Raw genomic sequence first — 41,132 nt, forward strand, 5'->3', positions numbered from 1 at the left:
CCGGTGGACCGCCGAGGAGGGTCGGCACGCGTTCTGCATCCGCGACTACCTGCTCGTCACCCGCGGCGTCGACCCCGTCGAGCTCGAGCGCGCGCGGATGGAGACGATGGAGACGGGCTACGAGGCGATGGACAAGTCGCTGCTCAACGTCTGCGCGTACGTGTCGTTCCAGGAGCTCGCCACCCGTGTCTCGCACCGCAACACCGGCCGCTACACCGAGGAGCCGATCGCCGACAAGCTGCTCGCCCGCGTCGCCAAGGACGAGAACCTCCACATGATCTTCTACCGCAACATCGTCACCGCGGCCCTCGAGCTCTCCCCCAGCCAGACGATGCGCGCGATCACCGAGGAGGTCGTCGGCTTCGAGATGCCCGGCAGCGTGATCCCCGGCTTCTCGCGCAAGGCCGTGCAGATGGCCAAGGCTGGCATCTACGACCTGCGCATCCACCACGACGACATCGTCGCGCCGCTGTTGCGGCAGTGGGGCGTGTGGGAGCTGGAGGGGCTGGACGCCGACGGCGAGGCGGCCCGCGACGAGCTGGCCACCGCCGTCGCTGCGCTCGACGGCGAGGCGACGCGGTTCGTCGAGAGGCGGGACGAGGCGGCAGCGAAGAAGGCGGCGCGCCAGGCGAGCGGCTAGGGGGCGCGCTTGACCCCCTCGCCTTGGTGATGACGTGCCGTCGGCGGCGGACCTAGAGTCGACTGTCGGCAGGAGGTGCGCCATGGCGAGGGCGGGTGACGTGCTGGAGCACCCGCGGACGGGCGAGCTGATCGTGTGGCTCAAGGTCGCGGGCGACACCGACGGTCGGCTCCTCGAGGGCGACATCTTCGCCAGGCCCGGTGGGCACCCCGCCGCCACGCACGTGCACCCGCACCAGGAGGAGCGCTTCCGGGTCGTCCACGGCACCGTGAGGTTGGAGGTCGACGGCACGGAGCGGATCCTCGGGGCCGGGGCGACCGCGTCCGTCCCTCCAGGCCGGGCCCACACGTGGGCCAACGTCGGCGACGACGAGGCGTGCGTGCGGGTCGAGATCGAGCCGGCACTGCGCACGGAGATGTTCTTCGAGACCTTCTTCGGCCTCGCCAAGGACGGCCGGACCAACAGCAAGGGTCTGCCCAACCTGTTGAGCATGGCGGTGATCCTGCGGGAGTACGACGCCGAGGTGCGGCTGGCCCACCCGCCCGCCGTCGTCCAGCGAGCCGTCTTCACTCCCCTCGCGCTGCTCGGCCGGACGCTCGGCTACCGCGGGTGGTACCCGCGCTACACCTCCGAGCCGATGCCGCGGCCTCGCTGAGCTGCACTCCACCATGGGGCGATCCACCCAGCCCRTCGGTCACGGAGATGGGTGCTCCGCCCGACGCGAGGAGTGGCGCCGTCGAAATAGCGTCGAGCCATGGACACCACAGACATCGACACCGTGATCATCGGCGCTGGTCAAGCGGGACTGTCGACCGGCTACCACCTGCAGCGCCGCAACGTCCCGTTCGTCATCCTCGACGCCGCCAGCCGCGTCGGCGACAACTGGCGACGGCAGTGGGACAGTCTCAGGCTGTACTCCCCCGCCCAGTTCGACGGGCTCCCCGGACTGCCGTTCCCCGCTTCCCGGTGGACCTTTCCGGGCAAGGACGCGGTGGGCGACTACCTCGAGAGCTACGCCCGCACGTTCGCCCTCCCGGTGTGCCTCGACACGCGCGTGCAGGCCCTGGACCGCGACGGTGACGGCTACGTCGTGACGACGGACCGCGGACGGTTCACCTGCCGCAACGTCGTCGTCGGGACCGGGACCTTCGGGCGGTGCCCGCTGATCCCCGACGTCGCCGGGGCTCTCGACCCGAGCATCCTGCAGCTGCACTCGAGCGAGTACCGCCGGCCCGGCCAGGTCAACGACGGAGCCGTGCTCGTCGTCGGCGCGAGCCACTCCGGCACCGACATCGCCTACGAGCTGGCCGAGACGCATCCGGTGATCCTGGCCGGCCGCGACTGTGGCGAGATCCCGCCGCGGCTCGGCTCACCGGCCTTCCGGATGGTCTTCCCGGTCCTGCTCTTCGCCTGGAAGCACGTCCTCACCCGGCGCAGCCCGATGCGCACCAAGCTCACGGAGGAGCTGCGTCGCCACGGTGGCCCGATGCTGCGCGTCAAGCGACGCGACCTGGTCGAGCGGGGCGTCGAGCGCGTCACCAGCCGGATCGAGGAGTCGCGCGACGGCCAGCCCGTCGTCGACGGCACGCCCCGCGACGTCTCCACCGTCGTGTGGGCGACCGGCTTCCGCCAGGTCTTCGACTGGATCCACCTCCCGATCCTCGGCGAGGACGGCTGGCCGAAGGAGGAGCGGGGCGTGGTCGCCGAGGCCCCGGGCCTGTTCTTCTGCGGACTGGCCTTCCAGTACTCGTTCAGCTCGATGCTCATGACCGGCGTCGGGCGGGACGCGGCCTTCGTCGCCGACCGGGTGGCCGTCCGTTCCCGCAGCCTGGGGACGGCGACCTCGAGCCACCCCGCGGCGGCGTGAGCGGCCGTACGCTCGAAGGCGGAGGTGAGCGRGATGGCCGTTGCCGGCGACGTCGACCGGGCGCGACAGGCGTACGCGCGCGGCGACTGGCCGGACGCGTACGAGCTGTGGTCCGAGGCCGACCTCGCCGGCCTCCCGCCAACCGACCTCGACGACTTCGCAACTGCGGCCGAGCTGCTCGGGCACCACGACACGACGGTGGTCGCGCTGCAGCTCGAGTTCCGCCTGCACGAGCAGGCGGGCGACCCGCAAGGGGCCGTACGGGCGGCCGTCCGCCTGGCGATGAGCTGCGCCACCCACGGAGAGCCTGCCCTCTTCTCCGGATGGTCCGCCCGGGCGCAGTCGCTGCTCGCCGACGTCGGGGAGGACTCGGCCGAGGCGGGTTGGGTGGCCTTCACCCGGATGTTCGCCCACCTCGGCCGCGGCGAGATCCCGCAGGCATCGCTGCAGGCCGACCTCGCCACCGAGGCGGGGCGCCGCAACCGCGACCCCGACCTCGTGGCCATGGGGCTGACCGGTCAGGGACGGCTTCGCCTCTACACCGACCGGATCCCCGACGGCCTCGCCTGCCTCGACGAGGCGATGGTCCGGGTGATCGCCGGTGAGTGCACGCCGGTCATCGCCGGGCACGTCTACTGCACGGCGATCGAGGGCTGCCAGGAGATCAGCGACTTCGGTCGGGTCGCGGAGTGGACCGCCGCCCTCGAGCGGTGGTGCTCCGCGCAGCCCGGGCTGCTGCTCTTCACCGGCCAGTGCGCCCTGCACCGCGGCCAGCTGTTCCGGATGCACGGCGACTGGGCGGAAGCACTCGACGAGCTCGAGCTCGCCGCGCAGCGCTACGTCGAGGCCGGGTCGCCGGACGCCATCGGGCTCACGTCCCGCGAGTCCGGCGACGTCCTGCGCCTGCGCGGGGACCTCGACGAGGCCGACGTTGCCTACCAGCGGGCGGCCGACCACGGTTGCGACCCCCAGCCCGGGCTCGCCCTGCTGTGGCTCGCGCGCGGGCAGGACGCGGCGGCGCTGGCGGCCGTCGAGCGCATGCTGGTCGAGGACGTCGGCGCCGTGGCGCGGTGTCGCGTCCTGCCCGCCGCGGTCGAGGTGTTCCTCGCGTCCGGGCACGTGGACCGCGCACGGTCTGCCGCCGGCGAGCTGTCGTCCCTGGCCTGCTCGGAGGTCCTCGCGGCGATGGCCGCCGAGTGCTCCGGCGCGGTCGAGCTCGCTGACGACGACCCGGCGGGAGCCCTGCCCTTCCTCCGCAAGGCGGGCCAGATGTGGGCGCGCGCGTCCGCTCCGTACGACGCCGCCCGCGCCGGCGTCCTCCGGGGCCGGGCGCTGGCCCGGCTCGGCGACCTCGACGCCTCGCGCCGCGAGCTCGAGGCGGCACGCGACTGCTTCCGCCGCCTGGGTGCTCGCCCGGCGGCGGACCGGGTCTCCTCGCTGCTCGCGCCGGCAGCGCCGCCCGCGGGACTCACCCCCCGCGAGGTCGAGGTGCTCCGCCTCGTCGCCACCGGTCGTACCAATCCCCAGATCGCCGCGGGCCTGGTCCTCTCGGAGAAGACGGTGGCCCGCCACCTCTCCAACATCTTCACCAAGCTCGACGTGCGCTCTCGGACCGCCGCCGCGGCGTACGCGTACGAGCACGGGTTGATGTGACGGGGTCACGCCGCTGACGGACGCTCCGAGCGCAGCCAGTGCCAGGCGACGGCCCCGACCCACAGCTCGTACCCGAGGGTGCTCAGCGCGAGCAGCGGGAAGAGCGCGTCGGTGAGCAGCGTCGCGCTGCCGAGCAGGCTCAGGGGCAGCAGCAGGAGGCCGGTCCGCTGCAGCCAGGGCGCCGTCCCGGCCGCCCGCAGGCCCAGCACGATCGCACCGACGAAGAAGAGCCGCGGGAGCACGGAGAACGCGAGCGAGTACGGCGCGATCGCGTCCCACCCCGCCAGCAGGCGTACGTCGGYGCCGGCGGCGGCGGCGCCCATCGCGACGTCGTGCAGCACCCCCGCGAGCGGCCAGACCAGCGCCAGCATCGTGCCGGCAGCGACGGCGACGGTCGACAGGACGCCGCTGGGGTCGACCCGGCGGAGGCGCACGTGCACGGCGCCGAGGAACCCCAGCAACATCGTCCCGGCAACCATGAAGGCGTAGTTGCTCACGCGGTAGGCGGTCTCCACGTCGAGGATGGCCTGCCCGCGCTCGGCCGCCGGGTCGCCGGGCGCACCGACGCCCGGCAGCACGAAGACCGCCATCGCGATCATCACCAGCAGCTGGCACGCGGTGAACGCGATGCCGAAGCGGGCGCTCAGCCGGGTCAGGGCGTGCTCGGACGCGACAGGGGCGGCGGGGACGGCCCCTCGATCGACGGTGGTGGTCATGTCGGTGTCCTCTCAGGCGAACCGGAAGGCGAGGCGTTCGACGCGCTCGTAGCGGCGCCGGAAGATGCGGAGGAGCAGGCCGTAACCGGGCGGGGTGGACTCGAGCAGGCGCTCACGGGCGTCGGTCGGCACCCCGTCCATCGCCCACGGGAGGAGGAACGGGATCGAGCGCAACGGGTAGCGCTTCTCGACCGCCTTCTCGAAGGCGGCGTTCTCCTCCTCGCTGAGGCTGCGCTGCAGCATCGGGAGGGCGTGCTGCTCCTCGTGGGCCAGGTGCGACAGCAGGAGCTCGTGGGCGGCTCCGAGCCGGATCTCCAGTGCATTGCGGTGATCGGTGCACGGGTGCGCGCTCATCGAGTCGAAGGCGTCACGCACGTTCTCGAGAGCGGGGTCGATGTCGTCGTGCTCGTCCTCCATGTCGGCGAGCACCCGGAGGCCGGCCGCGTCGCCGGCGGCCTCCGCGTGCTGCTGCAGCAGCGGCCACAGCTCGTCGTCCTCGGCGGAGTGGTGGTGGTGCAGCACGTCGGCCATCGCGACCCAGCGCCCCTCGAGCGCGGCCCACACCTCGTGCTCGGCGATCGGCGTGCCCTCCACAGCGGCCGCGAACCTGTCGAAGTCGCGCCGCAGGGCGTGGTGCATGACGTACATCCCCGTCTGGTCGTGCGGACCCTCGGCGGTGTGCGCCTGCCCGGGCAGGGTCAGCTGCGGGCGGTACGACGGGGTGGTCCCGGTGTGCTTCATCGGCTCTCCTCGGCTGGCGGTGCGAGCACGATCTCCTCCGACTCTTGAGCCGCACTCCAGAGCGACTTGAGCCGCTTTCCCGCTACGTTGCTGCGCGTGTGGGTCCGCGTGCTGGGAACGAGCCAGGTGGCGCTCGCCGACGATCCGGYAGCCACCGTGGACGTCGGCGCCCGCAAGCCGCGCTCGGTCCTGGCCGCGCTGGCCCTCCGGCTCGGCAGCGACGTCCCGCCCGACGCGCTGGTGCGGCTGGTCTGGGGCGAGGACGCGCCGCGGGGCGCCCACGGCACCCTGCACTCCTACCTGTCCGGCGTACGACGCGTCCTCGAGCCGGGCCTCGGCCCCCGGGAGAAGCCCCGGGTCCTGCTGACCAGCGACCACGGTTACCGGCTGGCGCTCGGTCGCGAGGACGTCGACGCGCACCGCTTCGCCGACGAGGTCCGCACCCTCCACCGGTCGCTCGCGCCGCTCGCCGCGCAGCTCACCACCGGGCCGGGCGCCGACTGGCCGACCCGCGCGGAGATCTCGCGGGGCGTGGACCGGATCGAGGAGCTGCTCGCCCTGTGGACCGGTGACGCGTACGCCGACCTCCCCGACGAGCCGGAGGTCGTCCTCGAGCGGACGTCGCTCGACCAGCTCCGGCTCGACGCCGAGGAGGCGCGCGTCCTGGGCCTGCTCGCCCTGGGTGACCACGCGGTGGTCGTGGCCGCGACCGAGGAGGCGACGGCGAGGTACCCGCTCCGCGAACGCGTCTGGGCGCTGCACGCGCTCGCCCTGACCCGCTCCGGACGGCAGGCCGAGGCGCTGGCCGCGCTGCGCCAGATCCGGTCCGTCCTGGCCGACGAGCTCGGCCTCGACCCGGGCCACGAGCTGCGCGAGCTCGAGCAGGCGGTGCTCGTCCAGGACCCCGCCCTGCACCGGTGGTTGCGTGCCGGCTCGAACGGGTCCGCGCCCGCCGCGCCCGCCGCCACCCCTCCCGCCACAGCCCCGAGCGGTACGACGACCGGGTGGCCGACGGTCGGCCGCGAGGCCGAGGAGGCCGCGCTGCTGGACGTGCTGGCGCGCGCCGAGGCGGGCACGCCGGCGACCGCCCTGCTCGTCGGCGAGCCCGGCATCGGCAAGTCGCGGCTGGTCACCAAGGTCATGGCCGCGGCGCGCGAGCGCGGCTTCCGGGTGGCGACGGGCAGGTGCTCGCAGGACGACGGGGCGCCCAGCCTGTGGCCCTGGAGCCAGGCCCTGCGCGAGCTCGCCGGCGACGAGCTCGACAGCCACGTCGAGGAACTGCTGGCCGGCGCGCCGTCGGGCACCGGCGAAAGTCGCGAGCGTGAGGCGTTCCGCGCCCGCGAGACCCTGGCGCACGAGGTCACCTCCCGGTCGTCGTCCGGGCCGGTCCTGCTCGTGCTCGACGACCTGCACTGGGCCGACACCGCGTCCCTCAAGGTGCTGCGGCACCTCGTCACGAGCGCCGCACCCGGGCACCGCCTCGCGGTCGTCGTCACGCGGCGGAGGCTGCCCGAGCCGACCGGCGACCTGGCCGAGGTCGGGGAGGAGCTCGCGCGCCACCACGTGACCCGGCTGGACCTGTCCGGCCTGACGCCGGAGGAGGCCCGGAGCCTGGTGGACGCCGTGACCGGCACCGTCGTACCCGACGAGGTGGGGGACGACTGGCACCGGCGATCCGACGGCAACCCCTACTTCCTCGTCGAGCTCGCCCGGCTCGACGCCCGCGACAGCACGACGTTGCCCGCGACCGTCCGGGACGTCATCGTCCGCCGCCTGCAGGGCCTGCCCGAGCGGACCCGCGAGCTGCTCCTCCTCGCCGCCGTCCTCGGCCGGCGCTTCTCGCTGGACCTGTTGGCGGCGGTGGCCGGAGAGCCGGTGGAGGACGTCGACGACGCGCTGACGCCGGCGCGTGAGGCGGGGCTCGTCGAGGACCCCGAGGCCGGGACCGCGGCCTTCACCCACGCCCTCACCCGCGACGCCGTCGTGACGACCGCGAGCCCCTCACGGCTCGCGCGGCTCCACGCCCAGGTGGCCCACACCCTCGCCGACGACGCCGCGGTCGGAGGGATGGTCGGCCGCGACGAGCGGGTCGCCGAGCTCGCCCGGCACTGGCTCGCCGCCGGACCCACCCACGTCGGCCGGGCCTGGCGCGCAGCGGCCGACGCGGCCGCGCAGGCTCGTCGTACCTTCTCGTGGGTCGAGGCCGAGCGGCTCGTCGCCGCCGCGATCGACGCCCACCGGCGCGACCCCCTCGGCACGACCGTCGAGCGGATCGACCTGCTGCTGACCCGCGCGCGCGACTGCCGCCCCAACGCGGAGTGGGACCAGGTGCTGCCCTGCGCGGAGGAGGCGATCGCGCTCGCCCGGCGCGAGGACGACCTGCCCCGGCTCGCCGCGGCGGCCGCGGCGTCCACGGACGGGTCGGTCTGGATGCCCCAGCAGTGGAACCAGGTGCCGGAGGACGCCGTCGAGGACCTGCGGTGGGCCATGGCCGAGCTGCCCCACGGCGACTCGACGGAGCGCTGCCGGGTCATGCTCGCGCTCGCGGTGCTGCTCTACTACGACCCGTCGGCCCAGGCCGAGGTCCGGGCGCTCGCCGAGGAGGGCGTCGCCATGGCTCGCCGGATCGGCGATCCCGCCCTGCTGGCCTGGGCGGCGCCGACCGCCTGGAAGGCCCTCTGGACCCCGGCACGTGCAGACCTCCGGCTCGAGCTGGCGCGGGAGGGTCTCCGCGCCACGCGGGAGGCAGCCGACCCGGACGCCGAGGTGGTCGCGTCGGTGCTGCTGACCGGCAGCCTGATCGAGCTGGGCGACCGGACGGCGTACGTCGACACCGCGGCGGCCACCGCACGGCTCGCGTCGCGCCGCCGCAACTCCTACGCCCAGGTGGCGCTGGGGTGGATCGACCTCAGCCTCGCCTCGCTGCGGCGCGACGCGGCCGCCGTGGACCGGCTCGCGGCCGAGCTGCACGCACTGCGGCCGCGGCTCAACCCCGGCAACGAGGCGCTCCACCTGATGGGCATCCACCTCATCTCGCACCTGTGGGACGAGCGCATCGGCGAGCTGATCGAGCCGATCGCGGCGGCCATCGCGGTCGCCGACAACGACATGGCCGCGGACGTCCTGCTCCTCGCGATCGCCCGCGCGGGCGAGCCCGACCGGTTGCGCGCGCAACTGCTCACCCCCGTCATGCACCGGGTGGACAACTGGAGCAGCACGAGCACCTGGTGCGGGGTCGCCGAGGCCGCCGCCGTCGCGGGCGACGTACCGCTGGCCGAGCAGATGGCTGCGCGGCTGGCGCCGCTGCACGGGCGGCTGGCGATCAGCGGCATCTCGACCGTGATGGGTCCGGTCGACGGCTACCTCGCGCTCGCCCTCGCCGCCAGCGGCAGGCACCAGGAGGCGGGCGACGCGGCGGGACGCGCGATGAGCCAGTGCGAGGCGTGGGGCTTCACGGCGTACGCCGACTGGCTGGGCGAGCACCGCGCGCGGCTCGACTTCTGAGAGGTCTTGGGGCACCTCTTGGGTCGAGCACCCAAGCCGCGTCCAAGTGCGCCCGAAGGTGCCGGCCGCAGGGTCATCGGGTCAGCCCGACCCGCACCCAGGAGACCACCATGTCGTCGTACCTCTTCCGTCTCGGCCGCTCGTCCGCCGCCCATCCGTGGCGGGTGATCAGCGCCTGGGTCCTGCTCGTGGCCACCGCCGCGGCGCTCGCCTCGTCGTTCGGCGCGCCGCTGCGCGACGACTGGGACGTGCCGGGCGCCCGTGCCCAGCAGGGCATCGACCTGCTGCGCGAGCACGGGGTCGGCGGCTTCGCCAGCGCCCGCGTCGTGGTCCACGACCGCGAGGGCGACCCCCTCCCCTCCGGCGGGATCGGCACCCTGACCGAGCGCCTCCGCGACCTCGAGCACGTCGCCGACGTCGGGCCGGCCCGACTCAGCGACGACGGCGACACCGCCGTCCTGACGGTGCAGTACGCCGAGCCCATCACGCACCCCGACCTGATGGGCAACATCGAGCCGCTGGAGGGCGCGATCGCCGAGACGACCGCCTCCGGCCTGCAGGTGGAGCTCGGCGGCGAGGTCCCCGACACCGCGGGCGAGGCCTTCGGGGGCACCGGCGAGCTCGTCGGCGTGGGCATCGCCCTGCTGATCCTCGTCATCGCCCTCGGCTCCGCCGTCGGCGCCGGGCTGCCGATCGGCGTGGCCGTCGTCGGGCTGGCGGCGGGCAGCTCGGGCATTGCCCTGCTCGCCGCGACCATGTCGGTGAGCACGTCCGCTCCGATGGTCGCCTCGATGGTGGGGCTCGGCGTCGGGATCGACTACGCGCTGCTCCTGGTCACGCGCCACGTGGAGAACCTCCGCCTCGGGCACGACGCGATCGAGGCCGCCGGCCGCGCCGTCGCGACGTCCGGTCGATCGGTGGTGTTCGCCGCGGTGACCGTGCTGGTCTCGCTGATGGGCCTGCGCCTCGCCGGCCTGTCGACGTACGACTCGTTCGGCCTGGCCACCGCCATCGCCGTCGTGTTCGTCGCCGCGGCCGCCCTCACCCTCGTGCCGGCGCTGTGCCGGCTGGGTGGTCGCAAGCTCCTCCCCAGTGCCGTACGCCGCAACCGTCCGCTGCGCACCCGCGAGCCGCTCACCGCCCGCTGGGCCGCCCGTGTCGGCCGCAAGCCGCTCGTGTGGGCGCTGGTCAGCCTCGGCGTCCTGCTGGTGCTCGCCGCGCCCGTGCTCGACATGCGCACCTGGCCCGGCGACGCGAGCAGCCAGCCCGCCGACAACACCACGCGCCAGGCGTACGACCTCGTCGCCGCCGAATTCGGTGCCGGCGCGAACGGGCCGCTGACCGTGGTGGTGCCGACCTCCGCCGCGGGCGCCGCGGACGAGGCGGCGGCGACGCTGCGCGCGGACGACCGCATCGCCGGCCTCGAACCGGTGGTCACCACGCCGGACGGCGAGCTCTCGATCGTCACCGCCGAGCCCGCCTTCGGGCCCACCGACGAGCGCACCCCGGACCTGATCGAGGACCTGCGTGCCGCGCTTCCGTCGAGTGCGGAGGTGACCGGCTGGACGCCGTTCTTCTCCGACATCTCCGACCTGCTGCAGGAGCGTCTGTGGCTGGTGATCGCGTTCGTCGTCGGCGTCTCCGTCCTGCTGCTCGCGCTGATGTTCAGGTCGGTGCTGGTGCCCCTCAAGGCCGCTGCGATGAACCTGCTCTCCATCACCGCCGCCTACGGCGTGCTGGTCGCGGTCTTCCAGTGGGGCTGGGCCGCGGAGCTGATCGGCGTCGACCAGCCGATGCCCATCTCGAGCTGGATGCCGATCCTGCAGTTCGCGATCCTGTTCGGCCTGTCGATGGACTACGAGGTGTTCCTGCTGTCGCGGATCCGGGAGGACTACCTGCGCACCGGCGACCCGCGCGGCAGCGTGGTCCGCGGCCTCTCGGCCACCGGCCGGGTGATCACCTCGGCCGCTGCGATCATGGTGGTCGTGTTCCTCGGCTTCGCCACCGAGGGCGACGTGGTCGTCAAGCAGCTCGGGCTCGGGATGGCCGTCGCGATCGTCCTCGACGCCACCCTCGTCCGGATGGTGCTCGTCCCGGCCACGATGTCGCTGCTGGGCCACTGGAACTGGTGGCTCCCGGGCTGGCTCGACCGGCTGCTGCCCACCGTGCGCGTCGAGGTCGACGACGAGCCGGCTCCCGAGCGCGAGCTGGTCGGGGTCTGAACGTCCGCGCGATGATCTCCCCATGACGGAGCGCAACGTCCTCGGCGGCGAGCTTGACCCCTGCGGCACCGACCCGCTGACCGGCTTCCACCGCGACGGCACCTGCACGGTCGGCCCGCAGGACGTCGGCCTGCACGCCGTCTGCGCGGTGATGACCGAGGAGTTCCTGGCCCACCAGGCCTCGGTGGGCAACGACCTGTCCACCCCGCGCCCGGAGTGGCACTTCCCCGGCCTGGTCCCCGGCGACCGCTGGTGCGTGGTCGCCGTCCGCTGGCTCCAGGCGTACGACGCCGGGGTGGCGGCGCCCGTCGTGCTGGCAGCCACGTCGGAGCGCGCGCTCGACGTCGTACCCCTCGAGGTGCTGCGGACGCAGGCGGTCGACGTGCCGCCGGACCTCAGCGCCCTGGACTGAGCTCGCGGCCCGGACCGTCAGAGCCCGAGGGGCACCACGTGGGCGTCGTCGCCCGGGTAGACGAGTCCTTCGTGGCCGTCGCCCCACCGGACGACGTACGGCGGACCGCCGTCCGTCCCCCGGACCTCGACGATCTCGCCCTCGCGTCTGGGCGAGTCGACCCTGTTGCTCTCGGCCACCAGCCGGTCACCGACCTGCGCGTGCATCGCTGCTCACCACCCCTGTCCTGGTTCCTGTTCCCACGATGCGCCCGGAAGGCCGGCGTCGGCAAGGGACACCAGCACGACGGACAGCAACGCGGCGCCGATGTCACGCAGCCCCGCAAGCACGCCGTACAGCTCGGACTGGTCAGCCAGGGGGCCGCTCAGGGTGGTGGTGCCGTCGGCGTTGCGGGTGAGCCCGAGGCCGCCGAGCCGGTCGGACCAGTGGTCGTCGAGGTGGCCCTGGACGCGGATCTCGTACGTCGCCGGGCCGGTCATCGCGACCCGACCTCCATCGGCACCGGCCGGGGAGCACGACGGCGAGCGGGCCGCCGGATCACCCACTCGGCGACGGCCAGGTTGATCACCCAGCCGGCGGCCTTGAGCAGGTCGCCGCGCAGCTCACCGTGGCCGACGACGGCTTCACCGAAGCCCTGCGTGAAGACCTGCGTCCCGGCGGCGACGGCGAGCGCGTAGGCGCGGATCATCCACGCGCGGTGTGTGGCGAAGTCGCGACGGCGGGCGGCCACGACGCCCGTGACGAGGCAACCGGCCATCGCCGACGCGACGACGAGGCGCAGGACGAAGAGCAGCGGACCGGTGCCGGGCTGCGGTTCGTAGAAGAGCGTGAGCCACAGCGCCGAGCCGGCGACCATCAGACCGGCCACGGCGAGCACCCGGCCCGCGCGCCGGTGCCAACGCGGGTGCCGGCGGCGGATGCCCGGGACGAGCTGGAACGCGCCGACCAGGGCGAACACCGCTGCGCCCACGATGTGCACGACGAGCGCCACCGGCCACCCGAGGAACCGGTCGTCGGCCGGCATGATCTCGGGGCCTCCGGCCAGCTGCACCAGCCGGAGGCTGCCCGACGCCACGGGCACGAAGCAGAGGGCGAACAGGGCGACGGGGAGCGCCCAGCCGGTGCGGCGGCTCATCGGACCGAGGGCGAGAGGACCGCTGCGGCGGGCTGGGCGGTGCGGGCGCGGACGTCACCGGGGTTGCGCCAGAGGGCGACGCCCAGGCCGATCAGCGCGATGCCCTCGGGGACGGCGAACGGCCGGTTGAAGGCCTCGGGCAGGAAGGCGAGCGCCGCGGTGCTGACCGTGCTGACGGCGAGCAGCGCCGCGGCCCAGCGGGGCAGGATGCCCGTGCGGAAGAGGGCGATGCCGAAGAGCAGACCGCCGAGGACGTAACCGGCGCCGGCGACGTTGAGGACGACCTGCATGCCGCCGATGTCACCGTCCGGGGTGCCGCCGGCGGCGGCGCTCACGACGTCCATGACGTAGCCCCGGTTGCTGTCGAGCAGCGACGGGAGGACGGCGGCGGCGATGACCTCGGCGCTGAGCAGCGTCAGGTAGCCGAGCGCGAAGACGAGGTAGCCGACGAGGCCGAGCGGGCCGGCCTGCCGGTGCTGGCGGAGGTACATGCCGGTGATGCCCGCGAGGGCGAGGACGCACATCACTGCCTTGGCGGCGCACCGCACGACCCACTCGGTCGTCTGGGTGTCGAAGGCTGCCTCGGCGGGGTGGTTGACCTGGACGGCGATGAAGATGCTCCCGGCGACCGCGGCGGCGGCGCCGGCGGCCTTGACGAGGCCGCTGCTGGTGACGTTCATGGTGGGCTCCTGGACGGGTGGTGGCCGGCGGTTCCGGCGATGTCCAGGACGCTAGGGAGCGACGGGGTGACCCCACATCGCATCGTCATGTGACCTGCGTGGTGATTCGATCCCGGCGGCGGCTCAGAGCAGCTCGCGCTCGGCTGCGCGTCGTACGGCGGCCCGGCGGGTGTTGACGTCGAGCTTGGCGAAGATGTGCCTGGTGTGGGTGCGCAGGGTGTTGAGCGAGACGTAGAGCCGTTGCGCGATCTCGGGTCCAGTCAGCTCCGTGGCGAGCAGCCGGAGCACCTCCACCTCGCGCTCGCTGAGCCCGTCGGCCTGCGGGGGCCGGGGCGCCGGCTCGTCCCGCGTGGCCGCAGCGAGCACGGCGGCCGCCGACTCGCCCCCGTGCGCCTCCAGCAGCTCGACCATCGCAGCGCCCTCGTCGAGGTAGAGAAGGCGGTACCCGGGCGGCACCCCGCGGTCGAGCGCCTCCCGCAATGCCGCGAGCGCCGCGTCACGGTCGCCCATGGCGTGGTGCGCGAGGGCTCGTACGACGTGCGCGTCGACCACGCTCCCCCCACGCCCGGCGACCCCGGCCTCCGTCGCGATCCGCTCCGTCACGGCGACGACGTCGTCGAGACGATCGGCCTCCGCCACCAGCAGCCGGGCGAGGGTCAGCCGGTCGACCTCCCCGAGGTAGGTCCCGTGGTCGAGGTCGACGCGGTGCTCCTGCGCCCACGCGCGGGCGTCGTCGAGCCGGCCCTGGGCGATGCGGACCCGCGCTCGCAGCGCCGGGATCGGCCGGACGTCGGGGAAGTAGCCGGGCAGGAAGAGGGCCTGCGCCCGGTCCAGCGCGGCGACCGCCCCGTCGAGGTCGCCGCGCGCCCGGAGCAGAGCCGCTCTCGCGACGTGGATGCGGTGCCGGTTCTCGATCAGTGACGCCCGCTCGCCCAGCTCCGCGGCAGCACGCAGGTGCTCCTCGGCCTCGGCGAGCGAGCCCTGCTGGACCAGCACCTCGGCGAGCCCCACGTGCAGGTCGCCGGTCGTCGACAGCGGCGGGCCCGGGGTCGACTCCGCGTCCGCGAGCGCGTGCTCGAGGAGGCGCCGTGCCTCGTCGGTTCGGCCCCGCCCGAGCGCGATGCTGGAGAGCACGACGGTCATCCCGAGCCCGTCCGCGACGTTGCCCGCAGCGCGGATGTGGCGCGCCGCCTCGCCGAACGTGTCGTCCGCAGCCGCCAGGTCCCCGGCTGCCCAGGCCGCCAGCCCGAGGAAGCCCGACGACGCCCCGAGCACGAAGTGGTCGTCCGGGCCGACGAGGTCGCGGGCCCGGCTCGCGTGGGCGGTCGTCCCGGCGACGTCGCCGCGGGCCTGCGCGACGGTGGCGCGGTAGACCTCGACCATGGCCGGCAGCGTCGCCAGGTCCTGGTCGCGAGCCTCCCTCGCGTGGACCGGACCGGCCGACGGCGGGGGCGACCCCGACCCGAGCGCCGTCTCGGCGACGTCGAGCCACCGGTCGAGCCCGTCGAGGTCCCCTTCCGAGAGCCGCGCCCACGCGAGGTGCAACGCCAGCAGCGGCCGGTGTCGTACGACGTCCTCCGGCAGGGCGCGCAGCCACTCGCGCATCGTCCGGTCCTCACGGCGCTGGCGCATCCCGGGCACGGCGAGCTCCACCAGGTCGGCGGCCTGGTCGACGTCACCGCCGGCGAGGGCGTGCCGGACGGCGTCGGGCAGGCGGTCGTGCTCGGCGTACCAGTCCGCGGCGTCGTGGTGCAGGCGCCCGACGTGCTCGGTGCCCCCGGCCGCGAGTCGCGCGCGCAGTGCCTCGGCGAAGAGGTGGTGGTAGCGCCACCACTGCCGCTCGTCGTCGAGCGGGACCACGAAGAGGTTCGCCCGCTCCAGCGTCTCGAGCAGCTCCTGGCCGTCGGAGCGGCCGGTGACCGCGTCGCACAGCGGCCCGCACAGGTCGTCGAGGACGGAGGTGTCGAGCAGGAACGACCGGACGTCCGCGGGCTGGCCGGCGAGCACCTCGTCGACGAGGTAGTCGAGGACGAACCGGTGGCTCCCGGCGAACGCCTCGACGAAGCCGTCCGGGTCGGCCGTGCCGGCGGCGGAGAGAGCGGCGAGCTGAAGGCCCGTGGCCCATCCCTCGGTACGCCGCTCGAGCGCGGCGACGTGCTCCGCCTCGAGGCCGAGCCCCATGACGTCGTTGAGGAACGCCGTCGCCTCGGCCGTGGTGAACCGGAGGTCTGCGGCGCGGACCTCGAGCAGGTCACCGCGGGCCCGGAGCCGCGACAGGGACAGTGGTGGATCGGCCCGCGTCGTCATCGCCACGGTGACCTGCGGTGGCAGGTTGTCGAGCAGGAAGGCGACCGCCTCGTGCACCTCGGCGCCGTCGATGACGTGGTAGTCGTCGAGCGCGATCACCGTCGGCCCGGGCAGCGAGTCGAGCTCCTCGACCAGGCCGGCCAGCACGTCCTCCGCCCGCACGGTGCGCTCGTCCTCGAGCAGCGCCGCCGCGTCGGCGCCGACCTCCGGGCTGGCGACGCTGACGGACGCCACGAGGTGCGCGAGGAACCGCCGCACGTCGGCGTCCGCGGCGTCGAGCGACAGCCAGGCGGTCCGGACGTCACCGGCCGCCAACCACTGGGTCAGCAGCGTCGTCTTCCCGGACCCCGCCGGAGCCGCCACCAGCACGAGCCGCGGCATCGGGCCCCGACCGGTCGGCAGCCGGTCCGTGAGGCGGCTGCGGTCCACGAGCTGGCGTCGCGACAGCGGGACACGCAGCTTCGTGCCGGGTACCGCCATGGCCTCAGGCTAGTGGCGGGATCGGGCCGAAGGACCCTGCCGAGGAGGGCGCCCGCTCCCTAGCGTGACGGGTGAAGGGAGCACCACCATGAGCGATCGCACCAGCACGGCCTCAGGCCAGGCGGGCAACGCCATCTACGGACTCGGCATCTTCGGCGCCTGGGTCTACTTCTGGATGCAGGCGGACGGCCTCTGGCAGCACCTCCTCGCCATCCTGGAGGGCATCGTCTGGCCGGCCTTCGCCGTCTACCACGGCCTCGACGCGCTGAACGCCTGACGACTCGGGGCGCCACCCACGAGGATGTCGCCGTGACCGCTCGTCGCCGACTCGTCCCCGCGCTCGCACTCGCGGGCTTACTTGCCGGGTGCGCCGGGGGCGAGGCGAGCGACGACGGCACGGCGCTGCTCACCAACACGTCGGACCGGGGCGACCTGCGTGTCGTCGTGCTCGACGGGGACGGCCAGCCGTTCAGGGAGGCCGCTCTGGACCCGGCGTTCCGGTTCGACACGCAGTTCACCGACCGCGAGCGGCAGTGCCTCGTGGCCGGGGACGGCTCTTTCGAGGTGCGCGATGCCGCCGGCACGGTGATCGCCCGGCACGACTTCGCGGACCGCGCGGTCTGCGAGCACGAGGAGCTGCAGATCACCGACGACCTCGAGCTGGAGTGGGTCGACTGACCCCAACGCCGGCCGGGTCGTACGTCCGCCGACCCGCCGCAGCCGGGCGCGCGCCGCCGCGTGGCACCATTCACCGACACACCTGCAGCGCACGGCGGCTCGCCAGGTGACTCCCCCGAGCCCACCAGGAGGCGTCGACGGTGCCCGACCCGGACACGCCCGCCGTGCCGCCGCTGCGCATCCACCAGCGTGAAGCGCTCGAGGCACTCGCTCGTGCCTGGGACGACGCGGAGCACCCGCGGGCGTGGGTCGTCCTGCCGCCCGGCGCTGGCAAGACCCGCGTCGGCCTCGAGGCCGTCGCGGGTGAGCTCCGGGCACACTCCGACACACGCGCCGTCGTGCTCGCCCCCAACACCGCCATCCAGTCCCAGTGGATCGCCGAGGCACGGACGTTGGGGCTCGACGCGAGCGACGACAAGTCCCTCAGCAGCCCGCTGACCTGCCTGACCTACCAGTCCCTGGCCGTCTTCGACTCCGAAGCCGCGGACGACGACGACTCCACGACCCCGGTCGTCGACCGACTCCACCCCAACGGCGTCGCCCTCTTCGATCGGATCCGCGCGCAGACCCGCCTGGTGCTCGTCCTCGACGAGTGCCACCACCTGCTCGAGGTGTGGGGGCGGCTCCTCGCCGAGCTGCTCGACGCCGTCGGCCGTGCCCACGTCCTTGCGCTCACCGCGACACCGCCCGAGAGCCTCGCCGGCGACCAGCGCGCCCTCGTCGACCAGCTCTTCGGGAGCATCCGCTACCGCGTCTCGGTGCCTGCGGTGGTGAAGGAGGGCCACCTCGCGCCGTTCGACGAGCTCGTCTGGCTGACCACCCCCACCCCGACCGAGGAGGACTGGCTCACCAGTGAGGCCCTGCGCTTCACCGAGCTCACCACCCTGCTCACCACCCCGGGCTTCGGGTCGGTCGGGTTCTACGAGTGGCTCACCACCCGGTTCGTCGAGCCCGTTCCCGCCACGACTACCTGGGCGGCGCTCGTCGACCGCGAGCGCGACCTGTGCGACGCCGCGCTCCGCATGCACCACGCGGGCCTGCTCGCCCTGCCCGTCGGAGCGCGCCTGCGCGAGGAGCACCGGCACGCGCCGTCGGCCGAGGACTGGGTCCGGCTCCTCGGCGACTGGCTGCTCCACCACGTCGCCGAGTCCGCTGACCCGGCCGACGCCGAGGTGCTCGCGGTGGTGAGGGCCGCGCTGCCGTCGGTGGGCTACCAGTGGACGCGTCGCGGCGTACGTCGCGGGCGCTCCACCGTCGACCGCGTGCTGGCCCGGTCGTACGCCAAGCCCGGCGCGGCCGCGCAGATCATCGCCGCCGAGCACGCCGCGATCGGCGAGCGGGCCCGGGTGCTGGTGTTGTGCGACCACGAGCGCGCGGCCGCGACCGTGCCGGTCACCCTGGACGGCGTCCTCGACGCCGAGGCCGGTTCGGCCATCGCGGCACTCGAGGCGCTGCTGGCGGACCCGAACACCACCCCCCTCCACCCGATGCTGGTGACCGGGTCCGTCGTCGCCGCCTCCGAGTCGACGCTGCACGACCTCGTCGCCTTCGTCGCCGGCCGCGACCCCGACCTGGGGTCACGGCTCCGCGTGGAGACCGGCTCCGGCCCCGTCGCGACGTGCACGTCCGGATGGACGTCGCGCACCTGGGTCACCCACGTCACCGCGTTCTTCGAGTCCGGCCGTGCCCAGGTCCTCGTCGGCACCCGCGGCCTCCTCGGCGAGGGGTGGAACGCCCGCGGCGTCTCCACCCTCATCGACCTGACCACCGCGACCACCCTGACGGCCGTCGTCCAGACGAGGGGCCGGGCGCTGCGCACCGACCCGACGTGGCCTGACAAGGTCGCCACCAACTGGACCGTCGTGTGCGTCTCGGAGGCGCACCCCAAGGGCGACAACGACTGGTCCCGGCTGGTGCGCAAGCACCAGGGGTTCCACGGCATCGACGCCGACGGCTACATCGTCGACGGAGTCGCCCACATCGACGCGTCCTTCTCCCCGTACGCGCCTCCGCCGGTCGACTCGTTCGACGGCCTCAACGCCCGGATGCTCGTCGCTGCCGCCGACCGCGACGCCATCCGCGAGGCGTGGCAGGTGGGCGAGCCCTACCAGGACGTCACGCTCGCGTCGCTGCGAGTACGCCGCCCAGCCTCGGACGTCGCGCCGGTCGACGAGGTCGTCACGCTCACGCCTGTCCCACCGACGTGGCGGCTGACCTCGGACGGCCTGACGACCGACGCCGCGCTGCCGGACACCAGCTGGCGTACGTCGTGGGCGCTGGCGGCGGCGTCTGCCGGTGTCGGCGCAGCCTCCCTCGCTGTCGGAGAGTGGGCGCTCGTGGCGGGCGCCGTGGGCGGGCTCGCGACCCTCGGCCAGAGTGCGGTGACCGGTCGCTCGCACGCCGACGACCTCACCACGTGGGTGCGAGAGCAGCTCGCCCTGACGGCGGCCGTCCCGCCGCTGGAGGCGGTCGCGGCGGCAGTCGCGGACGGCCTTGCCGCGGCCGGGCTGACAAGCGTCGGGGCGTCGGCGCTCGCGGTCGACGTCCACCCGGGCGGGGAGTACCGCTTCCGACTCGTCGGCACCGAGGGCGACGCCGAGGTGTTCGCGACCGCCTTCGACGAGGCGATCGGCCCGGTCGGCGTTCCGCGCTACCTCGTGTCCCGCTACACCGACGCGCAGCTGCCGGACCGTCCGATCCGTACGCGCCGGGGCGCTCGCAAGGCCCTGCAGGCCGCGCGCGCGACCGGCGAGGCGTGGCACCCCGTTCCGACCGTTCTCGGCCGCAACGCCACGAACGCCGGCCACTACCTCGACGCCTGGCGTACGTGGGTCGGTGAGGGCCGCCTGCTCGCCGCTGCGAAGCCGGAGGGCGCCGGCATCGTGGCCGCGGTCTCGGGCGAGGACCCGTTCGCAGCGACCACGGTGATGCGTCGCCACTGGTCCTGACATCGCGTCGCGGTGTCATGAGGGCTCACCCGGCGTGGTCGAGGCTTTTGTCGACCCCGAGCTGCGCATGGTCGGCCGCCGCGAGACCGGCCGTCCAGCCCTCGCTGTTGCTCACGCTCGTGCTCCTGCCGACGCTGTGCGGCACCAGCCGGAGGAACTCCTCGGCGACCTTCGCCTCCTGCGACCGGAGCACGGGGAGCAGGTCGGCACCGGCAGCGCGTGCGGCCTCGACACTGGCCCGCTCCAGTCGGTCCGCGATGCGGAGGGCGTAGGCGGTGAGGAAGGACTGGCGGAAGGACTTCGTCCGCGTCGTCCCGCTCGCGCTGGTGCGGCGACCGTGGCGCAACATCGCAGCATCCGCCTGCACCAGCAGGGAGGTCACCAGCAGCTCGACCGCGTCGAGGTCGGCCGAGGACCCGACCACCACGCTGAACCCGAGCTGGTCCGCACCCGCCGCACGGCACCGGTTGGCCGAGGCCACGGCCGAGACCAGCAGCATCTTGGCCCGCACGTACGGCCTGTCGAGCCAGAGGCGCCGCACCTGCAGGTCCCCGTGCCCGCTTGCCGGCCCGTCCTCGAGCAGCCGGTCCAGCGCATAGCGGGAGATGAGCTCCTGCGCCTTGGCCGACAACACCTCGGCCTCCTCGTCGAACTCGGTGGACTCGGCCTTGGCGAGCAAGGCCCGCACCCGGGCGAGCTTCGGGTGCTCCGGTCCCGCCTCCGCGGCAGTGTCGGCGATCGCATCGGTCAGCCGGGGCGCGACGTTCAGCAGTGCGACCAGTCCGAGCAACGTAGCGACGGGCTCGCCGGGACCCAGTGCGAACACCGGCTCATCGAGTGCGTCGACCGCGTCCCGCCATGCCTGAGCACGTGCACTGCTGCGCTCGTGCTCGCGCAGGGCCGCCGCCAGCAGCGTGAGGTGCGCCGGCCCGAGGTTGCGCGCAACCAGTTCGCCCAGGTCCGACGGCGACCAGCCGCCGTCCACCACGTGGCCGACCACCACCTGCGTCAGGTCGTGCAGCACGATCTCGACCACGTGCCTCGGGTGGGGCGCAGCCCTGGCGACGAGCTGCCCCGCGACACGTGCGACCTCGTCGTCGCTGAGCTTCTTGCGGGCGAGCAGCCGCAGCGCGTGGTGCACGTGTGCCTCGACGACCGAGTAGGCCCTCGCAGCGTCCCAGCTCTCACCGGCCCGCGTCGGGCCCTCACCGGGCTGCTCGTTCCGCTCCTGCGTGCGCTGCCGCGCTGCCTTGCGCTTCCTGCTGTTGGCGCCCATCGCTCCCCCTTCGTGGTCCGCAGGACGCTACGACGCTCCACCGACAGCTGGCGCTCTCTCTCCACAGGCCGATCAGGCGTCCCCAGCCCACCGCCGGAGCGCGGCCGTCCGCGCCGACGTGCAGCGGACGGCGTACCCGAGTGGCGCCAAGACGGCAGGACCGGTCGACCCGCATGAGCACGGTCGGGGCGGACTCCAAGGTCGGCCCACCGAGCCCGCTGGCTCCGGTCCTGCCGTCTCGATGACCACCCAATCAGCGCAGGCCCGCTCAGCCATGTGGCGCGGTACGCCGCTGGATGGCGGCAGGCTGAAGAGGCTGAACCGCCCGCGGCAGAGGCCGCTCACAGCCGAGCCGGCGCGCGACGTCGTCGCCCGCCACCCGACGCCCGGGCGGGCTCGTGGGCCTAGACCGCGACGATGGTCAAGGTCGGGTCCAGCCGCGCGATGTCGTCCGGGTCCGACGTCAGGACGGCTAGGTCGCGACGTCGCGCGTGCAGGGCGACGTGCCCGTCCACCACGTCGGCGACGCCGACCGATCCGCACAGGACTCCGACGGCACGCGCCATCTCAGCGTCGAGGCCCACCAGGACGACGTCGCTCGCGCCGAGCAGGCGCGCGAGCCGCGCCTGCCGCGATCCGTCGCGCCACACCTGGGCGATGACCGGGGCGGGGATCTCCACCGCCCCGCCGACGGCAATCACCCGGTCGAGCAGGTGCACCACCCGCGACTGCCCTCGATCAAGGGCGATGAGGGCGCCTGCGTCCAGGCAGAAGCCGCGGGTCACGGCTCCAGCTGCGCGCTGACGAGCGCCTCCTGCACCCAGGTCTCGTCCGCCGCCGTCAGCGGCCCGACCTCCGCGCGCCAGTCAGCCAGCACCTCAGCCACGGACTCGCGTTCTGCCTTCTCCCGCAGGGCACTCGCGACGTACGCCGACACCGAGGTCGCGCGACCGGCAGCCACCGCGGCCACAGCCGACGCGACGAGGTCGTCCGGCAGGCTGACCGTGATGCGAGTGCTCATACTTTGATCATACTGAGCGACGCGCAAGGGGGACCACCTTCGACGACTCCTCCGGCAGCTGTCGACGGCGGCGACGGCGCCTGTCGTCGTCCGTGCGGTCGATCTCGTCCTCGTAGGGCAACGGCGGGTAGTCGACGTACCTCGGATCGGCATGCACCATGACCTCCCGGCTGACCTCCAGGACGTCTACACGGGCGAGCTCATCCTGGTCACCGAGCACGGCTGGACGAACTTCATGACCGACGCCTGCGGCCACGAGCCCCGGATGGCGGCCTGACGGCTGTGCAGGTGCTGACCCGCGGCCCCACCAACCTAGGGGGCCACGGGTCGCACGGGCTTCAGGCCAGCACGCCGCCGATCGCGAGCACGCCGGCCGGGTCGTACGTCCGCCGCGCCCGCCGCAGCCGGGCGAGGGTCACCTCGTCGTACGCGTCGACGTACTCCTCCGGGGTGAACGTGAAGTTCGGCAGCCGGTGCCCGCCCACCCACGGCGCCATCGCGTCGAGGATCGCGGCGGCGTGGTCCTCCACGCCCGGGATCGCCGCGATGCCGACGACGAGCAGCGAGTACGCCGCGTCGCGCGAGGCGAAGGCGCTCGGGTGCTCCCCCGGCCGGGAGTAGGCGCCGCCGAGCTGGCGTACCTCCACCAGGATCTGCGGCGACAGGACGCCGGGGCCGGTGAGCGCGAGCAGCGCGTCGACCGCCTCCGCGGGGAAGTCGGCAAGCACGTCGCCCGCCTCGTGGGCCGGGACCGGGTCGAGCGGGTCGGTGTGGACCGAGTCGATCGCGGCGTACGGCTTCTCGGCCACGTCGTCGAGGATGACCGGCGCCGCGGCCCGCATCGCGGCGAACCAGCGCTCCCCCTCCTCGGCGGAGCCCGTCCAGACGAAGCGCACCGACAGCGTGAGGCGGCCGGCCAGCATCGGTGGCACGCCCTCCATGTCGGGCAGCTGGAAGAGCGCGAACGACGTGGTGCCCTCCTCGGGCAGCTCCGCCGACCACGCGCGCCAGGCGTCGATGACCGCCGGCGCGTCGGCGCCGTCGAACCACGTCGAGCCGCCGTAGAACCGCGGCTGCTCGACCAGGTCGAACTCGATCGCCGTGACGATGCCGAGCATCCCCTTCGCGCCGCGCAGGGCGAAGAAGAGCTCCGGGTGCTCGGTCGGCGTGACCCGCCGGAGCACGCCGTCGCCGGTGACGACCTCGATGGCGCGGACCTTGTCGATGGCGAGGCCGTGGGTGCGGGCCATCGGCCCGAGCCCGCCGCCGGTGGTGTAGCCGACGATCCCGACGTCGGTGATCGAGCCCGAGAGCGGCGCCAGGCCGTACGGCGCGGCGGCCTCCACGACCGCCAGCCACTTCACGCCGGCTCCGGTGCGGGCCCAGCCCTCCTCGGGGTGGATGACCACCTCGTCGAGCTCCTTGGTGGTGACGAGCAGCTCGGTGGTCAGCTCCGCCATCGGACCGTGGCCGGTGGCCTGCGGGGTGACGCGCATGCCGTGGCGGGCCGCGAACTGCACGGCCTCGACGACGTCCTGGGCGTCGAAGGCGGCGAGGACGGCGGCCGGCTGGACCGGGACGGCGAGGTTCCACGGCGAGACGAGGGCGTCGTACGCCGTGTCGCCGGGCACCGCGACGGTGCCGATCGTGAGTGCGTCCAGCTCCGCGAACGGTACGGCTGCGGGGCTGGTCTGGGCGATGGTCATTGCTTCCTCCGTTGGGTCGTTGTTGACCCTCCGAAGGTGCACCCGGATGGTTGAGACCGACTTGAAGCCGACTTGAGTCGAGCCGCGGAATCAGTCGCTGGAAGACGCGCGCGGTGCCACAAACACGCGATTCGGGTCCACAGACTCACGAATCCGCACCAGCCGCTCGTACGCCTCCGGCGCGAACCCTCGTCGCGCCGCGGCCTCGTAGGCCATCGAGAGGTACGACGCGCGCGACGACCAGGGGGCGAGCGAGTCGAGGATCCGCAGGGCGTCCGCGCGGACGGCGTCCCACCCGGTGCCGACGTCGAGCCCGACGCCGAGCACGAGGAACGCGGCGGGCAGGTGGTCAAGGGCACCGCCGCGGGGCGAGGGCCGGGCGAGGGCGCCACCGAGCTGGCGCAGCTCCACGAAGAGCAGGTTGCTGCCCGACTCGGGGCCGGCGGCCTCGACGAGCGCGTCGACCGCGCCGGCAGGGAAGCCCTCGACGAGCACGCTGTTGGCGTAGACCGCGGTGGGCTCCTGCGGATCCATCTGCAGGTGGGCGATGTCGGGGGCGGGCATCTCGGCGAACGTGTCGATCTCGGGCTGCAGCGCGCGCAGCGGGGCGATCGAGCGGGCGCCCGTCTCGGGGTCGCCGAGCGCCACGGCGTCGATCATCACCATCTTGCGGCCGCGCAGCTGGTCGGGCAGCCACTCGATGTCGGGCACCTGGAAGATCCGCGCGACGCTGGTGACCGACTCCGGCGCGTCCGCCGTCCACTCGCCCCACGCGGTGAGCACGCGCTGGGCGTGCCGCCAGTCCCACGCGAGCATGCCGGCGTACGCCGTCCGCACCGGCAGCAGGTCGAACTCGAGCGCGGTGACCACCCCGAAGCCGCCGCTGCCGCCGCGGGCCGCCCAGAGCAGGTCGGCGTCCTGGTCGTCGGTGGCGCGCACGAAGGTGCCGTCGGCGAGCACCAGCTCGACGGCGGTGATCGCGCTGCACTGCAGGCCGTGCTGGCGGGAGTACCAGCTCACGCCGCCGCCGAGCGACGAGCCGACGACGCCGACACCCGGGCTGGACATGTGCTGCCCGGCGAGTCCGACGCGTCCGGCCCGGGTGATGACGTCGCCCCACAGCACGCCGGCCTCGGCGCGGGCCGAACGGCTGGCGGCGTCCACGCGCAACCCGGTCATGGCAGAGGTGCGCAGCAGGACGGCGTCGCCGAGCCTGCCCGCGAGGGGCGGTGCCCCGTGGCCGGTGCCCTGCGGCGCGACCCGGAGGCCGGCCGCTGCGGCGGCGCGGACGATCCGGGCGACCTCGTGGGGGTCGGCCGGGTAGGCGACCGCGGCCGGGTGCTCGTCGACCTGGAGGTTCCACGGCATCCGCGCCTCGTCGTAGAGGGGGTCGCCGGGCAGGTGGACAGCACCACCCGCCAGCGGGCGTAGACCCTCGGCCTGCTGCACCGTCACCACCTCACGATCTCGGCGCTCCAGCATGGTCAGCGGAACTTGAGGATGACTTGAGCCGCCGGTTCAGCCGCTCGACGAGCAGGGCGCGCTCGCCCGTCGGGACGTCGGCGTGGATCGCGTCGCGGACCAGCGGGTTCACGAAGTCCAACGGGTGCCCGTCGCGCAGGATCTCGCTGCGGGCGAGCAGGTCGAGGGCGCTCGCGACCTCCTCCTCGGAGTGCTGCGAGAGGTCGGCGACGCTCCGCAGGTCGGCCATCGGCCCCAGCATCGCGACCGCGCGCGCGACCGTCGTGGCCGCTTTGGGCATCCGCCGCAGGCGCAGGGTCACGAGCGACGTGATCGCGCGCGAGCCCACGGCCCGGACGGTGTCGACGTGCGCCGCGTCGGGCGGGACGCCCTGGTCGGCGAGGGCGCGCAGCAGCTGACGCAGGAGCAGCGGGTTGCCGGACGTCATCCGGTGGCAGGTCGCGACGAACGCGTCGGCACCGCGACCGAGCCGGTCGGTCACCAGCGCGGCGGTCCCCTGCTCGGTGAGCGGCGCGGGGCGTACGACGGCCACCGTCTCGTCGGCGACCAGCTCGGCGAGGTCGTCGGCCTGCTGCTGCTCGCCGGTGCGCATCGCCAGGACCACCAGCACGGGAAGTCCCTCGAGGCGGCGGACGAGGTAGGCGAGGAACTGCAGCGATGCCTCGTCGCAGCGTTGGACGTCGTCGACGCAGAGCACGAACGGAGCCTCCTCGGCGAGCTGCGTCGTCAGCTCACAGAGCCCGCGGAGCGCTGAGAAGCGCTCACCTTTGGCAAGTACGTCGTCCACGCCGGCGCCGAAGAGTTGCCGGACCACGCCCCACTCGAAGTCCTGCTCCAGCGCGCTGCTCCGCGCCGACCGCACGAAGACGCCGTTGCTGACCGCCAGCCTTCGCAGCTCGTCGAGGAGGCGGGTCTTGCCGATGCCGGCGGGACCCTCGACCAGCAGGCAGCCCGACGTGCCGTCGGCCAGGTCGTCGAGCCTCGCCCTCAGGAGGGCCAGCTCGTCGTCCCGGTCCACGAGGCCGTCGGGGGTGCGGGGACGCGGGATGAGTGCGGTCGCGTCCTTGGTGACTTTAGGGGTCGGTCCGTCGAGGTCGGGCGACTGGGCGAGCACCTCCGCCTCGAGGGCACGCAGCGCGGGACCCGGGTCGACGCCGAGCTCGTCGGCGAGCACCGTCCGTGCCCGGCGCAGCGCCTCGAGCGCGGCTGCCTGGCGGTGGGAGCGGTAGAGCGCGAGCGTCAGCAGCCGCCAGCGCTCCTCGCGGAGCGGGTCCTCCTTGACCAGCGCCTCGAGGTCGCCGATGACGAGCTGTGCCTCGCCGAGCTCGAGCCGGGTGCCGAGGAGGCGTTCGCGGGTGACCCCGCGCAGCTCGGTGAGCCGGGCGACCTCCGCCTCGGCCCACGCCTCCCCCGCGTAGTCGACGTACGCCGGTCCGCGCCACATCCGCAACGCGGTCTCGAGCGTGCACACCGCGTCCCCCGGCGCCTGACCGGCGGCTGACTCGACGGCCTCCTCGAACGCCCACGCGTCCACGGCGTCTTGCTCGAGCCGCAGGACGTAGCCCGGCCCGGCGCGGGCGATGACGCCATCGCGTTGGCGTGCAGTCGCGTTGGGCTCGAGCCTCCGGCGGAGGTGGCTGACGTACGCCTGCAGCGCGCCGTTCGCGTTGGCGGGCGCGTGGTCGCCCCAGACACACTCGACGAGGTGGTCCGCGGTCACGACCTGGTCGCGCTGCATGGCCAATGCCGCCAGCACGGCGCGCTGGCGTCGCCCGCCGAGGTCCACGACCGCGCCATCCCGCGTGGCCCTGAGCTCGCCGAGCACGTGCAGGTTGAGTTCCGGCTGCCCGTCCACCCCACTTCCTCGCCTCGGCTCCGTCGAGCGTACGGCGGCCCGAGGGCTGCTGGCTGCCCTGAAATTGGGCACGTGGCCCGCCGCTCAAGTCACCCCCAAGTCGCCGTCAAGCCCTCCGGGGCACGGTCGTCTCCTCGACCAACACCACAGGAGCACACCGATGAACCGCATCACCCGACTCACCGCCCTCGCCGTCGCCGCACTCGCCGTGCCGGCCATCGCCTCCCCCGCCGTCGCCGCGCCCAAGCCGCTCGTGGACCTTCGTGGCGCCGACGTCGGCACGTACTCGCTCGACGCGGCGGGCACCGCCCACCTCGCCGGGTCCGTCATCGGCGACCCCTTCGACGGGACGTACGTCGCGACGCTGGCCGCCGACGACGGCTCGCTGCCGGCACCCGGATCGTGCGAGCCCGCCATCGGCACCCTCGACGTGACCTCCCCCAAGCGGACGCTGCGCCTCGACGCCGTCGGCGAGGTGTGCGGCGAGTACGTGGATGCCACGTACGTCGTCACCCACCGGTTCGTCGGCCACTACGTCGTCACCGACGCCACGCACCGGAAGCTGCGCGGCACCGACGGATGGATCTCGCTGATCCTGGCGACCGAGGGGCGGGCCAACGTGGAGGTGTTCGACTCCTGAGCTGACGGGTGCAGGGACGCAGGCAGCGTGGGCTGACGACGGCCCGCTCGAGGCCCCTGCAACGCATGGACGCCCGCCGGAGGTGGGGTCTCCGGCGGGCGTCCTCAGGCGGCGTTCAGCGCACCCCAGCGGCGCGGACCACCTCCTGCGTGACGCGGTTGCCCGCGTCGTCCGAGGCCGTGGCGCGCAGCGAGAGGTGGGTGACCCTCGCCGGGATCCGCACCGTCGCCGACCACGAGCCGACCTTCTCGCGTACGAGGTCGGCGCGCTTCCAGGTGGCCCCGTCGTCGTACGACACCTCGAGCGTCGCGTCCGAGACCTTGCCGGCGCCCTCGACCGCCGGCGGGTGGAAGGCGCTCAGGCCGATCTCCTGCGTGCGACCCGTCAGGCGGCCGGCCAGGTCGGTGTCGAGGTCGTAGTCGAGCTGCAGCAGCGGCAGGTTGACCCACCAGTCGTCCGACTCACTCGTCTGCGCCCGGAAGTCCCACGCCGTCGACGTGCGCGTCGCGAGGCGCCAGCGGTCGGGGCGCGTCGTGTCCATCTCGAAGCGGTAGTCCGCCCAGCCGTCGGTCGCGGGCACCTCCCGCTGCACGGCCTGGAAGGGGCTCTCGTCGATGAGCTCGTCACCGGCGTAGAGCCGCGTCACCACCGTCGACTCGTCGGACATCCCTCCCGTCACACCGTCGGAGCCGGCGCTCGCGAACGGCACGTTCACGGCGAAGAAGTTGCCGCTCCGGCGCGGCTGCCAGTAGCCCGGGCCGGTGCGCGGGCGGGCCACCGGGTCGAACCAGCTGTGCGTGCGGACCTCGCCACGGCGGTAGGCCCGCTGGTCGCCCCGCAGCTCCCAGCCGCGCACGTCCTGCACGCCCTCGTACCAGGCGGAGCCGTCCTGCGTGCTGACGTAGTCGGTGCGCTGGCTGCCGAGGTGGACCGGCTCGTAGTACTCCATGCACGGCGGCCAGTTCCAGTCCGAGCAGTCGGCCCGGCTCTCGATCGCGAGCTGCCCGGCCTCGCCGACGAAGCGGTTCGTGATCGTGGCCAGGTCCTTCTTCGCGGGAGCCCACGACAGGCCGGCCGGGATCTCGCCGTCGAACGAGCGGACCAGGTCGTAGACGTAGGGCGCCTGCTCGGTGCCGTCGAGCGTCAGCGTGACCTTGCCGCCACGTCCCAGCTTGTCGATCAGGGGCTGCCCCTCGGCCTGCGTCATCGCCAGGATCGGCAGGTCGGTGCCGCCGGCGTAGTCGATGAACCGGCCGGGGCGGTCGTTGACGATCGCGACGACGCGGGCGCCGGCGCGGGCGGCGTTCTCGGCGACCTCGTACGCCGCGATGTCGTCCGAGCGCCTGACCAGCACGGCCTTGCCGCGGACGTCCTTCCCGGCGAAGTCGCCCGCCGCACCGGTCCCGGCTACGGCGGCCGTCAGGCGTACTGTGCCGTCCCAGCGACGCGCGGAGGGCATGTTGCGGGCGTCGAGCTCCTGGCCACCGGTGGTCACGGAGAGCAGCGGGGCGGTACGCCGCCAGCGCATCGCGAACTCGAAGCGACCGCCGCCGACCTTGCCGGTGGGGGCTGTGTAGACGTGGTCGATCGCCGGGGAGACCGCGTACTGGTTGACGAAGCTTGCGAACGGCCCGCCGATCCCGGAGTCGTGCACGTAGCCCGGCCGGCGTGCGCCGTCGATGCTGGGACGCGGGGTGCTGACCGAGATCTCCTTCGCCTTGCGGGCGTCGAGCGTCACCGTCTGGTCGCCCTCGCCCACCACGAGGTGGGGGTTGCCCACGAGGGCGACACCGCTGCCGTCGGTGTCGACGGGCAGCCAGCTCGTGACGTTGTAGACGCCGGGCTGCAACCGCTGGGTCGGCGCGGTGCCGGTGGCGGGGTCGAGCTCGAGGGTGCTGACGTACTGGTCGCCGTAGCGGTAGAGCGTGACGAATCCGCCGGTGGGCTTGCCCTTCCGGTCGAGCGCACGGATCTGGAGGTCGTAGCGCTCCTGCTCCTTGACCAGGCCGACCGCGGTCTGGGCGACCTGCTCACCTCCTGCGGAGGCGACGATGGTGCCGGAGTACGTCGTCCCCGCTGCGCCGGCGGTCGGCGTACCGGTGACCGTCACGTCGGCCGTGCCGCCCGCAGGAACCGTGACCTGGTCGTTGGACAGGGTCACCAGGCCGTCGGGTGCCGGCGAGAGGTCGTCAGCGGTGACGGCCTCGGAGAGGTCGAGCGTGACGTCGGCGTCGGTGAGGTTGGTGTAGGTGATCGTCCGGTCGACCGGGGCATCGTCGTCGGACGGCCACGCGTGGTAGCCGAGCTCGACGCTCGCGGTGGCGACGACGTCGCCCAAGGTCGCGGACGGGACGTCGAGCCGGCCGCCGCCGACCTGGTACGCCGTCTGGCCGGCCAGCGGCTTGGCCGTGCTGACCAGCGCGTCGCGGATCTGTGCGCCGGTCCAGTCAGGGTGCTGCTGCGCGATGATGGCGGCTGCGCCGGCGACGTGCGGGGTGGCCATCGACGTGCCCGACAGCGAGACGTAGGGACCCTCGCCGTCGGAGGCAGAGGAACGGGCGGCGAGGACGTCGACGCCGGGGGCGACGATCTCGGGCTTCACCACGGCGTCGCCCAGGCGCGGGCCCATGTCCTGGAAGTAGGCGCGCTCGTCCGCGCCGTCGACTGCTCCGACGGTGAGCGCGGACTGCGCCGCGCCGGGCGAGCCGATGCCGCTGACCCGGCCGTAGTTGCCGGCGGCGATGACGAACAGCGCGCCCGTCGACTCGCTGAGCGAGTCGACGGCGAGGGCCATCGGGTCGGTGCCGTCGCTGGCCTCCGGGCTGCCCAGGCTCATCGAGACGACGTCGGCGCGGCCGGCGCCCCACTCCATCCCCTCGATGATCCAGGACTCCGCGCCGGAGCCTCCGTCGTTGAGGACCTTGCCGATCGCGAGGTCCGCGCCGGGCGCGACGCCCTTCTCCTTCCCGTCCGAGGCGGCGCCGGTGCCGGCCACCGTCGAGGCGACGTGGGTGCCGTGGCCGTTGACGTCGGTGACCGTCTCCCCGGGCACGAAGCTGCGGGTCTCGGCCACCTGCTCGGCGAGGTCGGGGTGGGTCTGGTCGACGCCGGTGTCGAGCACGGCGACGGTGACGCCGGTGCCGTCGAGACCCTGCGCCCACGCCTCGGGGGCGCCGACCTGCGCGACGGAGTCGGCCAGCGAGGCCTCGACCTTGCCGTCGAGGTGGATCTTGGCGATGCCACCGGCGAAGCGGGCGCGGCCCTGCTGGGCGATCTCGGCCCAGAAGTCGGCCGCCTGGTCCTTGCTCGCGGCGACGGCCGCGCCGCCGATGCTCGGCAGCACCGCGCCTTGGGTGCTGTGGGCCGGCGCGTCGACGGCGGCTGCGCGGACGCCGGGTCCGTACTGGACGATCAGCGGGATCGACGGCACCGACGCGTCGTCGTACCCCTGCTCGACCAGGCCGGTGACGTTGAAGAGGTCGGCGTCGACGCGGCCGTTGGCGAGGAACGGGAGCGCGGCGTCGGGGACGACGTGGAGGTCGTCGCCGACGGTGTAGGTCTGGTAGCCGCCGGCGCTGCCGGGCGCGCGGTCGACGCTCACCGTGTCGGGGCCCGCACCGGTGTCGGTGAGGGTGACGACGTCGCCGGTGAGCAGGGTGACCGTGGTGGTCTTGGCGACGGCCGGCGCGGCGGTGGCCTTCGCGTCGGGGCCGGCCGCAGCGCTGGGCACGGTCAACGCAGCGGCGGTGACCGCGAGCGTCGCGAGCCCGGCGACGGTGCCGGGGAGGGAGGGGGACATGTGGGTGGGTCCTTTCCGAGAAGGTGAGCAGGCATGAACCTGCCACCGATGAGTACGCTCCTCAATGGCGGGGATACGCCATGACACATCTCCGCCGCGCTTGGCCCCCACCTCGGCTTCAGAAGGAAGGCAGCATGCTCGACGTGCTCGGACTGGATGCGACGGAGGAGGGCGCCTACCGGCGTCTCGTGGCGCTGCCGTCGGCGTCCGCGGAGGACCTGGCCGAGGTGATGACGTCCTCGGTCGCGGCCCTGGCCACCGCACTCTCCGCGCTGGAGGACAAGGGACTGGTCGCCAGATCGACGAGCCAGCCCGGCCACTTCGTCGCCTCTCCCCCGTCGCTGGCGCTCGGGTCGCTGATCGTGCAGCGCGAGGAGGAGATCCGCCGCGCGCAGCTCGAGCTCGGCCGGCTCACCGAGCAGTACCGCGGCTCCGTCGCCGACCGCACCGGCACCGATGTCGTCGACGTCGTACGCGGCTCCCGCGCGGTGGCCGACCGGTTCGCCCAGATGCAGCGCGGCGCGTCCTCGGAGGTCGTTGCCCTGGTGAAGACGTCGGTCGCGGTGGTGACCGCGGAGGAGAACACCGCCTCCGAGGACGTGGCCGTCGCGCGCGGCGTCGCCTACCGCGTCGTGCTCGAGCGGTCAGCCTTCGAGCGGCCCGGCTTCATGGACCGGGTCGTCGAGTCGATCGAGGCCGGGGAGTCGGTGCGGGTGACCGACTCGCTCCCCCTGCGCCTGGTCATCGCCGACCGGTCGCTGGCGTTGCTGCCGCTGGCGCCGACTGCCTCCGACTCCGGCGGCGGTGCGTTGCTGGTGCACGAGTCTGGGCTGCTGGACGCGCTGCTCCACCTCTTCGACCTGGTCTGGGCCTCGTCCAACGAGGTCGTGCCGTCGGCCTCTGGCGTCTCTGTGCTGGACGCCGACCGCATCGAGGACGTGGACGCGCGGATCCTCACGCTGCTGCTCGCCGGTCTGACGGACCAGGCAATCGGCGGTCAGCTGGGAATGTCACTCCGTACGGTCCAGCGGCGGGTGTCGGGGCTGATGGACCGGGCTTCTGTCGTGACGCGGTTCCAGCTCGGGCACGAGGCTTGCCGGCGGGGGTGGGTGGGGGTGTAGGCGAAGGGATGATTCCCTCGTGCACCTCGCGTAACACCGGTGCGTAACCCAGACTCGGTTCTAAGCTTCGGATTGAGATGAGTGAGTCAACGGGTCTGCGACGGATCGCAGTAGTGGGCGCAGTGATAGTGCGAGATGGCCATGTGATGGCCGCTCAGCGTGGTGGGAGTGGGTCCCTCGCCGGGCTTTGGGAGTTCCCGGGCGGAAAAATCGAGGCTGGAGAGTCAGCACGCGCGGCACTCGAGCGCGAGATCGCTGAGGAGTTGGACTGCGTAGTCGAGGTGAGTGACGAGATCACCACGACAGTCCACGCGTACGACTTCGCCGAGGTCACTCTGACGACTTTCTATTGCGCCCTGGTAGACGGCGAGCCGACCCTCACAGAACACACAGCAGTGCGGTGGCTTCTTCCCCAAGAGCTTGACTCCCTGGAGTGGGCGCCGGCTGACGTTCCCGCCGTTGCGCTGGTGAAGGCCACCATCGAGTGAACGCTCAGATCGATTGGTCGACCCAGTTCGCGCTCGACATTGACTTTGGCTACGTCGGTTCAGGCTCCGAGGGACCGCGGCACTACAACCCTCGGCTCGTCATGAACGATGCCGGAAGCACCGTGGAGCACGCCCTCGTCGAGGAGCTTGCTCGTTGTAACGCCTTTACGTTCTCGGTCGCATTCATTACGTCGGGTGCGATCGCCCAGTTGAAGCAGCACCTTCACGACTTCAACGGCAAGGGGACGATCGTTACGTCGGACTTCCTTGGCTTCAATCAGCCCCAAGCGTTCGCCGAACTGCTCAAGCTCAACGAGCTCAAGGGGATCGACGTACGTCGCCACCCGGCCAAGGGTTTCCACGCCAAGGGCTACGTGTTTGAGCACGATCGAAGCGTCACGGCGATCATCGGCAGTTCGAACCTAACGAGCGCCGCACTATCGACGAACCACGAGTGGAACCTGCGCGTGTCAGCAGCGCGGGAAGGCGACCTTGCGACTCAGATCCGTCGCGTCCTCGAAGAGCAGAGCTCCGCCTCCGAACCGCTTACCCAGGAGTGGATCGACTCCTACGCCGCGACCTATCTCGCCCCGGCAACGCGACCGGCCTCACCGAGCCCGGTCGGTCCTCAGCCCGACACCGTAGAGATCCAGCCCAACGCCATGCAGCAGGACGCCCTTCTGGCCCTCGACCTCGTGCGGAGCCAGGGTGCTGAGCGCGCCATCATCGTGTCTGCAACCGGCACGGGAAAGACGATTCTCTCCGCCCTCGACGTCCGGCAGATCGCGCCCCAGCGACTGCTGTTCATCGTCCATCGCGAGCAGATCCTGGACAAGACGATCAGCGAGTACCGGAAGGTGCTGGGCGGTTCCGCAGACGACTACGGAAAGCTCACTGGATCGTCGAAGCAGGCCAATCGCCGCTACGTGTTCGCGACGGTTCAGACGCTGTCCGGAGCGGACGTGCTGTCCAAAGTGGCTCCCGACGCCTTCGACCTCGTCATCATCGATGAGGCGCACCGCGCAGGCTCGGCGACCTATCAGCGGGTCACCTCGCACCTCACCCCCAAGTTCCTTCTCGGCATGACCGCAACCCCCGAGCGCACGGACGGGTTCAACGTCTACGAGTTGTTCCACTACAACGTCCCCTACGAGATCCGCCTGCATCACGCCCTCGAAGCCGGGATGCTGTGCCCCTTCCACTATTACGGCGTTGCCGATGTGACCTACGACGACGGTACGACGACGACCGAAAAGACAGAACTCAAGCTGCTGATCACCGCAGAGCGAGTCGACCACTTGCTCACCGCGCTCGATCAATATGGGCAAGCCGGGGTCGCGCCACGTGGCCTGATCTTTTGTAGCCGCAAGGAAGAGGCGCACGCACTTGCTGCCGAACTGAACCGCAGCACGTTGCGGGGCAGAGTCTTACGGACGGTGGCGCTTACGGGCGACGACACTGTGTCAGACCGGGAGAAGCGGGTCGGCGAACTGGAGTCTGGCGAGCTCGACTACATCCTGACGGTCGATGTCTTCAACGAAGGCGTGGACATCCCGACCGTTAATCAAGTGGTCATGCTCCGCCAGACGCAGTCCGCGATCGTGTTCGTTCAGCAACTCGGACGTGGCCTACGGCTCGCCGATGACAAGGACCATTTGGTCGTCATCGACTTCATCGGCAACTACGCCACCAACTTCCTCGTTCCCATTGCTCTCTTCGGGGATGAGTCCCTCAACAAGGAGTCGTTGCGAGAGAAGCTGAACGAGACCATCGAGGCGGGTGCACTGCCCGGATTGTCGAGCGTCAGCTTTGACGAGGTCGCTCGAGAACGAGTGCTTCGCTCGATCGCCAGCACCACCCTCGACAGCATGGCCAATCTGAAGACAGCCTTGCTGGCGATGAAGAACCGCGTCGGAGCCATCCCGACGCTCTGGGACTTCCAGCGATTCGAATCAGTCGACCCGGTGCTCCTCGCCACGAAGAAGGCGAACTACCTCCACCTTGTCCGAGCGCTCCTGCGCGAGGGTCCTGTCCTGCCAGATGATGCAGACCGCGCCCTTGCCCTCCTCTCACACGAGGTACTGCCCACGAAGCGACTGCACGAGTTCGTTCTGCTCGAACTGCTTCTCACCCAGCCTGTGGTCAACGTTGAGCAGATCAGCCAGGCATTCAGCCAGGCTGGCATCGCCGCCGACGCTCGATCTGTGCAAGCCGCGATCGACACCTTCACGTTGCGCGGCTACTCGCAAGGCGATCAGAAGCGCTACATCCACGGCATCGTCGAGCAGGATGACGACGTCGTAGCGCTGACTAACTCCTTCATCGACGCGCGGGAGGCATCGCCCCAGTTCGATGCTGCTATCGCCGACGTCTTGAAGACGGGGCAGGCTTTGACGGCAGCTCGTTACTTGCCCGACCACCTCTTCACTCCGGGCATGCAGTACTCCAGACGTGACGCCGCGCGGCTCGTTGGCTGGTCAAGGAGCACAGCCTCGACGATCTACGGCTACAAGTCAGATGAGTCGTTGGGCATCTGTACGGCCTTCACGACTCTGCACAAGGACGAGACCGTGGCCGCAAGCACGGCGTACGAGGATGCCCTTCTCGATCCTTCAACGATGCGCTGGTTCTCGAAGAGCAACCGCAATCTCGAGAGTAAGGACGTCAAGCAGTTCGTCGAGCACCGAGTCGACATCCACGTCTTTGTGAAGAAGGACGATGCAGAGGGCAGCGATCACTACTACCTCGGCAAAGCGCAGGTCGCCGAGGCAGTCGAAACACAGATGGCCGGGGAAGCCCTTCCGGTCGTGGAGATGACCCTCAAGTTCGACGAGCCGATCAAGCAGGGGCTCTTCGACTACTTCCACCCGCTACCAGCCAGCATCTGAGCAGACTCTGGGACTTGACCCTTAACCGCTGCACGACGACGCACGCACCTCGGCCTAGGCACACCGGCTTCGGCGCCGCTCCCGTGCGCAAATGACAAGTGAGGCCTGCCCTTATCGGGCAGGCCTCACTTGATTGGATCAGCTGCAGCCGCTGGTGCTTCCGCAGCCCTCGCACACGTAGCAGGAGCCAGCCGGCCGCATCTTCGTGCCGCACGTCATGCAGAGCGGGGAGTCGACCGCGGTGCCGGTGAGCTTCTCGAAGAGCTCGGCGGTGGTCTTCGCCTCGCCGGTGGAGACCTTGGCCGGGACCTCGCGGGCCTCGGAGCCGTGGGTGTCCTTGGTCTCGACGTCCGCAACCTCGACGACCTCGGCGGATGCCGGGGCGGCGGGCTCGACGAGCTCGGCAGCCGAGCCGGTCTCCTCCACGAGCGGCTCGTAGGAGCCGGTCTCGAGGTGGCGCTGGCGCTCCTCGGCGGAGTAGATGCCGAGCATCGAGCGGTCCTCGAAGGTCAGGTAGTCCAGGGCCAGGCGGCGGAAGATGTAGTCCATGATCGACTGCGACATCCGCACGTCCGGGTCGTCGGTGAGACCGGCGGGCTCGAAGCGCAGGTTGGTGAACTTCGAGACGTAGGTCTCCAGCGGGACGCCGTACTGCAGGCCGATCGACACCGCGATCGAGAAGGCGTCCATCACGCCGGCGAGGGTCGAGCCCTGCTTGCCGAGCTTGAGGAACACCTCGCCGAGCTGGCCGTCGTCGTGGGCGCCGGAGGTCATGTAGCCCTCGGCACCGCCGACGGTGAACGACGTCGTGCGGGAGACGCGCGACTTCGGCAGGCGCTTGCGGACCGGGGCGTAGACGACCTTCTCGACGACCTTGGTCTCGACCGCGGCCGAGGCGGCAGCCTTGTCGGCCTCGTCCTTCTTGGCCTTGCCGCCACCGTCGGACAGCGGCTGGCCGACCTTGCAGTTGTCGCGGTAGACCGCGGTCGCCTTGAGGCCGAGCTTCCAGGACTGCAGGTAGACGTCCTCGATCTCCTCGACCGTGGCGTCCTCGGGCAGGTTGACCGTCTTGGAGATCGCGCCGGAGAGGAACGGCTGCGCGGCCGCCATCATCCGCACGTGGCCCATCGGCTTGAGCGAGCGGGCGCCCATCGCGGTGTCGAAGATCTCGTAGTGCTCGGTCTTCAGGCCCGGGGCGTCGACCACGTGGCCGTGCTCGGAGATGTAGGCGACGATCGCCTCGATCTGCTCGGGCTGGTAGCCCATCTTCTTCAGGGCCCGCGGGATCGTCTGGTTGACGATCTGCATCGAGCCGCCGCCGACGAGCTTCTTGAACTTCACCAGCGAGAAGTCGGGCTCGATGCCGGTGGTGTCGCAGTCCATCATGAAGCCGATGGTGCCGGTGGGCGCGAGGACCGAGGCCTGCGCGTTGCGGAAGCCGTTCTTCTCACCGGTCTTGATCACGTCGGCCCACGCCTTGGAGGCCAGCTTGTGCACGCGGCCGTCCTCGGTGTGCAGCACGCGGACGACGTCGTTGGCCGCCTGGTGCTTGCGCATCACGCGCTTGTGGGCGTCGGCGTTGCGGGCGTAGCCGGCGTAGGGGCCGACGATCCCGGCGAGCTCGGCGCTGCGCTTGTAGGACGTACCGGTCATGAGCGATGTGATCGCGGCAGCCATCGAGCGGCCACCCTCGGAGTCGTAGCCCAGGCCCATCGCCATCAGCAGCGCGCCGAGGTTGGCGTAGCCGATGCCGAGCTGGCGGTAGTCGACGGTGGTCTTGCCGATCGCCTCGGTCGGGAAGTCGGCGAAGCAGATCGAGATGTCCATCGCGGTGATGATGAACTCGACGGCCTTCGCGAAGAGCGCGGCGTCGAAGGTGTCGTCGTCCTTGAGGAACTTCAGCAGGTTGAGCGACGCCAGGTTGCACGAGGAGTTGTCGAGCGACATGTACTCCGAGCACGGGTTGGACGCGGTGATGCGGCCGGTCTCGGGGTTGGTGTGCCAGTCGTTGATCGTGTCGTCGTACTGCAGGCCCGGGTCGGCGCACTCCCAGGCGGCGGTGCTGATCTTGCGGAACAGGTCGCGGGCGTCGACGGTCTCGATGACCTCGCCGGTGCCGCGCGAGCGCAGGCCGAACTCGGTGCCGTCCTCGACCGCACGCATGAACTCGTCGCTGACGCGGACCGAGTTGTTGGCGTTCTGGTACTGCACGGAGGTGATGTCGGCGCCGCCGAGGTCCATGTCGAAGCCGGCGTCGCGGAGGGCGCGGATCTTGTCCTCCTCGCGCGCCTTCGTCATGACGAACTCCTCGATGTCCGGGTGGTCGACGTCGAGGACGACCATCTTGGCCGCACGACGCGTGGCGCCGCCCGACTTGATGGTGCCCGCGGACGCGTCGGCGCCGCGCATGAAGGAGACGGGACCCGAGGCCGTACCGCCGGAGGACAGGAGCTCCTTGGAGGAGCGGATGCGGGAGAGGTTGAGGCCGGCGCCGGAGCCGCCCTTGAAGATGAAGCCCTCCTCCTTGTACCAGTTGAGGATCGAGTCCATCGAGTCGTCGACGCTCAGGATGAAGCAGGCGCTGACCTGCTGCGGCGACGGGGTGCCGACGTTGAACCACACCGGGGAGTTGAAGGAGAAGTACTGGTTGACCAGCAGCCAGGTCAGCTCGTGCTCGAAGACCTCGGCGTCGGCGTCACCGGCGAAGTAGCCGTTGTCGATGCCGGCCTTGGTGTAGGTCTTCACGACCCGGTCGATGAGCTGCTTGAGGCTCCACTCGCGTACGTCGGTGCCGACGGCGCCGCGGAAGTACTTGGTGGTGACGATGGTGGAGGCGTTGACCGACCAGAAGTCGGGGAACTCCACGCCGCGCTGCTCGAAGACGGTCTCGCCGGTCTTCCAGTTCTGCTGGACGACGTCGCGACGCTCCCACGTGATGGCGTCGTAGGGGTGGGTGCCCTCGGTGCTGAAGACGCGCTCCAGCTTCAGGCCCTTGCCCCTCGCCTTGGCGCGGGTGCTCACCGTCTCGGTCATGCCATCTCCTGTGGTGGTGGTTGGTTCAACATCGCGAGTCTTCTCGCGGGTGCTTGGTGAGCCCGGCAGACCGCTTCCCCACGGTCTGCCGGGCCGTATGTGGGTCAGCCCGTCTGGACGGGCTGAACAGTGGCGGCTCGTTCGAGCCGCAGCATCTTGATCTCGGCGTCGAAGTCGTCAGCCGACTCGAACGCGCGGTAGACGCTCGCGAAGCGGAGGTAGGCCACCTCGTCGAGCGCGCGCAGCGGGGCCAGGATCGCGAGCCCGACCTCGTTGGCGTCGAACTCGGCCTGGCCGCTGAGCCGCAGGGCGTCCTCGACGTCCTGGCCGAGGCACGCGAGCTGGGCGTCGGTGACCGGGCGGCCCTTGCAGGCCTTTCGGACGCCGGCGATCGCCTTGTCGCGGTTGAACGGCTCGGTCGCGCCGGAGCGCTTGAGCACCGTGAGCTGCATCTTCTCGACCGTGGTGAAGCGGCGGTCACAGGCAGCGCACGTACGGCGCCGACGGATCGAACCGCCGTCGTCGGCGACCCGGGAGTCGAGGACCTTGGTGTCCTCGTTCTTGCAGTTGGGACAGTGCATGGCGGTCCTCCTCTCGGGCACGCTTCACACACCCGTACAACAGGGTGTGGGTTGGGGATGTTCCTGTGGACAACTAGCCTGTAACTGTGGGGTTCGCCCTCTGGCCTGTGCACCAGATGTGGATAACTACAGCGGTGTAACTACTAGATGTAGTGGTAACCGTACGCCCCGACCACTAGGTCTGACAAGCGAACGGAAGAGATCCCTCGAGGTTTTTGCCGGGTCCCGCAAAACCGCAGGTCAGTGCCGTTCCAGCCGCTGCGGGACGGCGTGTCGACAGCTTCTCCTGGCGGTTCGACTGCCCCACTCAGGCCACATCGGCCACAATGATCTCCGTGTCCACGGGGAAGAGAGCAGGGTCGCGCCGGGCGGCTCCGTCGCCTCGGAAGTTCAACAAGGCTGCCCTCGCCCTCGGCGCCGCGATCACGCTCTGCATGGTCGCCTGGGGCTACCTCGTCTACGCCGCCATCGACTTCGGTACGGCGGCGCGCAGCGGGTCCGGCGGGTCGGCCTGGAGCTTCATGGCACTGGCCTGCCTCGGCGCGATCGCCTGCCTCTTCGCGGGCCTGCTGCTCGTCGCCCGCCTGATGCGGGCGCTCGGGATCTCCCAGCCCCCGCCCTCGGACGACGCTCCCCCGCGCCCCGTCGGCGGGAAGCGCGCCGCGCGCTGATCGCGGAGCCCCAGGGTCGGCAGATTCAGGGAGTCGTTGCAACGCGGTTGAGGTCTTCTTGGATCAACGTAGTCAGGCGTTCGCGGGGTGTGTAGTAGCCCAGGCGTTTGCGGGGACGGTCGTTGAGCTCGTCAGCGATGGTCTGCAGGTCGGTGGCGCTGTGGACCGATAGGTCGGTGCCTTTGGGGAGGTACTCGCGCAAGAGCCCGTTGATGTTCTCGTTGCTGCCGCGCTGCCAGGGCTTGTAGGGGTCGGCGAAGTAGACGTCGATGCCGGTACGGGCGGTGAGGTGGGCGTGGTTGGCCATCTCGATGCCGCGGTCCCAGGTCAGGGTCTTGGTCAATTGGGCTGGGTAGCGACTCATCGCCAACGCGACGGCGTCAATGACGTTCTCGCTCTTGCGGCCTTGGGCGATGTGGCCCAGGACGACGTAGCCGCTGACTCGTTCGACGATGGTCGCGACCGCGGAGTTGGCCTCCTCGGGCCGTTCGGTGATGCTGACCGCACCCACGATGCGGCTGCCGTTCTTGCGGCGTCCGCGGGGCCGGCGCACCGTGCGGCCGCTGCGCAGGGTGGCTTTGAGCTCAC

Annotated in this window: 33 protein-coding genes (1 of these 33 only partly in view); 16 read left to right on the forward strand and 17 right to left on the reverse strand. The window is 72.0% G+C overall.

The genetic code is table 11. The features are described from left to right. The 4 genes from AC1DP1_RS03500 to AC1DP1_RS03515 all read left to right on the forward strand — a co-directional run. Positions 1-640 carry the 3' portion of an acyl-ACP desaturase gene (locus tag AC1DP1_RS03500; protein WP_457187120.1) on the forward strand. The gene continues 299 nt to the left of window position 1, outside the view, so 640 of the gene's 939 nt are visible here — the last part of the coding sequence; its start codon lies beyond the left edge, outside the window; it ends in the stop codon at positions 638-640. An 82-nt stretch (positions 641-722) separates the two neighbouring features. Further along, positions 723-1,295, forward strand: coding sequence for a cupin domain-containing protein (locus AC1DP1_RS03505; protein ID WP_477505651.1), 573 nt, complete (start codon positions 723-725; stop codon positions 1,293-1,295). 99 nt (positions 1,296-1,394) lie between these two features. After that, positions 1,395-2,507: a flavin-containing monooxygenase gene (locus tag AC1DP1_RS03510; RefSeq protein WP_477505652.1), complete on the forward strand. Its 1,113-nt coding sequence runs from the start codon at positions 1,395-1,397 to the stop codon at positions 2,505-2,507. Between the two features lie 33 nt (positions 2,508-2,540). Continuing rightward, positions 2,541-4,160 carry a LuxR C-terminal-related transcriptional regulator gene (locus AC1DP1_RS03515; protein ID WP_477505653.1) on the forward strand — a complete coding sequence of 540 codons (1,620 nt, stop codon included), beginning with the start codon at positions 2,541-2,543 and terminating at the stop codon, positions 4,158-4,160. Positions 4,161-4,165: 5 nt separating this feature from the next. Here AC1DP1_RS03515 and AC1DP1_RS03520 read toward each other — a convergent pair whose 3' ends face one another. Together AC1DP1_RS03520 and AC1DP1_RS03525 are read right to left on the reverse strand one after the other, a co-directional pair. Beyond that, positions 4,166-4,876, reverse strand: coding sequence for a hypothetical protein (locus AC1DP1_RS03520; RefSeq protein WP_477505654.1), 711 nt, complete (start codon positions 4,874-4,876; stop codon positions 4,166-4,168). A gap of 12 nt (positions 4,877-4,888) precedes the next feature. Further along, positions 4,889-5,617, reverse strand: a complete 729-nt coding sequence (locus AC1DP1_RS03525) for a hemerythrin domain-containing protein (RefSeq protein ID WP_477505655.1) — start codon at positions 5,615-5,617, stop codon at positions 4,889-4,891. Between the two features lie 96 nt (positions 5,618-5,713). On the opposite strand from AC1DP1_RS03525, the gene AC1DP1_RS03530 reads away from it, so the two are divergent. The 3 genes from AC1DP1_RS03530 (at position 5,714) to AC1DP1_RS03540 (ending at position 11,755) form a co-directional block, all read left to right on the forward strand. Beyond that, entirely contained in the window at positions 5,714-9,121 is a 3,408-nt protein-coding gene (locus tag AC1DP1_RS03530) for an ATP-binding protein (protein WP_477505656.1), read from the forward strand. Between the two features lie 110 nt (positions 9,122-9,231). Then, positions 9,232-11,343, forward strand: coding sequence for an MMPL family transporter (locus AC1DP1_RS03535; RefSeq protein ID WP_477505657.1), 2,112 nt, complete (start codon positions 9,232-9,234; stop codon positions 11,341-11,343). 22 nt (positions 11,344-11,365) lie between these two features. After that, positions 11,366-11,755, forward strand: a complete 390-nt coding sequence (locus tag AC1DP1_RS03540; RefSeq protein ID WP_457187106.1) for a DUF2237 family protein — start codon at positions 11,366-11,368, stop codon at positions 11,753-11,755. A 17-nt stretch (positions 11,756-11,772) separates the two neighbouring features. Here the strand turns inward: AC1DP1_RS03540 and AC1DP1_RS03545 are convergent, their stop codons facing one another. From AC1DP1_RS03545 to AC1DP1_RS03565, 5 genes are all read right to left on the reverse strand, one after another. Next, positions 11,773-11,961 (reverse strand): DUF1918 domain-containing protein, encoded by a 189-nt coding sequence (locus tag AC1DP1_RS03545; protein ID WP_457187104.1) that lies wholly within the window; start codon positions 11,959-11,961, stop codon positions 11,773-11,775. A gap of 6 nt (positions 11,962-11,967) precedes the next feature. Then, the gene (locus tag AC1DP1_RS03550; protein WP_477505658.1) at positions 11,968-12,234 is read right to left on the reverse strand and encodes a hypothetical protein; all 267 of its coding nucleotides are present in this window, start codon (positions 12,232-12,234) and stop codon (positions 11,968-11,970) included. Continuing rightward, the gene (locus AC1DP1_RS03555; protein WP_477505659.1) at positions 12,231-12,890 is read right to left on the reverse strand and encodes a DUF2306 domain-containing protein; all 660 of its coding nucleotides are present in this window, start codon (positions 12,888-12,890) and stop codon (positions 12,231-12,233) included. Before AC1DP1_RS03555 ends, AC1DP1_RS03550 begins: the two co-directional genes overlap by 4 nt. Next, the gene (locus AC1DP1_RS03560; protein WP_477505660.1) at positions 12,887-13,570 is read right to left on the reverse strand and encodes a hypothetical protein; all 684 of its coding nucleotides are present in this window, start codon (positions 13,568-13,570) and stop codon (positions 12,887-12,889) included. The genes AC1DP1_RS03555 and AC1DP1_RS03560 overlap by 4 nt, the downstream gene beginning before the upstream one ends. A 123-nt stretch (positions 13,571-13,693) precedes the next feature. Then, the gene (locus AC1DP1_RS03565; protein WP_477505661.1) at positions 13,694-16,357 is read right to left on the reverse strand and encodes a winged helix-turn-helix domain-containing protein; all 2,664 of its coding nucleotides are present in this window, start codon (positions 16,355-16,357) and stop codon (positions 13,694-13,696) included. A gap of 88 nt (positions 16,358-16,445) precedes the next feature. Between AC1DP1_RS03565 and AC1DP1_RS03570 the strand changes: the two genes are divergently transcribed. The 3 genes from AC1DP1_RS03570 (at position 16,446) to AC1DP1_RS03580 (ending at position 19,983) form a co-directional block, all read left to right on the forward strand. Beyond that, entirely contained in the window at positions 16,446-16,634 is a 189-nt protein-coding gene (locus AC1DP1_RS03570) for a hypothetical protein (RefSeq protein WP_457187095.1), read from the forward strand. Between the two features lie 32 nt (positions 16,635-16,666). Then, positions 16,667-17,035 carry a hypothetical protein gene (locus AC1DP1_RS03575; protein WP_477505662.1) on the forward strand — a complete coding sequence of 123 codons (369 nt, stop codon included), beginning with the start codon at positions 16,667-16,669 and terminating at the stop codon, positions 17,033-17,035. A gap of 140 nt (positions 17,036-17,175) precedes the next feature. After that, entirely contained in the window at positions 17,176-19,983 is a 2,808-nt protein-coding gene (locus AC1DP1_RS03580) for a DEAD/DEAH box helicase (RefSeq protein WP_477505663.1), read from the forward strand. 25 nt (positions 19,984-20,008) lie between these two features. On the opposite strand, the gene AC1DP1_RS03585 is transcribed toward AC1DP1_RS03580, so the two are convergent. The 3 genes from AC1DP1_RS03585 to AC1DP1_RS03595 all read right to left on the reverse strand — a co-directional run bounded on the left by AC1DP1_RS03585 (position 20,009) and on the right by AC1DP1_RS03595 (position 22,280). Continuing rightward, positions 20,009-21,259: a DUF2786 domain-containing protein gene (locus AC1DP1_RS03585; protein WP_477505664.1), complete on the reverse strand. Its 1,251-nt coding sequence runs from the start codon at positions 21,257-21,259 to the stop codon at positions 20,009-20,011. 404 nt (positions 21,260-21,663) lie between these two features. After that, entirely contained in the window at positions 21,664-22,044 is a 381-nt protein-coding gene (locus AC1DP1_RS03590) for a PIN domain-containing protein (RefSeq protein WP_477505665.1), read from the reverse strand. After that, complete coding sequence (locus tag AC1DP1_RS03595; RefSeq protein ID WP_457187085.1) at positions 22,041-22,280, reverse strand: hypothetical protein; 240 nt, start codon at positions 22,278-22,280, stop codon at positions 22,041-22,043. Before AC1DP1_RS03595 ends, AC1DP1_RS03590 begins: the two co-directional genes overlap by 4 nt. A 151-nt stretch (positions 22,281-22,431) precedes the next feature. Here AC1DP1_RS03595 and AC1DP1_RS03600 point away from each other — a divergent pair, with 151 nt between their 5' ends. Continuing rightward, positions 22,432-22,557, forward strand: coding sequence for a hypothetical protein (locus AC1DP1_RS03600; protein ID WP_477505666.1), 126 nt, complete (start codon positions 22,432-22,434; stop codon positions 22,555-22,557). A gap of 61 nt (positions 22,558-22,618) precedes the next feature. Here AC1DP1_RS03600 and AC1DP1_RS03605 read toward each other — a convergent pair whose 3' ends face one another. From AC1DP1_RS03605 to AC1DP1_RS03615, 3 genes are all read right to left on the reverse strand, one after another. Continuing rightward, positions 22,619-23,986 carry an FAD-binding oxidoreductase gene (locus AC1DP1_RS03605; RefSeq protein WP_477505667.1) on the reverse strand — a complete coding sequence of 456 codons (1,368 nt, stop codon included), beginning with the start codon at positions 23,984-23,986 and terminating at the stop codon, positions 22,619-22,621. Between the two features lie 90 nt (positions 23,987-24,076). Then, on the reverse strand, positions 24,077-25,441 hold the full coding sequence (locus AC1DP1_RS03610) for an FAD-binding oxidoreductase (RefSeq protein ID WP_477505668.1): 1,365 nt from the start codon (positions 25,439-25,441) through the stop codon (positions 24,077-24,079). 4 nt (positions 25,442-25,445) lie between these two features. Beyond that, a complete protein-coding gene (locus AC1DP1_RS03615; protein WP_477505669.1) occupies positions 25,446-27,323 on the reverse strand; it encodes a BTAD domain-containing putative transcriptional regulator in 1,878 nt (625 codons plus the stop codon). Positions 27,324-27,483: 160 nt separating this feature from the next. Between AC1DP1_RS03615 and AC1DP1_RS03620 the strand changes: the two genes are divergently transcribed. Then, entirely contained in the window at positions 27,484-27,963 is a 480-nt protein-coding gene (locus AC1DP1_RS03620; protein WP_477505670.1) for a hypothetical protein, read from the forward strand. Between the two features lie 115 nt (positions 27,964-28,078). On the opposite strand, the gene AC1DP1_RS03625 is transcribed toward AC1DP1_RS03620, so the two are convergent. Then, positions 28,079-31,762 (reverse strand): S8 family serine peptidase, encoded by a 3,684-nt coding sequence (locus AC1DP1_RS03625; protein ID WP_477505671.1) that lies wholly within the window; start codon positions 31,760-31,762, stop codon positions 28,079-28,081. Positions 31,763-31,896: 134 nt separating this feature from the next. On the opposite strand from AC1DP1_RS03625, the gene AC1DP1_RS03630 reads away from it, so the two are divergent. The 3 genes from AC1DP1_RS03630 (at position 31,897) to AC1DP1_RS03640 (ending at position 36,259) form a co-directional block, all read left to right on the forward strand. Then, positions 31,897-32,883, forward strand: a complete 987-nt coding sequence (locus AC1DP1_RS03630; RefSeq protein ID WP_477505672.1) for a helix-turn-helix domain-containing protein — start codon at positions 31,897-31,899, stop codon at positions 32,881-32,883. A gap of 77 nt (positions 32,884-32,960) precedes the next feature. Continuing rightward, a complete protein-coding gene (locus AC1DP1_RS03635; RefSeq protein ID WP_477505673.1) occupies positions 32,961-33,371 on the forward strand; it encodes a (deoxy)nucleoside triphosphate pyrophosphohydrolase in 411 nt (136 codons plus the stop codon). Next, positions 33,368-36,259, forward strand: coding sequence for a DEAD/DEAH box helicase (locus AC1DP1_RS03640; RefSeq protein ID WP_477505674.1), 2,892 nt, complete (start codon positions 33,368-33,370; stop codon positions 36,257-36,259). The genes AC1DP1_RS03635 and AC1DP1_RS03640 overlap by 4 nt, the downstream gene beginning before the upstream one ends. Before the next feature lie 138 nt (positions 36,260-36,397). Here the strand turns inward: AC1DP1_RS03640 and AC1DP1_RS03645 are convergent, their stop codons facing one another. After that, a complete protein-coding gene (locus AC1DP1_RS03645) occupies positions 36,398-39,292 on the reverse strand; it encodes a vitamin B12-dependent ribonucleotide reductase (RefSeq protein WP_477505675.1) in 2,895 nt (964 codons plus the stop codon). Between the two features lie 104 nt (positions 39,293-39,396). Then, positions 39,397-39,873: a transcriptional regulator NrdR gene (gene nrdR, locus AC1DP1_RS03650; protein ID WP_457188733.1), complete on the reverse strand. Its 477-nt coding sequence runs from the start codon at positions 39,871-39,873 to the stop codon at positions 39,397-39,399. Between the two features lie 335 nt (positions 39,874-40,208). Here nrdR and AC1DP1_RS03655 point away from each other — a divergent pair, with 335 nt between their 5' ends. Continuing rightward, the gene (locus tag AC1DP1_RS03655; protein ID WP_457188735.1) at positions 40,209-40,544 is read left to right on the forward strand and encodes a hypothetical protein; all 336 of its coding nucleotides are present in this window, start codon (positions 40,209-40,211) and stop codon (positions 40,542-40,544) included. A gap of 25 nt (positions 40,545-40,569) precedes the next feature. Here AC1DP1_RS03655 and AC1DP1_RS03660 read toward each other — a convergent pair. Beyond that, positions 40,570-41,132: IS30 family transposase (locus AC1DP1_RS03660; protein ID WP_477505676.1), on the reverse strand; the 563-nt coding region annotated here is incomplete at its 5' end.

Source organism: Nocardioides sp. P4_G10 (assembly GCF_056401175.1).

Bases quoted from the DNA above. Each gene is read 5' to 3' on its own strand.
- AC1DP1_RS03550 (WP_477505658.1), bottom strand. From the start codon at position 12,234: ATGACCGGCCCGGCGACGTACGAGATCCGCGTCCAGGGCCACCTCGAC.
- AC1DP1_RS03560 (WP_477505660.1), bottom strand. From the start codon at position 13,570: ATGAACGTCACCAGCAGCGGCCTCGTCAAGGCCGCCGGCGCCGCCGCC.
- AC1DP1_RS03635 (WP_477505673.1), top strand. From the start codon at position 32,961: ATGAGTGAGTCAACGGGTCTGCGACGGATCGCAGTAGTGGGCGCAGTG.
- AC1DP1_RS03515 (WP_477505653.1), top strand. From the start codon at position 2,541: ATGGCCGTTGCCGGCGACGTCGACCGGGCGCGACAGGCGTACGCGCGC.
- AC1DP1_RS03525 (WP_477505655.1), bottom strand. From the start codon at position 5,617: ATGAAGCACACCGGGACCACCCCGTCGTACCGCCCGCAGCTGACCCTG.
- AC1DP1_RS03600 (WP_477505666.1), top strand. From the start codon at position 22,432: ATGCACCATGACCTCCCGGCTGACCTCCAGGACGTCTACACGGGCGAG.
- AC1DP1_RS03555 (WP_477505659.1), bottom strand. From the start codon at position 12,890: ATGAGCCGCCGCACCGGCTGGGCGCTCCCCGTCGCCCTGTTCGCCCTC.
- AC1DP1_RS03625 (WP_477505671.1), bottom strand. From the start codon at position 31,762: ATGTCCCCCTCCCTCCCCGGCACCGTCGCCGGGCTCGCGACGCTCGCG.
- AC1DP1_RS03595 (WP_457187085.1), bottom strand. From the start codon at position 22,280: ATGAGCACTCGCATCACGGTCAGCCTGCCGGACGACCTCGTCGCGTCG.
- AC1DP1_RS03585 (WP_477505664.1), bottom strand. From the start codon at position 21,259: ATGGGCGCCAACAGCAGGAAGCGCAAGGCAGCGCGGCAGCGCACGCAG.
- AC1DP1_RS03620 (WP_477505670.1), top strand. From the start codon at position 27,484: ATGAACCGCATCACCCGACTCACCGCCCTCGCCGTCGCCGCACTCGCC.
- AC1DP1_RS03510 (WP_477505652.1), top strand. From the start codon at position 1,395: ATGGACACCACAGACATCGACACCGTGATCATCGGCGCTGGTCAAGCG.
- AC1DP1_RS03540 (WP_457187106.1), top strand. From the start codon at position 11,366: ATGACGGAGCGCAACGTCCTCGGCGGCGAGCTTGACCCCTGCGGCACC.
- AC1DP1_RS03565 (WP_477505661.1), bottom strand. From the start codon at position 16,357: ATGGCGGTACCCGGCACGAAGCTGCGTGTCCCGCTGTCGCGACGCCAG.
- AC1DP1_RS03535 (WP_477505657.1), top strand. From the start codon at position 9,232: ATGTCGTCGTACCTCTTCCGTCTCGGCCGCTCGTCCGCCGCCCATCCG.
- AC1DP1_RS03505 (WP_477505651.1), top strand. From the start codon at position 723: ATGGCGAGGGCGGGTGACGTGCTGGAGCACCCGCGGACGGGCGAGCTG.
- AC1DP1_RS03605 (WP_477505667.1), bottom strand. From the start codon at position 23,986: ATGACCATCGCCCAGACCAGCCCCGCAGCCGTACCGTTCGCGGAGCTG.
- nrdR (WP_457188733.1), bottom strand. From the start codon at position 39,873: ATGCACTGTCCCAACTGCAAGAACGAGGACACCAAGGTCCTCGACTCC.
- AC1DP1_RS03570 (WP_457187095.1), top strand. From the start codon at position 16,446: ATGAGCGATCGCACCAGCACGGCCTCAGGCCAGGCGGGCAACGCCATC.
- AC1DP1_RS03630 (WP_477505672.1), top strand. From the start codon at position 31,897: ATGCTCGACGTGCTCGGACTGGATGCGACGGAGGAGGGCGCCTACCGG.
- AC1DP1_RS03545 (WP_457187104.1), bottom strand. From the start codon at position 11,961: ATGCACGCGCAGGTCGGTGACCGGCTGGTGGCCGAGAGCAACAGGGTC.
- AC1DP1_RS03645 (WP_477505675.1), bottom strand. From the start codon at position 39,292: ATGACCGAGACGGTGAGCACCCGCGCCAAGGCGAGGGGCAAGGGCCTG.